General features: G+C 62.4%; 43 protein-coding genes, 1 other RNA gene and 2 pseudogenes (2 of these 46 only partly in view). 21 read left to right on the top strand and 25 right to left on the bottom strand.

All coding sequences use genetic code 11. The annotated features are described in order from the left end of the window. The 3 genes from M5C96_RS10290 to M5C96_RS10280 form a co-directional block, all read right to left on the bottom strand. Positions 1-195, bottom strand: partial view of a SixA phosphatase family protein gene (locus M5C96_RS10290; protein WP_272568952.1) — the beginning only. Its footprint begins 270 nt before the window's first position; the window shows 195 of its 465 coding nt (coding positions 1-195); its start codon is at positions 193-195; the stop codon falls past the left edge of the window. Further along, positions 192-2,375 carry a polyphosphate kinase 1 gene (ppk1, locus tag M5C96_RS10285; protein ID WP_442867387.1) on the bottom strand — a complete coding sequence of 728 codons (2,184 nt, stop codon included), beginning with the start codon at positions 2,373-2,375 and terminating at the stop codon, positions 192-194. The genes M5C96_RS10290 and ppk1 overlap by 4 nt, the downstream gene beginning before the upstream one ends. Positions 2,376-2,493: 118 nt before the next feature. After that, positions 2,494-3,330 carry a GNAT family N-acetyltransferase gene (locus tag M5C96_RS10280; RefSeq protein WP_272568949.1) on the bottom strand — a complete coding sequence of 279 codons (837 nt, stop codon included), beginning with the start codon at positions 3,328-3,330 and terminating at the stop codon, positions 2,494-2,496. A gap of 259 nt (positions 3,331-3,589) precedes the next feature. Here M5C96_RS10280 and M5C96_RS10275 point away from each other — a divergent pair, with 259 nt between their 5' ends. Beyond that, complete coding sequence (locus tag M5C96_RS10275) at positions 3,590-5,809, top strand: sensor domain-containing protein (protein ID WP_272568947.1); 2,220 nt, start codon at positions 3,590-3,592, stop codon at positions 5,807-5,809. 51 nt (positions 5,810-5,860) lie between these two features. Here the strand turns inward: M5C96_RS10275 and glmM are convergent, their stop codons facing one another. From glmM to M5C96_RS10255, 4 genes are all read right to left on the bottom strand, one after another. Beyond that, complete coding sequence (gene glmM, locus M5C96_RS10270) at positions 5,861-7,195, bottom strand: phosphoglucosamine mutase (protein WP_272568945.1); 1,335 nt, start codon at positions 7,193-7,195, stop codon at positions 5,861-5,863. A 34-nt stretch (positions 7,196-7,229) separates the two neighbouring features. Next, on the bottom strand, positions 7,230-8,069 hold the full coding sequence (gene folP, locus M5C96_RS10265; protein ID WP_272569678.1) for a dihydropteroate synthase: 840 nt from the start codon (positions 8,067-8,069) through the stop codon (positions 7,230-7,232). Between the two features lie 84 nt (positions 8,070-8,153). Next, a complete protein-coding gene (ftsH, locus tag M5C96_RS10260) occupies positions 8,154-10,073 on the bottom strand; it encodes an ATP-dependent zinc metalloprotease FtsH (protein WP_272568943.1) in 1,920 nt (639 codons plus the stop codon). 189 nt (positions 10,074-10,262) lie between these two features. Then, entirely contained in the window at positions 10,263-10,925 is a 663-nt protein-coding gene (locus M5C96_RS10255) for an RlmE family RNA methyltransferase (RefSeq protein WP_272568942.1), read from the bottom strand. Between the two features lie 20 nt (positions 10,926-10,945). Here M5C96_RS10255 and M5C96_RS10250 point away from each other — a divergent pair, with 20 nt between their 5' ends. Both M5C96_RS10250 and M5C96_RS10245 read left to right on the top strand, forming a co-directional pair. Further along, positions 10,946-11,422 carry a YhbY family RNA-binding protein gene (locus tag M5C96_RS10250; RefSeq protein ID WP_272568941.1) on the top strand — a complete coding sequence of 159 codons (477 nt, stop codon included), beginning with the start codon at positions 10,946-10,948 and terminating at the stop codon, positions 11,420-11,422. A 20-nt stretch (positions 11,423-11,442) separates the two neighbouring features. Next, entirely contained in the window at positions 11,443-12,165 is a 723-nt protein-coding gene (locus M5C96_RS10245; protein ID WP_272568940.1) for a glycosyltransferase, read from the top strand. 36 nt (positions 12,166-12,201) lie between these two features. Here M5C96_RS10245 and M5C96_RS10240 read toward each other — a convergent pair whose 3' ends face one another. The 4 genes from M5C96_RS10240 to carA all read right to left on the bottom strand — a co-directional run bounded on the left by M5C96_RS10240 (position 12,202) and on the right by carA (position 17,695). Then, positions 12,202-12,609, bottom strand: coding sequence for a DUF4149 domain-containing protein (locus tag M5C96_RS10240; RefSeq protein WP_272568939.1), 408 nt, complete (start codon positions 12,607-12,609; stop codon positions 12,202-12,204). A gap of 15 nt (positions 12,610-12,624) precedes the next feature. After that, complete coding sequence (gene greA, locus M5C96_RS10235) at positions 12,625-13,101, bottom strand: transcription elongation factor GreA (RefSeq protein WP_272568938.1); 477 nt, start codon at positions 13,099-13,101, stop codon at positions 12,625-12,627. 185 nt (positions 13,102-13,286) lie between these two features. After that, on the bottom strand, positions 13,287-16,532 hold the full coding sequence (gene carB / locus M5C96_RS10230) for a carbamoyl-phosphate synthase large subunit (RefSeq protein WP_272568936.1): 3,246 nt from the start codon (positions 16,530-16,532) through the stop codon (positions 13,287-13,289). Then, positions 16,532-17,695, bottom strand: a complete 1,164-nt coding sequence (gene carA, locus M5C96_RS10225; RefSeq protein WP_272568935.1) for a glutamine-hydrolyzing carbamoyl-phosphate synthase small subunit — start codon at positions 17,693-17,695, stop codon at positions 16,532-16,534. The genes carB and carA overlap by 1 nt, the downstream gene beginning before the upstream one ends. 493 nt (positions 17,696-18,188) lie before the next feature. Here carA and M5C96_RS10220 point away from each other — a divergent pair, with 493 nt between their 5' ends. The 3 genes from M5C96_RS10220 to M5C96_RS10210 all read left to right on the top strand — a co-directional run bounded on the left by M5C96_RS10220 (position 18,189) and on the right by M5C96_RS10210 (position 21,885). Next, on the top strand, positions 18,189-19,004 hold the full coding sequence (locus M5C96_RS10220) for a class I SAM-dependent methyltransferase (RefSeq protein ID WP_336297892.1): 816 nt from the start codon (positions 18,189-18,191) through the stop codon (positions 19,002-19,004). Between the two features lie 82 nt (positions 19,005-19,086). Continuing rightward, a complete protein-coding gene (locus tag M5C96_RS10215) occupies positions 19,087-20,328 on the top strand; it encodes a phosphoribosylamine--glycine ligase (protein WP_272568934.1) in 1,242 nt (413 codons plus the stop codon). Between the two features lie 93 nt (positions 20,329-20,421). Next, positions 20,422-21,885 carry an iron-containing redox enzyme family protein gene (locus tag M5C96_RS10210; protein ID WP_272568933.1) on the top strand — a complete coding sequence of 488 codons (1,464 nt, stop codon included), beginning with the start codon at positions 20,422-20,424 and terminating at the stop codon, positions 21,883-21,885. A gap of 44 nt (positions 21,886-21,929) precedes the next feature. Here the strand turns inward: M5C96_RS10210 and M5C96_RS10205 are convergent, their stop codons facing one another. The 4 genes from M5C96_RS10205 to rpoN form a co-directional block, all read right to left on the bottom strand. Next, on the bottom strand, positions 21,930-22,379 hold the full coding sequence (locus M5C96_RS10205; protein ID WP_272568932.1) for a hypothetical protein: 450 nt from the start codon (positions 22,377-22,379) through the stop codon (positions 21,930-21,932). A gap of 278 nt (positions 22,380-22,657) precedes the next feature. Then, positions 22,658-22,969: a KGG domain-containing protein gene (locus M5C96_RS10200; protein ID WP_272568930.1), complete on the bottom strand. Its 312-nt coding sequence runs from the start codon at positions 22,967-22,969 to the stop codon at positions 22,658-22,660. A 118-nt stretch (positions 22,970-23,087) separates the two neighbouring features. Continuing rightward, positions 23,088-23,366: a hypothetical protein gene (locus M5C96_RS10195; RefSeq protein ID WP_272568929.1), complete on the bottom strand. Its 279-nt coding sequence runs from the start codon at positions 23,364-23,366 to the stop codon at positions 23,088-23,090. Between the two features lie 51 nt (positions 23,367-23,417). Continuing rightward, positions 23,418-24,788 carry an RNA polymerase factor sigma-54 gene (rpoN, locus tag M5C96_RS10190; protein WP_272568927.1) on the bottom strand — a complete coding sequence of 457 codons (1,371 nt, stop codon included), beginning with the start codon at positions 24,786-24,788 and terminating at the stop codon, positions 23,418-23,420. Positions 24,789-25,182: 394 nt separating this feature from the next. Between rpoN and M5C96_RS10185 the strand changes: the two genes are divergently transcribed. From M5C96_RS10185 to M5C96_RS10165, 5 genes and pseudogenes are all read left to right on the top strand, one after another. Beyond that, positions 25,183-26,226: a sensor histidine kinase gene (locus tag M5C96_RS10185; protein WP_272568925.1), complete on the top strand. Its 1,044-nt coding sequence runs from the start codon at positions 25,183-25,185 to the stop codon at positions 26,224-26,226. A gap of 83 nt (positions 26,227-26,309) precedes the next feature. After that, positions 26,310-27,719 (top strand): sigma-54-dependent transcriptional regulator, encoded by a 1,410-nt coding sequence (locus tag M5C96_RS10180; RefSeq protein ID WP_272568924.1) that lies wholly within the window; start codon positions 26,310-26,312, stop codon positions 27,717-27,719. Between the two features lie 340 nt (positions 27,720-28,059). Beyond that, complete coding sequence (locus tag M5C96_RS10175) at positions 28,060-32,679, top strand: PAS domain S-box protein (protein ID WP_272568923.1); 4,620 nt, start codon at positions 28,060-28,062, stop codon at positions 32,677-32,679. Between the two features lie 294 nt (positions 32,680-32,973). After that, positions 32,974-33,822 (top strand): annotated as a pseudogene (gene nadE, locus M5C96_RS10170) (ammonia-dependent NAD(+) synthetase). 389 nt (positions 33,823-34,211) lie between these two features. Beyond that, positions 34,212-35,128: pseudogene (locus tag M5C96_RS10165) on the top strand (manganese catalase family protein). Positions 35,129-35,344: 216 nt separating this feature from the next. Here M5C96_RS10165 and M5C96_RS10160 read toward each other — a convergent pair. Then, positions 35,345-35,863: a hypothetical protein gene (locus M5C96_RS10160; RefSeq protein ID WP_272568922.1), complete on the bottom strand. Its 519-nt coding sequence runs from the start codon at positions 35,861-35,863 to the stop codon at positions 35,345-35,347. Between the two features lie 529 nt (positions 35,864-36,392). On the opposite strand from M5C96_RS10160, the gene M5C96_RS10155 reads away from it, so the two are divergent. Beyond that, entirely contained in the window at positions 36,393-36,530 is a 138-nt protein-coding gene (locus M5C96_RS10155; RefSeq protein WP_272568920.1) for a hypothetical protein, read from the top strand. A gap of 247 nt (positions 36,531-36,777) precedes the next feature. On the opposite strand, the gene M5C96_RS10150 is transcribed toward M5C96_RS10155, so the two are convergent. Together M5C96_RS10150 and M5C96_RS10145 are read right to left on the bottom strand one after the other, a co-directional pair. Beyond that, positions 36,778-37,689, bottom strand: a complete 912-nt coding sequence (locus M5C96_RS10150; RefSeq protein ID WP_272568919.1) for a hypothetical protein — start codon at positions 37,687-37,689, stop codon at positions 36,778-36,780. Positions 37,690-37,763: 74 nt separating this feature from the next. Further along, positions 37,764-38,027 (bottom strand): helix-turn-helix domain-containing protein, encoded by a 264-nt coding sequence (locus tag M5C96_RS10145; RefSeq protein WP_272568916.1) that lies wholly within the window; start codon positions 38,025-38,027, stop codon positions 37,764-37,766. 255 nt (positions 38,028-38,282) lie between these two features. Between M5C96_RS10145 and M5C96_RS10140 the strand changes: the two genes are divergently transcribed. Then, entirely contained in the window at positions 38,283-39,095 is an 813-nt protein-coding gene (locus M5C96_RS10140; protein ID WP_272568914.1) for a hypothetical protein, read from the top strand. Here the strand turns inward: M5C96_RS10140 and M5C96_RS10135 are convergent. Beyond that, a complete protein-coding gene (locus M5C96_RS10135; protein WP_272568912.1) occupies positions 39,085-40,275 on the bottom strand; it encodes a hypothetical protein in 1,191 nt (396 codons plus the stop codon). The two genes, M5C96_RS10140 and M5C96_RS10135, sit on opposite strands and share 11 nt — an antisense overlap. Before the next feature lie 532 nt (positions 40,276-40,807). Between M5C96_RS10135 and M5C96_RS10130 the strand changes: the two genes are divergently transcribed. Continuing rightward, entirely contained in the window at positions 40,808-41,827 is a 1,020-nt protein-coding gene (locus M5C96_RS10130; RefSeq protein ID WP_272568910.1) for an Abi family protein, read from the top strand. A 70-nt stretch (positions 41,828-41,897) separates the two neighbouring features. Here the strand turns inward: M5C96_RS10130 and M5C96_RS10125 are convergent, their stop codons facing one another. Then, on the bottom strand, positions 41,898-43,247 hold the full coding sequence (locus M5C96_RS10125; protein ID WP_272568908.1) for a MobA/MobL family protein: 1,350 nt from the start codon (positions 43,245-43,247) through the stop codon (positions 41,898-41,900). Positions 43,248-43,496: 249 nt separating this feature from the next. On the opposite strand from M5C96_RS10125, the gene M5C96_RS10120 reads away from it, so the two are divergent. After that, positions 43,497-43,775, top strand: coding sequence for a hypothetical protein (locus tag M5C96_RS10120; protein WP_272568906.1), 279 nt, complete (start codon positions 43,497-43,499; stop codon positions 43,773-43,775). On the opposite strand, the gene M5C96_RS10115 is transcribed toward M5C96_RS10120, so the two are convergent. The 5 genes from M5C96_RS10115 to ompA all read right to left on the bottom strand — a co-directional run bounded on the left by M5C96_RS10115 (position 43,758) and on the right by ompA (position 48,117). Then, a complete protein-coding gene (locus tag M5C96_RS10115) occupies positions 43,758-45,494 on the bottom strand; it encodes a site-specific integrase (RefSeq protein ID WP_272568904.1) in 1,737 nt (578 codons plus the stop codon). The genes M5C96_RS10120 and M5C96_RS10115 overlap by 18 nt on opposite strands. 92 nt (positions 45,495-45,586) lie before the next feature. Beyond that, positions 45,587-45,975: a transfer-messenger RNA gene (gene ssrA, locus M5C96_RS10110) on the bottom strand. A 12-nt stretch (positions 45,976-45,987) separates the two neighbouring features. Further along, positions 45,988-46,665, bottom strand: a complete 678-nt coding sequence (gene gph, locus M5C96_RS10105) for a phosphoglycolate phosphatase (protein ID WP_272568901.1) — start codon at positions 46,663-46,665, stop codon at positions 45,988-45,990. Beyond that, the gene (gene ubiG, locus M5C96_RS10100; RefSeq protein WP_272568898.1) at positions 46,662-47,375 is read right to left on the bottom strand and encodes a bifunctional 2-polyprenyl-6-hydroxyphenol methylase/3-demethylubiquinol 3-O-methyltransferase UbiG; all 714 of its coding nucleotides are present in this window, start codon (positions 47,373-47,375) and stop codon (positions 46,662-46,664) included. The genes gph and ubiG overlap by 4 nt, the downstream gene beginning before the upstream one ends. A 76-nt stretch (positions 47,376-47,451) precedes the next feature. Then, positions 47,452-48,117 carry an outer membrane protein OmpA gene (gene ompA, locus M5C96_RS10095; protein ID WP_272568896.1) on the bottom strand — a complete coding sequence of 222 codons (666 nt, stop codon included), beginning with the start codon at positions 48,115-48,117 and terminating at the stop codon, positions 47,452-47,454. 224 nt (positions 48,118-48,341) lie between these two features. Between ompA and gyrA the strand changes: the two genes are divergently transcribed. The 6 genes from gyrA to rpsA all read left to right on the top strand — a co-directional run. Beyond that, positions 48,342-50,981, top strand: coding sequence for a DNA gyrase subunit A (gyrA, locus tag M5C96_RS10090; protein WP_272568894.1), 2,640 nt, complete (start codon positions 48,342-48,344; stop codon positions 50,979-50,981). A 101-nt stretch (positions 50,982-51,082) separates the two neighbouring features. Beyond that, a complete protein-coding gene (gene serC, locus M5C96_RS10085) occupies positions 51,083-52,192 on the top strand; it encodes a 3-phosphoserine/phosphohydroxythreonine transaminase (protein WP_272568891.1) in 1,110 nt (369 codons plus the stop codon). Positions 52,193-52,230: 38 nt separating this feature from the next. Beyond that, positions 52,231-53,328 carry a prephenate dehydratase gene (gene pheA, locus M5C96_RS10080; RefSeq protein WP_272547924.1) on the top strand — a complete coding sequence of 366 codons (1,098 nt, stop codon included), beginning with the start codon at positions 52,231-52,233 and terminating at the stop codon, positions 53,326-53,328. Positions 53,329-53,339: 11 nt separating this feature from the next. Beyond that, positions 53,340-54,227, top strand: a complete 888-nt coding sequence (locus tag M5C96_RS10075) for a prephenate dehydrogenase (protein WP_272568889.1) — start codon at positions 53,340-53,342, stop codon at positions 54,225-54,227. Then, entirely contained in the window at positions 54,227-56,245 is a 2,019-nt protein-coding gene (locus M5C96_RS10070) for a bifunctional 3-phosphoshikimate 1-carboxyvinyltransferase/cytidylate kinase (RefSeq protein ID WP_272568887.1), read from the top strand. Before M5C96_RS10075 ends, M5C96_RS10070 begins: the two co-directional genes overlap by 1 nt. Before the next feature lie 183 nt (positions 56,246-56,428). Then, on the top strand, positions 56,429-57,671 hold the 5' portion of the coding sequence (gene rpsA, locus M5C96_RS10065) for a 30S ribosomal protein S1 (RefSeq protein WP_092739611.1). 443 nt of this gene lie beyond the right edge of the window; 1,243 of the gene's 1,686 nt are visible here — the first part of the coding sequence; it begins with the start codon at positions 56,429-56,431; the stop codon falls past the right edge of the window.

Raw genomic sequence — 57,671 nt, 5'->3', positions numbered from 1 at the left:
GGCCTTCGCGGTAGCCTCGGTGCGACGTGCGGGGCTGGACAGCACGCGCAACCCATCTGGCAGTTGCCGATCCAGCCAAGCCGCCATGCGCGCAGCTTGTTTCTCTCCGCGCGCGGTCAAAGGACGATCCAGATCGTCTTCTCCCTCACGAAGCTCTTCAGCCTCCGCATGGCGCCAGAGGATCAGGTCCATCATGCCTTGGAGCTGCCGCCGTGGGCCATTGTTCGGCCTGCCGCCGCAGCATAGCGGTCCATCAGCGCTTTTTGCGCACCTTTGCCAGACACGGGATGCGGCGCGCGCTCATACGTACCATCGGGCTGCAGAGTCCAGGCATCCCGATCGTCCTGCAGGTAAGCCACCAGACATTCATCGATGATGCGCTGCCGCAGTTCCTTGTCCGTAATGGGCCAGGCCAGTTCGACACGCCGTAGCATGTTGCGGTTCATCCAGTCTGCGCTGGACAGATACAGATCCTCTGCCTTGCCCGCCCGGAAATAGAACACCCGGGTGTGCTCCAGAAAACGTCCGATGACCGAGCGCACCCGAATGTTGTCCGTGATGCCCTTGCGCTGCGCCGGCAGCATGCAGGCACCCCGCACGATGAGATCGATGCGCGCACCTTGCTGCCCCGCCTTGATGAGCGCGCGCATCAGCACATCGTCCGTCAGGGCATTCATCTTGGCCACGATGCGGGCATCGTCGCCCTTGGCCGCGGCCTCTCCCACCCGCTCGATCATGTCCAGCATGTGCTGCTGCAAATGGAAAGGCGCGAGCACCAGCTTGCGCAATTTGGGCAGCTTGTTCTGGCTTGCCAGATGATTGAACACCGCATCCATGTCGGCGGTGACTTCGGCATCGGCCGTGAAATAGCTCAGATCGGTGTATAGGCGGGCGGTCCGCGGGTTGTAGTTGCCCGTGGAAAGATGGCCATAACGGCGCAGATGCCGCCCTTCGCGGCGCGTGACCAGCAGCATCTTGGCATGTGTCTTCAGGCCCACCACACCGTACACGACCTGCGCCCCGATGGACTCCAGGGCTTCCGCCCAATTGATGTTGGCCTCTTCGTCGAAGCGCGCCTTCAGTTCCACCACCGCCATGACTTCCTTGCCGCGCCGGACGGCCTCCCGCAGCAACTCCATCAACTCCGAATCGGCCCCCGTGCGGTAAATGGTTTGCTTGATGGCAAGCACCTGCGGGTCGTTCACCGCCTCGCGCAGAAAGGCCAGCACCGCGTCGAAACTCTCAAAAGGCTGGTGGGCCAGCACATCGCGCCGCCCGATCTGTTCGATGAGCGAGCTTCCCGACTGGATTTGACGCGGCCAGACCGAACGCCATGGAGGAAACAGCAGTTCTGGATCGTTCACCAGGTCCACCAACTGCGAAAGCCTCACCAGATTCACAGGGCCGTGCACGCGGTACAGCGCCGCATCGGGAAGGGCAAACTGCAATTGCAGGAAATCGGACAAGAACCGCGAGCAGCTCGATGACACTTCCAGCCGCACCGCTTGACCATAGTGGCGATGCTCCAGCCCCTGGCGCAGGGCCGTTCGCAGGTTGCGCACATCGTCTTCATCCACGGCCAGATCGGAATGGCGCGTGACACGGAACTGGGAAAACTCCGTCACTTCGCGCCCGGTGAAGAGCTCCGCCAGGTGTGCCCGCACAATGCTGGACAGACTGACAAATTGCGCTCCCGTCACAGCCACTTTGGCGGGCATGCGTATCAGGCGCGGCAAAACGCGAGGCACCTTGACGATGGCAATCTCGTTCTCGCGTCCGAAGGCATCGTTGCCTTTCAAACGCACGATAAAGTTCAGTGACTTGTTGGCGACCTGTGGAAACGGATGCGAAGGGTCCAGGCCGACCGGAATCAGCAAAGGCCGGACTTCCCGGTCGAAGTACTCATTCACCCAGCGTCTCTGCGCCCCGGTACGGTCGCCGTGCGACACGATGTGGATGTTCTGCGCCGCGAAGGCCGGGGTGAGCGATTCGTTGTACAGCGCATATTGCCGCGCGACGAGGTCATGGGCCTTGGCGGCCAACTCCTCGAACGAAGCGACGGTATACGGGCCTTTGGTATCGCCGTTCTGGGCGGCTGTCAGGTGGGCAGCGGCACGGACCTCGAAAAACTCATCGAGATTGGAAGAAACGATGCAGAGGTATCGCAGGCGCTCGAGCAGCGGCACATCGGTCCGCGCGGCCCAGTCGAATACCCGCTCGTTGAAAGCAAGGATGCTGTGGTCGCGATTGAGAAAATCAGGATCGGAGTTCAACGATTTCTCTGGCAAAGGGGGCGCATTGGCCTCCTCGACTTCCCCGGTAGGCACAGCAGATTGAAGAGGCGATTCGGGGAGGGGCTCTGAAGGCGACGGCATGACTGCTTTGAAAGGGATGGGTTTCACCCCAGTATTGGCAGTCACCATGACATTTTCATGACAATCCGGTGGAGGTGTCACGGAAGGTTTGCTGAGGTTCATGACAGATAAAGCGCCGTCACACTCCGAGGAAGTGCTTTCGGTATCGCGAAGGCAAATCCGCAATGCGCATGAGCATCGGCAAATCGGCTGAGTTGAAATCGGGGTCCCAGGCCGGCGCACCGAGAACGCGCGCACCCAAGCGCAAATAGCCCTTGATGAGGGCGGGCGGCTCGATCGCCAGTGACCCGTCCAGTTGGTCTACAGGCAGTGGCAGCCGCGGGCGCACATGGAACTCGATGGGCGCCAGATGCGACTTCTGCACCTGGCTCCAGATGCTTGCAGCCGCATCGCCGCTCACTACCCCGTTGTGCAGCATGGGAATGCTGGCGCAACCGATCATGGTGTCGAGTTGATTGCGCACCATGAAGTCCGCCAGGGCGCTCCAAAGCGCCAGAATCACGCCCCCGTGCCGGTAGTCCGGATGGACACAGCTGCGCCCCAGTTCGACCATGCGAGAGCGGAGCGTGCGCAGCCGCGTCAGGTCGAATTCGGTATCGCTGTAGGTACCGCCGACCCGGCGCGCTTGAGCGGGAGTGAGTACGCGGTAGGTGCCAATGACCTGACGCGTGACCGTGTCCCGAACCAGCAGATGCTCGCAATATTCGTCGAAAAGGTCCACGTCATGGCCGGCCACCGAGGTATTGAGGCGCGCCCCCATCTCCGACGCGAACACCTCGAACCTCAGGCGCTGGGCTTCCCGGACTTCGTCGAGGTGCCGCGCCCAAGCCACTTCCACGCCGCCCTCGGTGGACAAACGGCTTGCCACATCGCCCGAATGGCCAGGGCAATGAAGTGACCCCCTGGGCAATGAGTCTGGACACAAGGGCATCGTCGGGATGGGTAGTTCGTTCACTCGTCTCTCCCTGCAAGGGTGGTTGGATCACAGCTTGAAGGAGCGTTGCCCTTCCCGCTTGGACGAGACTGTGGCAAACGGCAGTGACGCCGCCATGTCCAGGCCATGACAGCTTCATGACGTGGAAAGGAGGACGCCAGCCCTCCCAGGAAAAGGCATCCATCGCGCTTTTGATCGAGACAATCCCGAACTCAGGATTTCAGGGGCGACTGCTACACTTTCGTACAACTTGCCGCCCGCCAGGGCTTCACTCATTTCCATGTGCCCCACGCTTGATGCGCCCGTGCTTTCTCAGTCCGGGCCGACTTTGCAACGCATCCTTCGCGAGCAGCAGACTTTGTTGGACAGCGCCGGCGTGGGCATCGTGTTCATCCGCCAACGGCAGATCGTTCGCTGCAACCAGCGCTATGCCGATATCTTTGGCTATGAAACGGTCGAAGAAACCATCGGGCTGAGCAGTCAGGCCCTGTATCCCACCCCCGACGCGTTCCGGGAACTGGGGCGCAATGCCTATCCGGTGCTCGCGCGCGGGGACACCTATCGCACGGAATGCCAGATGCGTCGCTGCAACGGCCGCTTGTTCTGGAGCAGCTTGGCCGGTCGACTGATCAACCCAGACGACACGGCGGAAGGATCCATCTGGATCATCGACGACATCGATGAGCAGCGGCATGCGCAAACCCAGCTCCATGCCGTGGTGCAGGAAAAGCAGGCCCTTTTCGACCAGGCCATGGTGGGCATCGCCTTCATCTCCAACCAACGCATGACGCGCTGCAACCAGCACTTCGAACAGATGCTGGGCTATGGTCCTGGAGAGCTGGCCAACGCAGCGACGCGGCAGTGGCATTTCAGCGACGCGGACTGGGAAGACGCAAAAAAGCGCTGCTATGAACCGCTGCTGGATGGCAAGATCTTCGTGGGCGAGATGACCTTGCGCGGCAAGGATGGCCGCGCCGTGGTGTGCGAGGTGCGTGTCAAGGCCATCGACCCCGCCCGTCCGGCCAATGGATCGGTTTGCATTGCCATGGATGTCAGCGAGCAGCGGCAGGCACAGGCAGAGCTGGCCCGGATGCACGCCGACCTGGAGCTTCAGGTGCACCAGCGTACCCGGCAGCTCAGCGAGACCGTGGAAAACCTGCACCGCGAGATCAACGATCGCAAGCACGACCAGGAACGCATCTATTGGCTGGCCCACTACGATCCCTTGACCGGCCTGCCGAACCGCACGCTCCTGGCTGAGCGCAGCCACCACGCGATCCGCGCCGCCAGCGAAGGGGGCACGCCGCTGGCCGTCATCTTCCTCGACCTCGATCACTTCAAGCACGTGAACGACTCGCTGGGCCATCGGGTGGGTGACGCGTTGCTGGTGGAAATCGCCAAAAGGCTGCGGGCCGTCGTCCGCGACAAGGACACCGTGTCGCGCTTAGGGGGCGACGAATTCATCCTGCTGCTGCCCGGGGCGAACGCGCATGGGGCGGCACGGGTCGCAGGCAAGCTGCAGGAGGCGTCGCGCCAGCACTACCAGATCGGGCACCACGAACTCACGATGGCACCTTCGATGGGCATCGCGCTGTTTCCACAGGACGGCGCGGATTTCGACACCCTGACCCAGTCCGCCGATGTGGCCATGTACCGGGCGAAGCTGGACGGCCGCAACACCTACCGCTTCTTCACCCCGGAAATGCAGGCCCAGTCGGTGCGCGCCCTCCTGCTGGAGAATGCCCTGCGCCGCGCTTTGGAGCGAAACCAGCTGCACCTGCACTACCAACCGCAGATCACCATCGCGACAGGGGAGATCCGCAGCGTAGAAGCGCTGCTCCGCTGGGAGCACCCCGACCTGGGCAGCATCTCCCCTGCGGAGTTCATCCCCATCGCAGAAGACAGCGGCCAGATCCTGCAGATCGGCGAGTGGGTCATGCAGACAGCCCTGGACCAGTTGCAGCACTGGCACACCATGGGCATGGACTGGCTGGCCATGGCGGTCAATCTATCGGCACTGCAGTTCAGGCAGCCGCAGTTGCCCGAACTGGTCAGCCGGCTCCTGGACAGCACCTCGCTGCGGGCCAACCGGCTGGAGCTCGAACTGACCGAAGGCGTCGCGGTGGACGACCCCCGTTCCGCCATTGCCACCATGGACCAGCTCCATGCCCGGGGCGTGCGCATGTCCATGGACGATTTCGGAACGGGATATTCTTCGCTGAGCCAACTCAAGCGCTTCCAAATCTACAAGCTCAAGATCGACCAGTCGTTCGTCCGAGACCTGGGCAACGACAGCAACGACCGGGCCATCGTCAGCGCCATCATTCGCATGGCCCAGGCACTGGGCATCCGGACCACGGCCGAGGGCGTGGAAACGAGCGAGCAGCTGTCATACCTGCGCGAGCAAGGGTGCGATGAAGCACAGGGCTATTACTTCAGCAAGCCTTTGCCCGCCCACCAGATCACCGCCCTGCTGCAGCGGCAGCATGCGACGCAATAGGCCGGATCAGACCCTGCGCCGACTCAGCCCCGGAGCACGCTGCAGGTGGACTCACCCCGCACGCGCCGCGTCGGCCAGCTGCTGCGCGAAGTGATTGGCATGGTCGGCATTGCTGGCCTCCACCATCACGCGCAGCAGAGGTTCGGTTCCGCTCGCGCGAATCAATACCCGCCCGGTTTCGCCCAACGCCGCCTCGACCGACCGCAAGGTGTCTGACAAAGTCGTGTTGCTCTTCCAATCCTGCCCCGGTGCGAGCCGGACATTGAGAAGCACCTGCGGAAAGAGCTGCACATTCGCCAGCATGTCCGGCAAACCGCAGGCGTTGCGTACACACGCCTGAAGCACCTGGAGTGCGCTGATGAGGCCATCGCCCGTGGTGTGGCGGTCCAGGGCCAGCAGGTGTCCCGAACCCTCTCCGCCCAAAAGCCAGCGATGGCGGGCCAGCTCTTCCAGCACATACCGGTCGCCGACTTTGGCACGCACGAACTGCACGCCCTGCGCCTTGAGCGCGAGCTCCACCGCCATGTTGGTCATGAGCGTGCCGACCACGCCCGGCACCGGCTCGCCCCGGCCCAAACGGTCCGAGGCCATGAGATACAGCAGTTCGTCGCCGTTGTAGAGCCGCCCTGCTGCGTCCACCATCTGCAGCCGGTCCGCATCCCCGTCCAGCGCCACGCCGAAGTGCGCGTGGTTGGCGCGGACCGCCCGCACCAAGGCTTCGGGGTGGGTCGCTCCGACCTGGTGGTTGATGTTCAGGCCATCGGGCGAGCAGCCGATGGCCAGCACTTCCGCACCCAACTCATGGAACACCTTGGGCGCGATGTGATACGCCGCGCCGTGGGCCGCATCCACCACGATCTTCACCCCCTTGAGGGTCAGATCCTGCGGGAACGTGCTTTTGCAAAATTCGATGTAGCGGCCTGCCGCGTCCTCCAGGCGCCTCGCTTTGCCCAAAGAAGCAGAGTCCGCCCAGACGGGGGCTTCATCCAGCGCCGCCTCCACCGCCATCTCCCACTCGTCGGAGAGCTTCGTGCCTTGCGCGCTGAAGAACTTGATGCCATTGTCCGGATAGGCATTGTGGCTGGCGCTGATCACGACACCGAGGCTTGCGCGCTGGGCACGGGTCAGGTACGCCACGCCGGGCGTGGGCAAAGGGCCCAGCAGCACCACATCCACCCCTGCAGAGTTGAAGCCGGACTCCAGCGCGCTCTCCAGCATGTAGCCGGAAATGCGCGTGTCCTTCCCGATCAACACCGTGGGCCGCTCCTCCTTGCGGCGCAAAACCCGGCCCACCGCATGCGCGAGCCGCAGCACAAAGTCGGGAGTGATGGGCGCCTGCCCTACGGTGCCGCGGATGCCATCCGTACCGAAATATCGACGTGTCATGATTTTTTGCCTCCGCCTGAAGGATATCCGCAGGCTAGAGTGAGGGTGGGGGAATTTGAGAGGCCTGCCAGACTTGCAATGCGGCGACCGTTTCGCGCACGTCGTGCACACGCACGATGCGCACGCCACGCTCCACGGCCAACAACGCCGCTGCCACACTGGGGACCATGCGCTCGGAAACCGGCCACTGCGTGACCGCACCGAGCGACGATTTGCGCGACCAGCCAGCCAGCCAGGGGTAGCCCGCGCGGGACAGCAAAGGCTGGCAGGCAAGGAGCGCGAAGTTCTGCTCCACCGTCTTGCCAAAGCCAATGCCGCAGTCCAGCACGATGCGACTCTTTTCGACCCCCAGCGCATGTAAATCTAGGGCACATTGCTCTAAAAAAGATAGCACTTGAGAGACCACGTCTCCCTCCATCGGAGCCGCCTGCATGGTTTGGGGGTCGCGGTGCATGTGCATCAGGCACACCCCGCATGCAGGATGGCCGGCCACCACGGCCATGGCGCCAGGCTGCCGAAGGGCCCAGATGTCGTTGATGATGTCAGCGCCCAAGTCCAGCACCGCACGCATCACCTCGGGCTTGTAGGTGTCGATGGACAACGGCACGCCCAGGCCCACCGCCGAACGGACCAGCGGCAACACCCGAGCCAACTCTTCGTCCAGCGAGACGGCGGGACTGCCTGGGCGGGTGGATTCCCCCCCGATGTCCAGAATGTCAGCCCCCTGCGCCAGCAGGCTTTCGCAGTGGCGCATCGCGTCCGCGGTGGTGGCGTGCCGCCCGCCATCGGAGAAGGAATCCGGAGTGGCATTCACGATACCCATGACCCGAGGCCGTGAGAGATCGATCTGGAATCGGCTGGTCTGCCAGTGCATCGACACGTGGAATGATTTAAACGAGAAGAACACAAAAACGGGGCACACAGGCCCCGTTGTTGGTTGCAGCGTTCTGCCGCAGGCTCAAGCGGCCGAAGGAGCAGGTTCAGTCGTCACAGCCGGCGTGCCGCCACCCGAGTTATCTCCACCCGACGATGGCGTGCGAGGCGTCCAGTCCTTGGGAGGACGCGGAGGCTTGCCTGCCATGATGTCGTCGAGTTGCTCGGTGTCGATCGTCTCCCACTCCAGCAGCGCCTTGGCCATGGCATGCATCTTGTCGCTGTTGTCTTCGATCAGCTTGCGTGCCAGCGCGTATTGCTCATCGATGATGCGGCGAACCTCGCCATCGACCTTCTCCATCGTCTGCTCGCTCATGTTGTTGGTCTTGGTCACCGAGCGGCCGAGGAAAACCTCGCCCTCGTTCTCGGCATAGACCATCGGGCCCAGGGCCTCCGTCATGCCGTAGCGCGTCACCATGTCGCGGGCGATCGATGTGGCACGTTCGAAATCATTGCTGGCGCCGGTGGTCATCTGGTTCATGAACACCTCTTCGGCAATCCGTCCGCCGAACAGCATGCTGATCTGGTTCAGCATGTACTCGCGGTCGTAGCTGTAGCGGTCCTTTTCAGGAAGGCTCATGGTCACGCCCAGTGCACGGCCACGTGGGATGATGGTGACTTTGTGGACCGGATCGCACTTGGGCAGCAGCTTGCCGATCAGTGCGTGGCCGGACTCGTGGTAGGCCGTATTGCGGCGCTCTTCCTCGGGCATGACCATGCTCTTGCGCTCGGGGCCCATGATGATCTTGTCCTTGGCCTTCTCGAAGTCCTGCATCTCCACAGTGCGCGCATTGCGGCGGGCCGCCATCAAAGCCGCTTCGTTGCAAAGATTGGCGAGGTCCGCACCCGACATTCCAGGGGTTCCGCGTGCAATCACACTCGGGTTCACGTCCTGGCCCACGGGCACTTTTCGCATGTGGACGTTCAGGATCTGCTCACGGCCGCGGATGTCGGGCAGCGTCACATACACCTGGCGGTCGAATCGGCCCGGGCGCAGCAAGGCGGCATCCAGGATGTCAGGGCGGTTGGTGGCGGCCACCACGATCACCCCGAGATTGGTCTCGAAGCCGTCCATCTCGACCAGCATCTGGTTCAAGGTCTGTTCGCGTTCGTCATTGCCACCACCCAGGCCAGCGCCGCGCTGGCGGCCCACCGCATCGATTTCATCAATGAAGATGATGCAAGGTGCATTCTTCTTGGCGTTCTCGAACATATCGCGCACGCGGGCCGCGCCCACGCCCACGAACATTTCCACGAAGTCGGAGCCGGAAATGCTGAAGAAGGGAACCTTGGCTTCGCCAGCGATGGACTTGGCCAGCAGCGTTTTACCCGTGCCGGGAGGGCCGACCAACAAAAGGCCCCGCGGAATGCGGCCACCGAGTTTCTGGAATTTCTGAGGGTCTTTCAGGAAGTCGACGACTTCCTTGACTTCTTCCTTGGCTTCGTCGCACCCTGCCACGTCGGCAAAGGTCACCTGATTGCTGTTCTCGTCCAGCATGCGGGCCTTGCTCTTGCCGAAGCTGAAAGCCCCGCCCTTGCCGCCACCCTGCATCTGACGCATGAAGTACACCCACACGCCGATCAGCAGCAGCATGGGGCCCCAGCTGACGAGCAGTGTCATCAAAAGCGAGCCCTCTTCCCGTGGCTTGACGTCGAACTTGACGTTGTTGTTGATCAGATCGCCCACCAATCCGCGGTCCAGATAGGTCGCGGTAGTGCGCAATTTGCGGTCATCGGTGGTGGTGGCGACGATCTCCGTGCCACCCTGCCCTTCCTGGATGGTCGCGCTCTTGATCCGGTTGCTCCGCACCTCCTCCAGGAATTCGGAGTACCCCACGGAGCCCGCGCTGGCGCCTGAACGGGTGTCGAACTGTTTGAACACCGTAAAGAGCACCATGGCGATGACCAGCCACACGGCAATTTTTGAAAACCACTGATTGTTCAAGCGGGGCTCCAGAAGCAAAGGGGATAACGCCACGAACGTGTCATGGAGACGTCCTAGCGCATTTAGGGCGCATTTTAGGCGTTTCAAGGTGGAAGGCGGTGCGATTTACCCCAGCAGAGGCCATGGTCAACCCATAGGAAGAATGCATTGGCATGGGTCGGAACCGTTGACGAACCGCATTCATACTGTTCAAGCCTGCTTTTTCAAGCCGATTCCCACCAGAAAAGTCTCGGAAGATTTGTCCCGCGAGGCTTTGGGCTTGATCGGCTTGACCACCTTGAATGTTTCCTTGAACAACTGCACCAGTTGCGCATATCCGCTGCCATGGAACAGCTTGACCACGAGCGCCCCTTCGGGTTTGAGGTGCTGCACGGCGAATTCGACGGCCAGCTCGATCAGGTGGGAAATGCGCGCCGCGTCGGCGGACTCGATTCCGGACAGATTGGGGGCCATGTCGGAAACCACCACGTCGACAGCCCGCCCCTGGACGGCTTCCTGCAACTGCGCAAGAACGTCGTCCTCCCGGAAATCGCCCTGAAGAAAGCCAACCCCCTCGATCGGCTCCATGGGCAGCAGATCCAGGGCGATGATGGTGCCGTTCAGTTGGCCGACTGCCGCGCCTCCTGGCGACATGCGCCGCCGCAGGTACTGGCTCCAGGCACCGGGGGAGGACCCCAGGTCGACCACGACATGCCCTGGCTTGATCAACCCCAGTTGTTCGTCGATCTCCTTGAGTTTGTAAGCGGCACGGGCGCGATAGCCCTCTTTCTGGGCGAGCTTGACGTAGGTGTCGTTGACATGGTCGTGGAGCCACGCCTTGTTCACCTTCTTGCTTTTCGTGTTTGTTTTCATCCTGCCTCGATAATACGGCCATGCCCCAAATTCAATTGACTCCCGCAGAGCGCCGGGAACACCGCGCCAATGCCCACCATCTGGACCCCGTCGTCCTGATCGGCGGCGATGGGTTGACCCCCGCTGTCCAAAAAGAAATCAACGCCGCCCTCAATGCCCACGGATTGATCAAAGTCCGCGTCTTCAGCGACGACCGGACATCGCGCGAACAGATTTACCAGACCTTGGCGGCAGAACTCAACGCTGCGCCCATCCAACACATCGGCAAGTTGCTGGTGCTCTGGCGCCCGCAGCCTCCCAAGGAGCGCACCGTCGACGAAGACCGCATGCCCGGCCCGCGCGATGTGAAAGTGCTCAAGTTCAGCAAGCGCGGCGGCCAGCGGCCCGAGATCAAGCAGTTGCGCGTCCTTGGCAACCAGCGATTGACGCCCGGCGGCCAGATCAAGCGGGCCAAGAAGCCGAAGCAGAAATCCGTCAAGAAGCGCCAGGCCGATTGATGGGCTCCAGCACGGCGCGAATGCGCCACGTGATCTGCATGAAATGGGGCACCAAATACGGCCCCGAATATGTGAACCGGCTTTACGCCATGGTCCGGCGTCATCTCACTGGGGATTTTCGCTTTGTCTGCCTGACGGATGATTCGACGGGCATCCGGGCCGAAGTGCAATGCCTTCCGATTCCAGCCTTGGACCTGCCCGCCGGCATTCCAGAGCGCGGCTGGACCAAGCTCGCCACGTTCAGCGCCGATCTGCATGGCCTGTCAGGCACCGCACTGTTCCTGGACGTGGATGTCGTCGTCACAGGCGGTCTTGATGCCTTTTTCGAAGCGCCGGGCGAGTTCCTGATCATCCATGACTACAAACGGCCCTGGCGCATCACAGGCAACTCATCGGTGTATCGGTTCGAGATCGGTGCGCACCCCGACGTACTCGAATACTTTCGCGGGCACTTCGATGCTATCCGCCGAAAATTTCGCAACGAACAGGCCTACCTTTCGGACTTCCTGCATCAGCAGGGCAAGCTGAGCTACTGGCCCGCAGGCTGGTGCCCCAGCTTCAAGTACCACTGCATCCCTGCATGGCCTTCCAATTATTGGAAGCCGCCAATCGTTCCGGCCGACGCGCGCATCGTGATCTTTCACGGTGAGTGCAACCCACCCGATGCCCTGGCAGGCCGGCGCAATCGCCGCTTTCGCCACATCCAGCCTGCCACCTGGGTGGCCGAGCACTGGAAAGAGTGAACGGGCAGTGAAAGGACCGTCCCCTGCGCCGAGAAATCAGCGCCGGGACGTTCGCCACAGGACGGCCAAAGCGCATCCCCACTGCAACGCGTACATCACGGTGCCCACGCTGTGCCACAGCCTTAGATTCTGGCGGGCGACGATGCGGGGCGATACGCCGTACTGCACCAGCAACGCCAGTAAAAGCCCACCGATCACGAAGACCAGCGCGGCCTGGGCCCAGTCCTCCTGCGTCTCCGCATGCCTTCGCTTGGACAACAGGAGAAGGCACACACAGCAAGCGATCGAGACGAAGGTTTGTGCCTCGAAAAGGCGTGCGGCCATGTTGCCGGCCACCGCCGGTGTGGGCAAATGCACGAACAGGAGCGGTACGGCCAGGAACCCGATGGCCGACAAACTCCCCCACCACAATGCGGCGGCCAGAATAGGCACGCGGTCATACATGGCAGCGTCTTTCGCTCAGATGTAGCTCACGCCCACCACTTCATAGCGGCGCAGGCCGCCAGGGGCCTGGACCTCGGCCGTGTCGCCCTCCTCCTTGCCGATCAGCGCGCGAGCGATGGGGCTGGACACATTGATGAGGCCCAGCTTCAGGTCGGCCTCGTCCTCGCCCACGATCTGGTAGGTAACGGCATCGCCGCTTTCTTCGTCTTCCAGCTTCACCGTGGCACCGAACACCACTTTGCCGCCCGCGTCCAGCGCGGTGGGGTCGATGATCTGCGCAGCGGACAACTTGCTCTCGACTTCCTGGATGCGGCCTTCGATGAAACCCTGCCGGTCTTTGGCGGCCTCGTACTCGGCGTTTTCGCTCAAATCGCCCTGGGCACGCGCCTCGGCGATGGCATTGATCACCGCAGGGCGTTCGACGGTCTTCAGGCGGTGCAACTCTTCCTTGAGCTTTTCAGCGCCGCGCTTGGTGATGGGAATGGTGGCCATTGAATCAGTCTCCACGTTCAATTCGACGCCGCGCAACGCGCGGCCCTCCTGGCGTCTTGCACACCCGTGGATGCACAAACGGACGCCCCAAAAGGAAACCGCCGCGCGTTGCCGCGCGGCGGTCTCTGGTCAGTGGCGATTATGCCGCGTTTGAGGCGGCCGGACGCTTAACCTGACTGTGCCGTTCAGGCCGTCAATTGCGCGTGCAGTTCCTGCACGGAATAAACGTCCAGATGGTCCAGATGCTTCATGCCTTCCACGGCCGCCTCGGCGCCGAAGATGGTCGTGAAGGTGGTAACCCGGGCCTGCAGCGAACTCGTGCGGATCGCGCGGGAGTCGGCAATCGCATTGCGCCGCTCTTCCACCGTGTTGATGACCATGACGATTTCGTCGTTCTTGATCATGTCCACGATGTGCGGGCGGCCTTCGGTCACCTTGTTCACCACGGCCACCGGCACGCCGGCCTCCGAGATCGCGGCAGCCGTGCCCTTGGTCGCCACCAAGTCGAAGCCCAGGGCGACCAGTTGCCGGCCGATTTCCACGGCGCGCGGCTTGTCGCTGTTCTTCACGGTGAGGAACACCTTGCCGGACGTCGGCAGCTTCGTGCCGGCCCCCAGCTGGCTCTTCACGAAAGCCTCGCCGAACGTCTTGCCCACCCCCATCACTTCGCCGGTGGACTTCATCTCCGGGCCGAGGATCGTGTCCACACCCGGGAACTTGACGAAGGGGAACACAGCCTCCTTCACGCTGAAATATGGCGGCGTGACTTCCCGCGTGATGCCCTGGCTCGCCAGCGACTGCCCCGCCATGCAGCGGGCCGCCACCTTGGCCAACTGGATGCCCGTGGCCTTGCTGACGAAGGGCACCGTGCGGGATGCGCGCGGATTCACTTCGAGCACGTAGATCACGTCCTTGCCATCCTTTTCCTGAATGGCGAACTGCACGTTCATCAAGCCCACCACGCTCAGACCCTCGGCCATGGCCGCGGTCTGGCGCTTGAGTTCATCCACCGTGGCCTTGCTCAGGTAGTAAGGCGGCAACGAACAGGCCGAGTCGCCGCTGTGCACACCGGCTTGCTCGATGTGCTCCATCACGCCCCCGATGAAAACCTTGCCCTCGGGGTCGCGCAGGCAATCCACATCGCACTCGATCGCATCGTTCAGGAAACGGTCCAGCAGCACGGGCGAGTCGTTGCTCACCTTGACGGCTTCGCGCATGTAGCGTTCCAGATCCCGCTGTTCGTGGACGATTTCCATGGCACGGCCACCCAGCACATAGCTGGGGCGCACGACCAGTGGATAGCCCAACGCAGCCGCCTTCTCCAGGGCCTCCGGCTCGGTGCGGGCCGTGGCATTGGGCGGCTGGCGCAGCCCCAGGTCGTTGAGCAGTTTCTGGAAGCGCTCACGGTCTTCCGCAGCGTCGATCATGTCCGGGCTGGTGCCGATGATCGGCACGCCCTCGGCCTCCAGGCCGAGCGCCAGCTTCAGGGGCGTCTGACCGCCGTACTGCACGATCACGCCCGTGGGCTTTTCCTTGTCGACGATTTCCAGCACGTCTTCGAGCGTGAGCGGCTCGAAATACAACCGGTCCGACGTGTCGTAGTCGGTCGAAACCGTTTCCGGGTTGCAGTTGACCATGATGGTTTCATAGCCGTCCTCGCGCATGGCGAGTGCGGCGTGAACGCAGCAGTAGTCGAACTCGATGCCTTGGCCGATGCGGTTGGGGCCACCGCCCAGCACCATGATCTTCTTGTTGGTGGTGGGCGCGGCTTCGCACTCATCCTCATAGGTCGAGTACATGTAAGCCGTGTTGGTGGCGAACTCGGCGGCGCAGGTGTCCACCCGCTTGTAGACGGGGCGCACGTTGAGCGCCCGGCGCGCCTCCCGCACGGCCTTTTCCTGCGTCCGCAGGAGCTTGGCCAGGCGACGGTCGGAAAAGCCCTTCTTCTTGAGCGCTCGCAGCGTATCGGCGTCGATGGCAGCCAGCGCGCCATCCCCCTTTTCATCGGTCAGCTTGTCCAGATCCAGTTCGATCTTCACGATCTCTTCGATCTGCACCAGGAACCATTTGTCGATCTTGGTGAGGTCATGCACCTCGTCGACCGACAGGCCCATGGCGAAGGCATCGCCCACATACCAGATGCGCTCGGGACCGGGTTCGCCCAGTTCCTTTTCCAGCAGTTCGCGGTCCTGCGTCTTTTCATTCATGCCGTCCACGCCGACTTCCAGGCCGCGCAGCGCCTTCTGGAAAGACTCCTGGAACGTACGGCCCATGGCCATGACCTCGCCCACCGACTTCATCTGCGTGGTCAGGCGGCTGTCGGCCGTGGGGAATTTCTCGAACGCAAAACGCGGAATCTTGGTGACCACGTAGTCGATCGAGGGCTCGAACGACGCGGGCGTGGCGCCGCCCGTGATCTCGTTCTTCAGCTCGTCGAGCGTGTAGCCCACCGCAAGCTTCGCCGCGACCTTGGCGATCGGAAAGCCCGTGGCCTTCGATGCCAGGGCCGACGAACGCGATACGCGCGGATTCATCTCGATGACGATCATGCGACCGTCTCTCGGGTTCACCGAGAACTGCACGTTGGAGCCACCGGTATCCACGCCGATCTCGCGCAGCACCGCGAGGGACGCGTTGCGCATGATCTGGTATTCCTTGTCGGTCAGCGTTTGCGCAGGCGCCACCGTGATCGAGTCGCCCGTGTGCACACCCATCGGATCGAGGTTCTCGATCGAGCAGATGATGATGCAGTTGTCCGCCTTGTCGCGAACCACTTCCATCTCGTACTCTTTCCAGCCGAGCAGCGATTCTTCGATCAGCAGTTCGTTGGTGGGCGAAGCCTCCAGGCCGCGCTTGCAGATGGTCTCGAACTCTTCAGGGTTGTAGGCAATGCCGCCTCCGGTTCCGCCCAGCGTGAAGCTGGGACGGATCACCGTGGGAAAGCCCACGGTCTTTTGCACTGTCCACGCTTCGTCCATGCTGTGGGCGATGCCCGAGCGGGCCGATCCCAGGCCGATGCGGGTCATCGCATCCTTGAACTTGAGGCGATCTTCCGCCTTGTCGATCGCCTCGGGCGTGGCGCCGATCAGCTCCACCTTGTACTTGTGCAGCACGCCATTGCGCCACAGGTCGAGTGCGCAATTGAGCGCCGTCTGACCGCCCATCGTGGGCAGGATCGCGTCGGGGCGCTCCTTGGCGATGATCTTCTCGACGGTCTGCCACGTAATGGGCTCGATGTAGGTCACATCGGCGGTGGCCGGGTCGGTCATGATCGTCGCAGGATTGCTGTTGATCAGGATGACTTTGTAGCCCTCCTCGCGCAGGGCCTTGCAGGCCTGCACGCCGGAATAGTCGAACTCGCAGGCCTGGCCGATGATGATGGGGCCGGCGCCGATGATGAGGATCGATTTGAGGTCTGTGCGCTTCGGCATTATTTCTTCTCCATCAGCGCGGTGAAGCGGTCAAACAGGTAGGCGATGTCGTGCGGGCCGGGCGAGGCCTCGGGGTGGCCCTGGAAACAGAACGCGGGCTTGTCCGTGCGCTCCAGGCCCTGCAGCGTGCCGTCGAACAGGCTGATGTGCGTGGGGCGCAGGGTTGCCGGCAGCGACTCCGTCTCCACGGCAAACCCATGGTTCTGACTGGTGATGCTGACACGGCCGTTGTCCAGGTCCTTCACGGGATGGTTCGCGCCATGGTGACTGTTGTCCATCTTGAAGGTCTTCGCGCCGCTGGCCAGGGCCATGATCTGGTGGCCCAGGCAGATGCCGAAGGTGGGCACGCCCGCATCGATGATCTGGCGCGTGGCTTCGATGGCGTAGTCACACGGCGCCGGATCGCCAGGGCCGTTGGACAGGAACACGCCATCGGGCTTCATGGCCAGCACCTCGGCTGCCGGGGTCTTTGCCGGAACCACCGTGAGGCGGCAGCCGCGCTCGGCCAGCATGCGCAGGATGTTCTTCTTCACGCCGTAGTCGTAGGCCACCACGTGAAAGCGCGGAGCGGCAAGGGTGCCGTAACCCGAACCGAGCTTCCACTCGGTCTGGTCCCACAAATAAGCTGCGGGAGTGCTCACCACCTGGGCCAGATCCAGGCCCTTCATGCTGGGCGCCGCTTTGGCGGCGGCCAGGGCTTCGTCGATGCGCGCCTGGGTCACCGCTTCGCCGGCCGCAAGCCCGACGATGGCGCCGTTCTGCGCTCCGTGGGTGCGCAAGATGCGCGTGAGCTTGCGGGTGTCGATGTTGGCGATGGCAACGGTCTTCTCGCGCACGAGGTACTGCGAGAGAGTTTCGGTGCTGCGGAAATTGCTGGCCAGCAACGGCAGGTCTTTGATGATCAAGCCTGCGGCATGGACCTTGTCGGCTTCGATGTCCTCGGTATTGACACCGTAGTTGCCGATGTGCGGATACGTCAGGGTGACGATCTGCTGGCAGTAGCTCGGGTCGGTGAGGATTTCCTGGTAGCCGGTGATCGCGGTGTTGAACACCACTTCGCCGACCGTGGTGCCGGTGGCACCAATCGAATTGCCGATAAAGACCGTGCCGTCTGCGAGCGCCAGGATGGCGGGCGGGAAGGATCCCTGTAGAGACAAAAGCACTGGGTTCTCCGAATGGTTACGGGTCGCCCGGAGTCCGCAGGAAGACATTCCTGAAGACTGCTGCTTGTTGGGGGATTGCTTTGGTTGCTGCCGGGCGACGTTTTTGCGGGAAAGCCTCCAATTGTAGCCTCACTGAAAGAGCCTGCCGACTTCCGCGGCCCATTCAGCCCATGCCACCCAGGTCCCTCGATGCCAAAGATCGTGAGCCAAGCAGTCTCTTTTGTCCTACACCTCGACAGCCAACGCCCCCTGAAAGATCACGGCGATTGGCATCCCGCAGCGCGCGTGCCCCCCCACCGCCTGCTCCCCTCCTGTTTGCACGGCCTTTTGCCAAACCCGATGAAAGCATCCACAACGCGGTCTGTCGAACACAGCCTTCAGCGGCTCGGGCAGTGGCTTGCGGCTGCTGGCTACCGGTTCGTCACGGTAACGCCGCTCACGCACCAGCGGGTGCTCGCGAGGCCGCACGACCCTGAAAGGTCGGACCTGCGCGATGCATTCGGATGGAACCGGCTGTTTTCGAAAGACCGGCTTCCTGCCGATCTCACCCCATGCCTGCTGGACGATGGCTGGCTGCAGTCCACAACAACCGGCCTTTTGCAGAGCAATGTCCGGTTCAGTTCGCTCGACGGACTGCTCTTCGTGCCCCCCCTTCCCGACGGCACAAGAAGATGCTGTGTTTTTCGGGCCGGATACCTACCGGTTTGCCAGTTTCATTCGCCATCAGTTGCGGATGCAGCCTCTGCCTCGATCCCCACGCATTGCCGACATGGGGTGCGGCGCCGGGCCGGGAGGCCTTGTTGCGGCGAGGGCCTGGCAAGCACAGCCTAACGGATGCGAAATCGTGCTGGCGGACATCAATCCCCGCGCGCTTTTGCATGCCACAGCCAATGTGGCCGTCGCTGGCTACCGCAACGTGCAGTGCGTTCAAAGCGACCTCTTTTCCAATGTGGCCGGCAGGTTCGATCTCATCGTCGCCAACCCGCCCTACCTGATGGACGACGCGAGCCGCACGTACCGACATGGGGGTGGCCAGTTCGGAGAGGCCCTGTCTGAGCGCATCTTGAAAGAGAGCCTCGACCGCTTGACGCCCGGCGGCCGCCTGCTGCTGTACACCGGCTCCACCATCGTCGAAGGACGCGACGCTTTCCGTGACTCCGTCATGGCCTACGCCACCGCCCACGACTTCGCAGTGCACTATGAAGAACTGGACCCCGATGTCTTCGGAGAGGAGTTGCAGGGGCAGGCCTACGCCGAGGCGGATCGGATCGCGGCCGTCGGCGTGGTGGTGCAAAGGCGGGCTGCATGAGGTTTCTGGGCATTGGGCAGACCAACGATCTGGCGGCCATGTACGGTGGCCTCCAGCGCCGCGGCCACGAGGTGCGCGGGTCGTGATTGAAGACCCTGCGTGCCACGACGTCTTCCAGGGCATCCTGCAGCGCGTCGAAGGATGGGAAAGCGAACTGGGATGGATCAAGGCGGCTGGAAACGAAGGCGTGATCCTCTTCGAATCCGCGACACAGGGTAACCTGCAGGATGCGCTGCGCGCCGAAGGCTTTCATGTCATCGGCGGCAGTACCCTCGGTGATCGCCTGGAGGCGGGCCGCGCATTCGGGCAGAGTGCCTTGCAGGCCGCAGGACTGCAGGTAGCGGGCTGCCACCGTTTCACCGACTATGGCGAAGCGATGGCGTTCCTCGATGACCATCCCGCAAGGTATGTACTCAAGTTCAACGGGGCCTCCAGCGAGCGCACACGCAACTACGTCGGCCAGTCCGGCGACGGCGCCGACGTGCGCGCCCTGTTGACCATGCACGCGGGCAAGGCCCGCGCGGACCAAGCCGACGCACCGGACTTCATCTTGATGGAGTTCATCCATGGGATCGAGATCGGGGTCGGCGGATACTTCAACGGGCATGACTTCCTGTCGCCCGTGTGTGTCGATTTCGAGCACAAGCGGTTTTTCCCGGGCGACTTGGGCGAACTCACCGGAGAGATGGGCACCATCGTCAGCTACCGGGAAAGCGCCTGCCTGTACGACACCGTCCTGCGCCCCCTCATGCCCCTGCTGCGTGATGGCGGCTATTGCGGTTACATCAACGTGAACCTCATCGCCAACGAAAGCGGGCTGTGGCCTCTCGAGTTCACCTGCCGGTTCGGCTATCCGGGGTTCGCGATCTGCGAAGCCCTTCACAACGATCCATGGGAAACCATCTTTCGCAGAATGCTGCACCGCGACACGTCGGACTTCGGCACGAAAAGCGGTTTTGCCTGCGGCGTGGTTCTCACCGTGCCGCCGTTCCCCTATCGGCACGGGTATGAAGAACTCTCCAAGGGGCTACCGGTTTTCTTGAATCCCTCCATGACGCAGTCGCAGCGCGACAGCCTGCATTTTTCAGAGGTGGCGCTGCACCAGGGGCAGCTCGTGGCGAGTGGCTCATGCGGCTACCTGGGCGTTGCCACGGGCGTGGGCGCAACGGTGCGCGCCGCCCACCTGGCCGCCCTGGATTGCGTTTGCCACGTGATTGTGCCCAATCTGCGGTATCGCAACGACATCGGCGAGCGGCTAGACGGGGGCGAGCTGCAGCAGTTGCGCTCGTGGGGCTGGCTGCAAGCGAGACCATCGGCGGCGTAGGACCTTGCCGACCGGGGTTCGCGCCATCTGGTGGCTTCTGCCCCCCATTGCAGCACCGCAGCATGGAGCCATTCCTCCAGTCCATCGCCAACGATGCTCGCACAAAAAATTCATCCGTCCGTCGATCTGCATGGCAGCCCAAGGCCTCGCGCTGCAGATGCGCAACGCCCGAATGCAGTCGGTCCCTATCGCCGCCTGTACGAGGCGCTGCTGACACCCTCTCCCACGCCACAAGCCCGGCAGCAGGCCGCCCAGTGGCTGCAGCGGCTGATGTACGAAAGCGAAGACGTCCTCGGCGAATTGTGCGAAGCACCCGAGGACCTGCATGCGTGGGCCCGCGAAAACGCACAGGTCGTGGCGCAGCGTTATCGAACCTACCTGGACGGGCGGCGCGCAGGCAGCGAGCGCCATTACTTTCGCAACCGCGCCCATGCGCTGAACTTTCTGGCATCGGTGGCGCCGACCAAGCTGGTGGATGGATCCTGGCTGTACGGGTTGGCACGACATACATCGACTGAACGGCTGCGGCCTTTGCTCCAGACCTACCTGGAAGAACTCGGAGAAGGCGTGGCGCACAAAAACCACGTCACGCTCTATCGCCAATTGATGCGGCGGCATGGCCTTCAGCAAGACCTGCAACTGGACGATGCGAACTATCTGCAGGGCGCGGTGCAGCTGGCATTGGGATGGAATGCCGAGCAGTTCCTGCCGGAGGTCATCGGCTTCAACCTGGGTTATGAACAGCTCCCCCTGCACCTGCTGATCACGGCATACGAACTGAACGAGCTCGGGATCGACCCCTACTATTTCACGCTTCACGTCACGGTCGACAACGGAGATAGCGGCCATGCCTGGCAGGCCTGCGAGGCCGTGCTTCAAATGCTGGAAGTGCAGCAAGACCGCGATCAATTCTGGCAGCGTGTGCGCGCCGGAAGCAAGCTGGCGGATGCCGGGCGCGGCACCCAGGAGGTCATCGCATCGTTCGACGCCAGGACCGAAGTGGTGAAAATCTTCCAACGGAAGGCACCGGCCGGAGCGGGCATGCATTCCGACTATTGCCGCATTGGCGGTCGCACCGTCAACGATTGGCTGGGACCCCAGGGCGACATCGATGCCATGCTGGACGCGCTGGTGGACAGTGGTTGGATCCAGTTGGGAGCGCCGGTGTCTCAAAGCCGGTTCTGGAACCTGCTTCAAGGGGAACGCGCGGAGATGTTCGGTGTTTTCACGGGATATGAATTGCAGGTGATCCACGATTGGATCCGCGGCGAAGACAGTCGCGACGGACAGGACCATGCCCAGCCCGCCTCCGCCAACCAAACGCGCGGGTTGCCCTCGTTCAGGGCCTTGGCACGTCACCGCTCTAATGCCAACCCCATCGGCAGTGCGGAGCCTGCATTGGACCCCGAACTGCATCAGTTCAAAGAGCAGTTGCAGCCCCTGGAAGGAGAGCAACGCCGGCAGTTCCTCAGCGCCGCGCTGTCTCCTGCGACCCATTGGACCTCGACGGGGTTGTTCGCCACCCGGCTCTTCATCAGCGAAGGCTGGGCAACATGATCGGTAAGGCGGCCCCTCCCACGCTGGCGGTGGACCGCAAAAAATCACATGGGCGACGGCACTTGCAGCGATGAAGGATCGCTCCCGATGGCATTCAACTGCCCGTTCCCTCCGATTCGAAAGTGCGTGTTCTGCCCGGCCGCGATCGCCACATAGGCCGCAAAGCAATGGGCCGGCAAGATCAATGTACCAATGGCATCGGTGGCCGTGACTTCAAATCCAGCGAACGCTGGCTGCTCGTTGAGGGTGAAGCCGATCAGAAGCATCTGCCCCAGCCCCGCCACTTTGGCGCCGATCAGTTCAATACAACCCACCGCCTGCTCCACCACCCATCCCGAGGCGCTGTAGGGTGCATGCCCGCCAAGGGCAATGGTGCGCACTCCCCGTGCTTTGACAACGCTGTATTGCTCCCAGGCAGGCGCGAGATTGAGCGGAGAAAACTGCTGAAAGAGTCCGCGATGGCGTTGGGCCCGAGTGGGGTAATTGGTGCTCATGGATTGCCTCATGGAATGGGTTCTGGTGCGCCAGCCCATCCTGGATCAGCCACCGGAACGAATGCCGAGGCTGTGCAGGAGGAAGGTCACCCGTACCACTCACTATGGCAATCGACGTGCCAGCACTGTCCGCGTCAATGCACCCACTGAGAGGCGCATCTCGCTCGCACCGCTGCTTTCTTGATTTGCGAAAGGGGAGGCCTGAACGGACACTGTCATGCGCTCTACGCGCGGCGTGCAACGGACACATTGCACGTACGCCCGTTCAGGCGCTGGAATCAACGGCTTTTGGGATTTGAATCGCCACCGGCCTCCTGCTGCTGACCTGTTCCAGTTTTGGGTTTTGCTTTGGGAGCGCTGCCCGATGCACCGCCCTCGGAACTGGCTGCCTCACCCGCCTTGGCAGCGCCAGAACTGCGGCTGCTATGGCTCTTGGCGCCTGCTGCGCGGGCTTCTTCGGAGGTGAACTGATGCGCCGTGCCCTTTTGATGCGCTGCCTGCCCACCCTTGCTTGAGATTTCGCGTTGCTTTGCCGCGTCCATGGCGGCGAAGCCACGATTGCTACCGGATGGATTGCCTTGGTTGGCCATTTCGATACTCCTTCAATGTGCTCCCGTGGAGGGGAACGGCCCAGGCCCGGCCATGAAACCGGGCTTGCCAAGGCAGAGGCAATCGACATGCCCATTGCGAACGCGCGCCCTTGCGCGGCTAACGCGCGGTGTCCGGCTGGCTCGCCCGCGCCACCCAACGCGCAGCCTCTTGCCGTGCATGTCTGCGACGGGCAATGCCCGCATAGAGCGTCTGCACCAGGTCGATCGCATCGGAATCCGCTTGTGCGGCACTGGCCCGCACCTCTGCGCAGGCCACGGTCGTGATCTGGGGTTGCATGCCCTGCAGCACATCGACCAGCCCACACCAATGGCCTTCTACCGCCGAGGTGCGGGAAAACAAGGTCAATCCGTCGATGGAAGCCCAGGCGAAAGCCATGATTGATCTTTGGTGAATGGGGTCTCCGCCCGCCGGGTGGAGGCGATTGGCTCAAAGGTTCCTGTGCCGTTCCGGCGCTGCCGAAATGCGAAGCGCCTGACGGTATTTGGTGACCGTGCGCCGAGCGACCGAAAACCCTTGCTGCGCCAGCAGGCTGGCAATCGCCGCATCGGACAAAGCATGTGAGGGCGACTCGGCCGCAATCAACTCCGAAACCAGTTCCTTGACGGCTGCAGGCGCGCAGGTGGTGCCATTGCGCGTAGACAGCCCGCGTGAGAAAAAATACTTCAGCTCATGCAAGCCGAACGGGGTCGCCATGAACTTGTTGTTGGTAACTCGGGACACGGTGGATTCGTGCACCCCCACCTCCTGCGCAATCTGTCGCAGCTTCAGCGGCTTGAGCGCCAGCGGGCCGTGCTCGAAAAACGCCTGCTGATGCCGCCCGATGGCTCGCGCCACCGCCAGGATGGTGGCAAAGCGCTGCGCCACATTGCCCACCAGCCAACGCGCTTCCTGCAGGCAGGCGCTCAACGCCGCACTTTCACCATTGCGCTTGCGCTGCTGAAACATCCGCGCATAGGCGGAATGCACCCGAAGACGGGGCATCACGGCATCGTTGAGCACCATCTGCCACCCTCGCCCGCCCTTCACCGCAACGATGTCAGGCACCGCAAACGGCACATCGTCTTGCAGGAAGGCTCGGCAAGGACTGGGATCGAGCGTGCGAATCTGCGCGCAAACCGCTGCCGCCGCCTCGCGCGACACCCCCAGCGCCTCGGACAGCCGTGCGGGATCGCGCAGGGCCACGGCTTTCAGGTGGCTTTCAATGGCACGGCGCACCAGATCCCGGCTGGTGCCGCACTCCAGGGTGTGCAATTGCAATAACAGGCAATGCTGAAGGTCCACTGCGGCAACGCCTGCGGGGTCCAGTCCTTGGACCCGGCGCCACGCCATGCGGATTTCCTGCTCGTCCGGCTTCGGAGACAGGGCCATGGTGTGCACCGCCTGCTCGATCTCTTCGACTCCGCCGCGCAGGTAGCCATCGTCGTCCAGGGATTCGATGACCGCCCTTGCCAAAAGAAGATCGCGCTCCGGCAGACGAAGCAGGTCCAGTTGCCCATGCAAATGGGCGCGCAATGTGATGGGAGCCGCCGACCGCTCCCAAGCCCCTTCCCCATCGCTGTCGGAACATTGGATCCGGCTGCTTTTGGAATACAGATTCCAGTCGCTCAACGGCGCGTGTTCCATGTCCTGCTGCGCATCACCCTCGTCGGCTTCCAGCAGCGGATTGCTCTCCAAAGCCTCCCGCACCGCACGCGCAAAATCCTGCGACGACATCTGCAGCAGGCGCACTGCTTGCTGCAAGCGGGGCGAAGCATTCTGGGTGAGCGCTGCGGAAGTATTCAGACTAAGCTGGCTCATCGAAGGTCCATTGATGGGGGGCGCATCCTATGCAGCAAAGCAAGGCATATGCCACGCAACCCTTTACGCTGAAAGCGCTTGCCCAGCCTTGAAAACCAGCACCCGGCGCTATCCTTCAATGCATGGCATGGCGCTCAACCGGTAGAGATTGCCGCAATTCCTGCCAGTTTCAGACAGAGGTTCGCTCCATGGCCCGGTTCTTACCGGCATTGACTGGCACGCGGCATGCTGCGGCACTTGGCACCCGGCAACACCATCACGAGCGGAACGCCCCTGCCTCACCATGAACAACACCTCCACACCCATCCCGACGACAGCGCCTCGCCCATCCGACGAAGCCCCCGGCGGGCATGGCGCAGGTGGGCAGTTTCCCCCCGCCCCAACCCCTGCTGCGGTGCTGCAGTGGCTTTCCATGGCTGGCGTGGGGCATGAATTGCGCACCCCGCTGGGCGCCCTGTCCGCAGCACTGGAGGTGATTGCGCTCACCCCCCACCCGATGCCCATCCAGAGCGAAGCATGCGCGGTGGCCGCGCGGCAGACGCGGCATCTGTCATCACTGCTGGAAGATCTGCAGGACGTGCTGGCAGCGCGCGAAGGTCGCATGGAACTGCGGCGCGTGGTACTGGACTTCTCGGAGCTGGCGCGGCAGGCCTGGGAGGCAGCACTGGTGAACTCCAACGGGGGCTATGCCTGCACCCAGCAGATCGCTCCAGGCCTGCGGGTCATGGCCGATCCCCGCCTGATGCGCCGGGCGATCGATCAGCTTCTTTGCCGGGCGTGCAAAGCGGGAGCGCCGGGAATGCGCATGGACCTGATCGTGTCCACTCAAGAGGGCGAGGTGCGCGTGGAAGTTCACGGCCTGCCCAGAGACGACATGGGGCGGCCCTCGGGAACTGCATGCCCGCTGAATCTGGATGTGCGCATCGGTGCGCCCGCCACCTTGGCAGACCTTCTTGCCGACCACGTCATTCAATTGCATGGAGGGCACATCGCTCCGTCGGCCGATGGAGGCGGTCGCTATCTTGCCCTGCCCTGCCTTGCAGAGGCGCCGCCACCGCCTTCCAGACTGCGGCGCCCGAAAGTGCTGGTCGCGCTGCACGACGGGCGAGACCGCCAAGCGGCAGGGCAAACCCTGGAGCGGCAGGGATACCTCGTGCTGGAAGGCACAGCGATGCAGCCAACGCTTGACCTGTTACTGCAGCACCTGCCAGACCTGGTGCTGGCAAGCGCCCAGCCGGCTGCAGCGGCTCGCCATCTCGCAACCGCAGCCCGAGAAGCAGGCTACGCCGGGTGCATGATGGCCGTGGCACCCGCCATGCACTGCGCGCAAGAGACACTGGACGCGGCCGGCGCACGGCGCGCAGGCTTCGACGCATGGGCAGCCTGGGCCGACTGGCCCCAGGTGCTGACGGACGCGCTGGAATCCCGAAGCGGCTGACCGCTGTACGTTCGTTTACACCAGCAACCGCAATCGCGGCAAATAATTCTTCTTTTTCAAATTCTTACTCGGGGAGACTTTGCATGGCCCATGCCCTGGTAGTTGAAGACGATGCCGACTCCGCGCGCATGCTGGCGAGCTTATTGCACACTGGCGGATTCACGGCAGCCACGGCTTCTTCGCTCCGGGATGCGCGCCGCCAGATCGCCCTGCAGCGCCCCGACATCGTGCTGCTCGACCTGCAGTTGCCAGACGGCAATGGCCTTTCCCTGTGCGAGGAGGCCGAGTTGCTCTCCTATTCGGAAGTGGTGCTGATCACCGGCCACGCTAGCCTGGACACCTCGATCCAGGCCCTTCGCCTGGGCGCCGCGGACTACCTCATCAAGCCGGTGGACACGCGGCGGCTCAATGCCGTGCTGTCCCGTGCACGCTCTCCTTCCACCCTGCTGGCCGAGATCCAGGACATGCGCCTGCAGTGGGAATCGACCGGCCGCTTCGGCCACCTGCTGGGCCGGTCGTCCATCATGCGCAAGGTGTACGAGCAGATCGCCTGCGTGGCCGGCACGTCGGTTTCGGTGTTCGTGACAGGAGAGAGCGGCTCCGGCAAGGAATTGGTTGCCCGCTCCCTCCATGACCTCAGCCGGCGGCGCGACGGGCCTTTTCTGGCGGTGAACTGCGGCGCGATCTCGCCCCAGCTGATCGAGAGCGAAGTCTTCGGCCACGAGCGGGGCAGCTTCACGGGGGCAGACCGGCAGCACCTGGGGTTTTTCGAGCGTGCCAATGGCGGCACCCTCTTCCTGGACGAAATCACCGAGATGCCGCTGGAGCCGCAGGTCAAGCTCTTGCGGGTGCTGGAGACCGGCACCTTCATGCGCGTCGGGTCCACCGAAGCGCGGCACACCGATGTGCGCATCGTGGCCGCCAGCAATCGCGAGCTGGCCCAGGCCGTGGTCGATGGCGCGTTGCGGGAAGACCTGCTTTACCGCCTCAACGTGTTCCCCCTTCACCTGCCGCCCCTGCGGGACCGGCTGGAAGACCTGCCCCTTCTGGCCCAGCACTTTCTGGACGACATCGCTGCGCGCGAGGGCGGGCGCAAAACGCTGACCACTGCCGCCCTGGATCGCCTGGCGGAGTACCGATGGCCCGGCAATGTGCGCGAATTGCGCAACGTGCTGCAGCGCGCCTTCGTGATGACGCAGGAAGGGCCGGTCACCGAGCGCTGGCTGCCCCGCGACCTCGTGCCTTCGCAGCCGCAGCTTCCAATCCAACCGCTTGCGCCGCAGCAGCCGGAGGTGGCAGCGCCGGCCAACGGCGCTGCCACCCCCACCGAACTGCGCCTGCCGCTGGGCAGCTCCCTGGCGGAAGTAGAGCGGGCACTGATCCTGGCCACCTTCGCCCACTGCGGGCAACGACGCGAGCAGACTGCCGCCATGCTGGGCATCAGCATGAAGACGCTGTACAACCGGCTGAAGGAATACGGCGCCGGCGCTTGACCAGGCGCACAGTGGCGCTGTCGCGGCCCCATGCAATCGCAGGCACGGCCCTTCACGCGGGCCCCGGGCCTGCGGAGGTGCGCCGAAGCGGTTCGTTGCCAAGGCCCTGAATCCTGAACCCGCCACGTGCCAGGCACATTGGGCGTGCACGCCATTGCCCGCTCCGGCGGTCCGCCCCCATCCCCCAGCGCAGCGCCTCCCGTCCCATCGCCGGAAACGCCCCACCAGGACACGGCTCCGACCGGGCCCCATGCATGCTTTCCGCCATCGCCTGCCAGACCACGCCTTCGACCGCCAAGGCCCACGATCAATAATCGGTATTCATTAGAAAGACGCCAACATGGATGACTCGCTGACCACCCCCGACGAAGCCGAAGAGCATGTGGGAGAGGCGCTGGACAGCGTGGCGCCGGCGCGGGCCTATCACATGCTGCCGCTGATCGGCCTGGGGGGTTCGGCGGGCAGCATCTCGGCCCTGCAGACCTTTCTGCAGTCCATGCCCGAAGACCCCGGGCTGGCTTTCGTCGTGATCCTGCACCTGTCGCCCGACCACGACAGCGAGCTGGCAGATATCCTGCAGCGCTCCACCTCCCTGCGGGTGCTGCAGGTGCGCGAGACCTGCAAGGTCCAGGTCAACACCGTCTACGTCATCCCGCCAGGCAAGGTCTTGCGCACCTATGACGGCTTTCTGCAGTTGGCCGATCTGCCGAGCCCGCGCCATGGCCAAGTGACCGTGGACCTGTTCTTTCGCATGCTGGCAGACACCCATGGGCCGCATGCCACAGCCATCGTGCTGTCGGGCATGGATGGCGACGGTGCCATCGGCATCAAGCGCATCAAGGAGCGCGGCGGCCTCACCATCGCCCAGGACCCGGACGAGGCGGAGCACAGCAGCATGCCCCGCTCGGCGCTGGCCACCGGCATGGTGGACTGGACGCTGCCCGCGGCGGCCATGCCCGGCCGGCTGCTGGAGTACTACCGGCTCGAGCACCGCCTGAAGCTGCCTTCGGAGAAGGGCCCCCCGCCCATGGAAAACCCGATTCCCCATGGCATGGCCACGGAGGCGGCCCTGCGCGACGTACTGATCTTCCTGCGAACGCGGACCGGCCGGGACTTCGCCTACTACAAGCGGGCCACCATCCTGCGGCGCATCGGCCGTCGCATGCAGGTCAACGGCATCGCCGACCTGCCGGGCTATCTGGATTGCCTGCGCACGCGGCCCGGCGAAGCCGGGGCGCTGCTGCAGGACCTGCTCATCAGCGTGACCAACTTCTTTCGCGACGGCGAATGCTTCAGTGTGCTGGAGGCGCACATCGGGGCGCTGTTTGCCGGCAAGGGACCAGGGGATTCGCTGCGCGTGTGGGTGGCGGCCTGCGCCACAGGCGAGGAGGCCTACTCCATCGCCATCTTGCTCAGTGAATACGCCCGCAAGGTGGATGCGGCGCCGGTGATCCAGGTCTTCGCCAGCGACCTGGACGACGAGGCCATCGGCATCGCCCGCGAGGGGCTCTATCCCACGACCATCGAGGCCGATGTGTCGGAAGAGCGGCTGCGCCGGTATTTCGTGAAGGAGCACCGCGGCTATCGGCTGCGCCGCGAAATTCGCGAAATGGTGCTGTTCGCGGTGCATGACGTGCTCAAGGATTCGCCGTTCTCGCGGCTCGACCTCGTCACCTGCCGCAACCTGCTGATCTACCTGAACCGCAACGCCCAGCACCGCGTTTTCGACACCTTCCATTTCTCGCTCAAGCCCCGCGGGCTGATGTTTCTGGGCTCGTCGGAATCCGTCGAAGACAACAGCCCCCTGTTTGCCGTGCTCGACAAGAAGCACCGCATCTACAGCCACCGCCCCGCCTCGCGCTCGGGCATGCCGGGGCACTCTGCGCCCGGCACCGTCTCGCTCGCCATGGAGGCGCAGCATGCCGCGCGGTCCGGTCCGGTGCTGGCCGGCCCGGCCTTTACCTCGACGCCCCCGGCCTTGCGCGATCTGCCGCCTCTCGAGGGCCGCAGCCACAACTGGGGCGAACTGCATTTCCGGCTGCTGGAGAAGATCGCGCCGCCCTCCGTGCTGATCGATGCCGGCCACGACATCGTGCACCTGTCGCCCAATGCCGGCGAGTTCCTGCGCTTTCAGGGCGGCGAGCCCAGCCGCAACCTGCTGCGCGCCATCCACGAGGACCTGCGCATCGAGGTACGCGCTGCGCTCTACCAGGCAGCGCAGCGCAAGACGGCCGTGGAGACCCCGCCTTTGGCCTTCACCCATGCCGGCGGCGAAATGGTGCTGGTGGTCCGCATCGTCCCGTTCCACGAGGCGCCGGGCTTTTATCTGGTGATCATTCAGCCCGCGTCGGCGCTGCAACCGCTGCTGCCCATGCCGGTGCGGCCCATGGCGGTCTCCGAGCCCCTGGCGCAGCACCTGGAGCAAGAGCTCGAGCGCATGAAACTGCACCTGCGCGACACGGTCGAGCAGTACGAGGTATCCACCGAGGAACTCAAAGCGAGCAACGAAGAATTGCAGGCCATGAACGAAGAGCTGCGCTCGGCCACCGAGGAACTCGAAACCAGCCGCGAAGAACTGCAGTCGATCAACGAAGAGCTGACCACCGTCAACCACGAGCTCAAGAGCAAGGTCGATGAACTCGGCCACTCCAACAGCGACATGCACAACCTGATGGACGCCACCGCGATCGCGACGGTGTTCCTGGACCGCGATCTGTGCATCACCCGCTTCACGCCCTCGGCGATCACGCTGTTCAAGCTGATTCCCACCGACATCGGACGCCCGCTGTCCGACCTGGCGACCCACCTCGACTACCCGGAAATGACCTCCGATGCCCGCCGCGTGCTGGAGCGGCTGGTGCCGATGGAGCGCGAGGTCGGCAAGGGCGGCGGCCAGTGGTTCCTGGTCAGGGCCCTGCCCTACCGCACGCTGGACGACCGCATTGCCGGGGTGGTGCTCACGTTCGTGGACATCACCGAGCGCAAACACAGCCAGGAGGCCTTGCGTGTCTCGCAGGACCGATTCAGCCTCATCGTCAGCCAGGCGACGGCCGGGGTGATGGAGGTGTCGCTGGACGGGCGCATCGAATTCACCAACCGCAGCTACCGCGAGCTGCTGGGCTACTCCGAGGCCGAAATCGTGGGCATGTCGATGCTCGATCTCGTCCACCCCGACGACCGGGCCGAGAGCGCGCGGCTGTTCGACAAGCTCGCCCGCCACGGCGAGCCTTTCCAAGTCGAAAAGCGCTGCCTGCGCAAGGACGGCTCGGTGATCTGGACCTTCAACAACGTGAGCCGCCTGTCGAACGTGCAAGGCCGAGCCGACGCCGCGCTGGTGATGTGCACCGACGTGACGGAGCGCAAACGGGCGGAAGAAGCCCTCAGCCGCAGCGAGGAGCAACTGCGGCTCATCGTGGAGAACGCGGTCGAGTTCGCCATCTTCTCCACCGATCCGCAGATGCGCGTGACCCGCTGGAACGTGGGCGCCGAGCGCCTGCTCGGCTACCCCGAGGCCGAGGTGCTCAGGCAGCCCGCCGACATCATCTTCACCGACGAAGACCGTGCCCTGGGCGCGCCGCAGATCGAGGTGCGCCAGGCGCTCACCGATGGCCGCGCCATGGACGACCGCCTGCACCGCCGCAAAGATGGCACCACCTTCTGGGCCAGCGGGGTGTTGATGCCGATGCTCGACGATGGCGCCGTGGTCGGCTTCGTCAAGATCCTGCGCGACCAGAGCCGTGCCCGCCAGGCCCAGGAAGACCTGGAGACCAGCCGGGCCGAACTGGTCGAGGCCCTGCGGCAGAAAGAAGCCGCGCACTCGGCGCTGGAAGCCGCCGACGCCGCCAAGGACCGGTTCCTGGCCGTGCTGTCGCACGAGCTCCGCAACCCCCTCGCCTCCATCCGCAATGCCGCCGAAGCGCTGCAGTCGGGGCAGCTGAGCGACCGGGAGCGGGCGCAATCGTCCAACATCCTGGACCGGCAATCCGCCGCCATGAAGACGCTGCTGGACGACCTGCTGGACGTCTCTCGCCTGCGGCTGGGACGCCTGACCCTGCACCGCCGCCGCATCCTGCTGTCCGAGGTGGTGGACATGGCCATCGAAACCACAAAGCCCGCCATCGAAGCCGGCGCGCACCGGCTGGAGGTGGTGCTGCCGCACACGCCGGTGGTGCTCGATGCGGACCCGGTGCGGCTCAGCCAGGTGCTGTCCAACCTGCTGGCCAACGCCGCCAAATACACCCCGCAGGGCGGGCACATCGGGATACGGGCCCACGTGGACCAGCGCACCGCCGTGATCGCCGTGACTGACAACGGCATCGGCATGGAAGCGGGCAACATCCACAGCATGTTCGGCATGTTCGTCCAGGAAACTTCCGACCTGCCCGGCACGCGGGGCCTGGGCATCGGCCTGGCGCTCGTGCGCAGCATCGTGGAACTGCACGGCGGCTTGGTGGAGGGCAGCAGCTCGGGCCCCGGCAAGGGCAGCACCTTCACCGTGCGTCTGCCGCTGGCGCAGGCGGAGCCCCTCGCCCCGCTGCCGGAGCCCGAGCCGCCCGCCCCGCTGCGCAAGCTGTCCACCACGGCGCCCAAGGTGCTGGTGGCCGACGACAACGCCGATGCGGCCTGGAGCATCGCCACCCTGCTGCAGATCTCCGGCTGCGAGGTAAGCACCTGTTCCGACGGCCCCGCAGCGCTCGAGGCTGCCCGCCAGGCCATGCCGGACGTGGCCGTGCTCGACATCGGCATGCCAGGCATGATCGGGCACGAGGTGGCACGCCAGATGCGTGCCCTGCCGGGCGGTGAGGACGTGCAACTGATCGCGCTGACCGGCTGGGGCCAGGAGGCGGACCGCAACGCCGCCGCCGAGGCGGGTTTCGACGCGCACATGGTCAAGCCCGTGGAGGTCCAGAAACTCGTGGCGCTCATCGAGGCCCGGCAGCGAGGCAACGCATCGCACTGAGCTCACAATCATTTGCTATATTTTTTATAGCACAATGCCTTAGTACTTATTGCGGCAGAGGCCTTTTTGACCCATGGTGCTTCGGCGGCATCCGAAATGGATGGGGGTGGGCCGCTCTGCCGGACCGTGCCCCCCTCGCGCGCTCCCACCCCCTGTCTGGCAACGCGCAGCGGCATGCCGGCCCCCTACGACAACTGCGCCCGGCCGCTTGGCCCCCCAATGGTCCTTTTGCGGACTGGCGACGCCCGCGCCGCGCCGCCCCCCGCCCAACCACCACCCATCCTTGAGGAGCGAATGCACATGAGCGAGAGACCCAGCCAATCCCAGATTCTGGAATCCCTGTCGGTGGTGCGCGAGTTCGATGTGGAGGCCGAACTGGAGCGCCATGTCGATTTCCTGGCCCAGTACCTTGCCCGCACCGGGCGTAGGACCTACGTGCTCGGGATCAGCGGCGGCGTGGATTCGCTCGTCGCCGGCTGCCTGGCGCAGCGGGCCGTGGCCCGCCAGAGAGCCTCCGGAGAAAGCGCCCGTTTCATCGCCATGCGGCTGCCGTATGGCCAGCAGCGGGACGAGGCCGAGGCCGCCAGGTGCCTCGACTTCATCGCGCCGGATGAGGTGCGCACCGTCGACATCCGCGCATCGGTCGATGCCATGCAGCAGGCGCTGATCGCTGCCGGCGTGGACCTGGGCGATGCCGCGTCGCAAGACTTCCTGGTCGGCAACATCAAGGCGCGGGCCCGCATGGTGGCGCAATACGCAGTGGCCGGTGCCACGGCCGGGCTGGTCATCGGCACCGATCACGCCGCCGAGGCGCTGATGGGATTTTTCACCAAGCATGGCGACGGAGCGGCCGACGTGCTCCCGCTGGCGGGCCTGAACAAGCGCCGTGTGCGCGTGGTGGGCTTCGCGTTGGGCGCGCCCCGCGATCTGGTGATGAAAGTGCCCACGGCCGATCTGGAAACGCTGGCACCGTAGCGGCCCGACGAAGACGCATTCGGTGTGAGCTACGAAGCCATCGACGATTTTCTCGAAGGCCTGCCCATCGACCGCGAGGCCGAGCGGATCATCGTGAAAACCTACCTCGCCAGCGCCCACAAGCGCCACGCCGCCGTGGCGCCGCCCATCGCTCGGCCTGGGCTCTAGACAGGCTTCACTTCCCTAGACAGCGGCCATTCTCTACCGGGGAAACAGAAAAAACCGCTGCAAAAGTTACCGTGCGGCACCTCGCAGGCAATTGCTCCCCTGTTGCAGGGCCTGCCGGTGGCGATGGCTGAATGCACTGCCAAGCGTCACCGGCACTGGCGCGGGTGGCTCGAGCCATGGGCCTCACAGGGTGCATGGCGTGTTCCGCTGAGCCTCCACCAGCAACGCGGGACAGCGCAGATGCAGGGGATCTGCTCGCCCACACCACCGCTCTGCAATGCCATCGGCCCGGGCCCGCTCCTGCGGCACACCGCTTGCCCCGACCCCATCGACGCCGCATGGCGTCGCCTGTCGGTGAACCCGCTGGCTCAACCCCACAAGGAGCATTCATGTTTTCTCATAACAAGCGGCTGCAATACACCGTACGAATCAGCGAAACCAATCCCGGCCTCGCCAACCTGCTGCTGGAGCAGTTCGGCGGACCCCAGGGCGAACTCGCCGCAGCCTGCCGCTATTTCACCCAGGCATTGGGCGAGGACGACCGTGGCCGCAAGGACATGCTCTTCGACATCGCCACCGAAGAACTGAGCCATCTGGAGATCATCGGCACCATCGTGGGCATGCTCAACAAGGGCGCCAAGGGCCGGCTGGCGGAAGGCATTGAAAAGGAAGGCGACCTCTACCGCTCCATCACCGGCGCAGACAACGACAGCCACTTCACCCAGGTGCTGTACGGGGGTGGCCCGGCGTTGATCAATTCGGCAGGCGTGCCCTGGACCGCTGCCTACATCGACACCATTGGCGAGCCCACCGCCGACCTGCGGTCGAACATCGCAGCCGAATCCCGCGCGAAGATCGTGTACGAACGCCTCATCAATCTCACGGACGACCCGGGCGTGAAAGACGCGCTGACTTTCCTCATGACGCGCGAGATCGCCCACCAGAAGTCGTTTGAAAAAGCGCTCTATGCCATCGAACCGAACTTCCCTGCCGGCAAGCTGCCAGGCGATCCGCGCTTCACCAGCGTGTCTTTCGCACCTCGCAGGGCGAGCCCGAAGTGCGGGGCGCATGGAACGAAGGGGACCGCTGGAACGCCGTTCCCCCGCCCCAGGGCGCGGAAGCGGTGGATGGCGGCGATGGCCTGGCGACCGTGACCCTGAACGAGTTGGAAGCGCCCGCCGTGGAGCAGATGGCCGAACGCACGGCATCGCAGCCCGACATCGATCCCACCACGGGTGCCGAACTGGGCATGGGAGAAGATCTGGACCCTGTGGGTGATGCGGGCGGTTTGCGCAACGTACGTTAAACGCTCGAAGACTGATGCGCCTGAGCGCGTTCCCCGGCCGTGGTGATGTCCCGATGAGGTACTTTCCGCGGCCCGGGGGCAAGCCCCGGGTGGCTTTTGGTTTGCACGCGCAGTCAATGGCATCCTGCGGCGCGAAAGCCATCGCGCCGATCATCATCAAGTTAGCGTGATGGTGCACGGTGGCGGTCATGACCGCGCACGTGTTCCGATCGCCATCTATGCGTTTTCTCGACGGCTGCGTTGGCATCGGCGCGCCACGGCACAGCCCACGGCAATACCCGCCGCGAAAGTCGCACAGATCGTTGCCATGGACCGCTGGGAGCGGTCATCGCCAAGGCGGGGAGTGCCATCGGCCGGTTCGACCCAACGACCCACCGTGCCGGTAGTGCCCACCTCATGGCGCCCCCACCATGCGAGCACCACTGTCGATGCGAAGCTGGCCAAAGTCCCTGCCATCAGCCCCACGCTCATCACGGAGCGTGCCGTTGTCTCCTGCCTTTTCTGAGCATGCGGCAGGGATTGCAAATCCAATGGCGGTAGAACGTGAACCTGGGTCACAGCGATCGACAACGGATCGCTGGCAGGAAACGACTCCTCGATCCCATGGTCGAGAGCCGGCTCCGTGTGTGCCGGATCGGCTGTCGCTCTCAACGCCGGAGCAGTGCCTTCGGGCGCAGGAGAAGGATGGCTTTCAGACGTCGGGAAGGGAAAGGCATCAGGGCTGCGGGTGTTCATGAGAGATTTCCTTCCAGAGACCACGGCGGGATGAATGAAGGGGCGGCGGAGCACGAAGGGCCGTCCGGCTAGCCATTTCGAAGGGGGTCTGATGGCTTGCCGGAGTCCGCAGCAACATCGCCCTCTTCCCCCTCCTTTTGCGATGCAGGCCGTTTCTGCGGCATGCGCTGCATTGCGGGATCTGTTTCGACCAATGCCGGGCTGGGACGATCGGGGTCCTTGCGCGGCTTGCCGTCCAGGGAATCGACCTCGTTTACCATGGCTGCATCTCCGACATGTCGGCAACCGCCACCTGGCAGGGCTGCTTTCCTATGGAAATGCGCGTCTTGGCAGGTGCCGCGTCGGCGGTGCTCCAAATACCGGCTGGTCTGGGGGTTTGCATGAGTTTCCTTTCCAAGGAGGAATCAGTTTGCGACCCCCCGTTAGACGCAGGTGTAGGACTGCAGCGCTCATGCCGCAGTGGCACTACAGGCCGTGATGCCGAGGAAAAAACGGTTTTAGATGCAAGGCCGTGGAGTCGATGCGGGCCATGGTGGCCACCGCCACATTCGATGATGAAGTGTCGGGCAACGGCAGGAATCAGCAAGTGCGACTCGCGGGCGATTTCGGCGTGACGGGCGCAATACTCCACGACGCGCTCAAGCAAGAAAAAACCGCCACAGCCTGACGTTGTCAGAGTGTGGCGGTATCCTGAGTGGTGGAGCTGGCGGGAGCCAAGTCCCGAGTGTTCCCCCACCTAAAAAACCATTATTTTCAACAACTTAGAGCTGAGCCACAAAACTCCACTACGTTAGGCACGTCGAGGGCGTTGAAAAGTGTGCCCCCAAAGTGTATCCCACGGTGTGCCACACGGACTTGGGTTCAATTCCGCGAAATGCAATTTGGGCACTTGGTTGCAGGTCAGCGCCGACGGACTAGACCGGAGGTAGACCGGGAGTGAACTCCACTCGCTCAGCAATGAAGGCAGCAATTTGCGCAGGAGTAAACCTGCGTGCGTCGATAAAGCCGTCCTGCGGAAAGACACCTTCCACGGCTCCGTCATCCATACGCACATACATGATTCGACCCTTCTCCTTGGCGACATTCATGACTGCGCGAATCGCGGACCACTCGATATTTGGCCACATCTTGCGCTGGTAGTCCGCACCGATGAACACGACAAGAAGCCTAGAACGCTGGGCGTACAAATCTTGAAGCAGCAGGTCGAGCCCAGGCCTAGCTAGCTGCGCCTGATAGTTCATATCGTAGAAGCAGGCATGCGCACCCAACAGCGCTGTAGTCTCCCTCGCCACCGCCTCTACTAACGCTCGGTACTCGCCTGGAAACGAAAAAGCTACTTGAAAACGATGCGCGGTGATGTCAACCCTGGGGACCCCGGCAGTTGTCTGACGCTGGGAAGCGAATTGCGCCGGAAGCAGTACGCCCTTCGGGAGTAGTTCACGCGCCAAATCTACATCTTTGACTGCCCAATGGGTGCGCGAGGATTCCCAACTACCCAGGTCAAGCTCAGCCCCCATCGACCACAATTCTTCGTTCGTCAAGAACTTGGGGAGATGAATAAATTCATAGTCGACGCGCACTTCCATACGATTCGACCTTTTGCTGACACCTGTAATTCTTCCGAACTTCGGTGCCTTCCCCACGCCTTCTTCGTAAGCAAAAACCGATGGGATGCTCATCAACTCCGCTGCGCTGGCTTCATCCAACGAGCCAAGTCTTTCTGTAATCGCGGCATCCGTGTACTCGCGCACACAACGACTTAGCGCAAAGGTAGTCGGTTGACCGGACCAACCGTTTTCATCTGCAGTTACAAGCAAGTTGAACATAACTCCCATCCTTTCCAACACTCTAACCCAGCCTCACCCAGGCCCAGAGTGCAAGTTGGCAGGCGGGATGCCTTCTAGTCGCCGACTTTCTTCACGTTGACAGACCTCTCAAGCAACTGGTCAAGAACTATCCCCGGTTTTGTGCTGCAAGCTTGACACCACCTCGCATACAGAAGAACGTCCACGAAGTTCTCGCCTCGCTCAAGCTTCGAAACATAGGACTGCCCCACCCCAAGGGCATCGGCCATCTGCACCTGCGTCAGCCCGGCTTTGACGCGCACCGCGCGCAACAGCGCGCGCAGGTCATCGTAGTTCGCGTGGTAAAGAGAGGCAGACATGCCCCGCATGATTTAGTCTTAAGCGGAATAGTCGTAACACGACTTTCTTGAGCTACGATGCGCCCCTGGTTGCGGCGTGGTGCCGCCATCGTTAACAGGAGGTCATCGCTCATGAAACTGGCAATCCTTGCCTTCGCCTTTGCAGCCTTGTTAGGCTGCACAACCCCCAACACACCGACACATGGCCCGGCATCACACGTTCAGCCTCTTCCGTGGGCGACCGGCTCTAACGGCATGGCGGACTGAGGGGGCAAGATGCGTTTTATCGTCGAAAAAATACGTGCGGTCCTTGCGACTGGCGTTGCCCTCGCGCTGCTTAGCTTCGGCGCACACGCCACCGACATTGCTGGCGTGAAACTGGGGATGTCAGTTGGAGAGGCAAAAACGGCCTTTGGCAGACCAGCACAGATGAAGGTCATACCGATCTACACCAACAAGATTGAGAGCGGCCTTGCCGCCTGGCAAGGGGAGCGTCTTTACGACAACTCGTGGAGTGGGCCACTCGATGAGTTCGCGGCATTCAAGGGCCACGCCGACAGCATCTGGTTCGTTCAAAAAAATCAGCGCCTACCAAAGACCGCGCGATACACGCGCCAAGTCCTGCTGGAAGCCGTTCGGAAAAAATTCGGCAAAGAGAGCTTCATCAAAGGTGAGATGGGCGACAAGCTCGGTGCCATAGTGGTTGGGTGGGAGTTTGACCAGGACGGAAAGCAGTTCTTCGGCCCGTACTCCGAAGGGGGACGGACCATTACGGGCGCTGCGATACCGGCAGCACCGTGCCGGATGTTCGACCTCGTGAGGATTGGGTCCAACCCCACGGGTGGGGACAACTTCCTTCCTGAACCTATGTCCATCATCCTGCCATCCGAGTTCAAGCGCTCGTGCAGCCGCGCGTATTACGCCGAATGGACTCACGATAGCGACGGGCTGGTAGAGGCAGTAGCCCTGAGGGCCATTGACTCCGCCACCATCCTGCGAGCCATCGACGGCAAGAGCGCGGGCAGCGAGGCCGATGCCCGCAAACGGGTCCAAGACCAACAGAACAGGGGCGTGAAGCCTAGCTTGTGACGGACGTAATGAACTGGTCGAAGTAGTCGTCCGGCCAATCCCAGAAGGACGGCGGGGCACTGCCCGGCGTTCGCCGGTTACGCGCCCTCACCTCTCGGCATAGGGCTGCCACCATTTGCAGCACCTTCGCGGCGTCGCCGTCTCTCGCTGCGCGCAGAATCATCGCCAAGCCTGGGCGCGAGGAGTCGGGACGTGTCGCGGTCAGGTGGTCGCGCATCGGATACGCAATGCGCACTGGCTCGGGCGCGTCAGCGGAGAGGCTTTCCCTCTCCTCCCGGCGCTCCTCATCCTCCCAAGCTGTGCATGTCGAAATGCCCAATTTCTTGGCAATATCGCCAGCGTGGAACCGGCTACGACCTTGCAGCGCTTCGATGGCGCGCAGCCATTCGGCGGATGCCTTGGCATCGCCTCGGCCTGCGCGGTCCAGCAATTGCCCCAACAGCAACCCCTTTTTGCGCGCCTTCTTGGTGTCGTGGTTGGACATTTCGTGAGCCAATTCCTGTTTGGCGAGATAGTCCGCCATGGCGTTCAGTTTCAGGTCAAAGCCGTGGTCATTGCACTTGCCGCCCACCTGCGCCACGGCCTTTTCCCACTCGGCGCGGGCAAGGGCTTCGAAAGCGGTCAAATCTGCCCCAAGAAGATGGGTTAGAAGGACGTGGAAGTGGCCATGGATACCATGGACACCTACCGGCGCTTCCAAGCTTTTCAGCTTGCCCATGCAGCCGATTGCCTTGTAGCGCCTGGACATGTTCTTGTCGAAGAGCTTGAAGGCAGCGTGCAGTAGGTCGATGGAATCCTTCCAGTTGCCGTCGTAGCTGTGGGCCATGGTAAAAGTCATCATTGCTGCCCCCAAGCCATGGGCCTCCAATGCCGGAATTAAGGCAGCACGAATCCACGAACGGGCCTGCGAGACTCTGGCGCGGGCGCACTGGTCGCAGGTCCAGACGTTGCCGCACTTGAAGTGGCCGTGGAGCTTCGTACCGTCTGCGCCAACCTCAATTTCCGCGTGAGTGGAGTCGAATCCGAAGGCGCGCCAACGACCGCAGCCGACAACCGACGAACCCCTGAGATTTTCGCCGTTGCGGTGGTAATAGCCTGCCATCAGCCGCGATGCGGTTGAAACGCGGATATACGGCCTATTAGGGCTCGTTTTCGATGGTGTTTTTTGGTCAAGCGACATCGCCGGCTTTCGCGCCGACTTGTTTACTTGACAATGAACGATGAATTAGTATCATGGATTTGTTCCCTGTACTGCATTTCCCGGCTAAAAGAAGGTGCAGTAAAAAAGGCCCGCCCCGTGCGGGCCTTTTTCTTTGTCCAATCAACTTACCAATTGAGGGTGGGCAGGGTCAAGTGATGATGAGGGCAGGCAGCCATCCTGATATCAGCCTGAAACCATTTGTCGGAGTATTCCTATTCTTCCTGAAACCATTTGTCGGAGTATTCCTATTCTTCCCAAGGCGGCCAAACTGATATCATCGTTGATCACACTGTTTGGCAATCTTCGGCGCAGTGCGACGGGAAGAAGCCTCACCAGCTGGACACCAAACAGACCTTTGGCAGGTAAGGGGAGCACGGATGCCCCTACTCGGCGGTCGGGCTCTTGAACTTTTGGCTGGACTGCGTTAAGATGCTTGCAACAACGCTGCTGGGTTCAAGCCAAGAAAGTGCGCAAGCACTTTTGAGGTACCCAGTGGCTTTTCTTTTGGGCAATGGCCACCTTAAGCTTTAAGCCGTACACCAAGCATCCCCTGGCAGTTCCTGACGTTGTAGCCAAACTTCGTGCACAGGGACTCCTCATCGGTGATGTGACCAAAGCCAGCGACTTATTGGGTCGCGTCAACTACTTTCGATTTCGAGGGTACCTATACCCGTACCTCGACTTGGTAAACATCCCAGCGGCACCGGCTCCTAAGAACTTCAAGGCTGGCTCAACGTTTGAGCAGGCTTTGGAGATGTACCGCTTTGATGAAGGATTGAAGAAGCTTATCTTCAACTTGATGCCGGACATAGAGGTTGCGCTCAGAACAGTCCTTGACGCAACTATGTGCAAATCTGCTGGCCATGGATTTTGGTACCTTCAACCACAGTGGTTTTCCAGTAAAAAGCATCCGAATCGTATAATAAATTCACTTAGCAGTTCTTTTTGCGATTCGAGTGAAAATTACGCTCAACATTTCCAGAAAACTTACTTCAATAACGTATCTGGAATTTACAAGCACCTACCACCTTTTTGGGTACTTTTTGAGCTTTCCACTATAGGACAGCTCTACGAGTTTTATGCAAATCTAGATGAAGCTGCGCCAAGCTTTCCCGCCTCGTCTCCGACGATACCATGCAGTACTGTCCTGGACAAAATGGCAAGAAACCGAATGGGAGCGGAGAAGTACAAGGACTTGCGCACATGGGTAAAGATGCTGCGAGCCATCCGGAATATATGTGCGCACCATGGAAGACTTTGGAATAAAAACATTCTGGCGCCAAACGGAATTACTAGCAAAGTTTCAATTCCATTTCCGACGGTTCACCCTGGTTCATCAGCACCAAAAACGAATACCGTCTATGCAGCGCTCGTAGTTCTTCGGTTGATGAGTAAAAAGCTCGGAATTTTCGACGGGATAAAAGACGGATTGCTCGCCCTCCTTGCAGCACATCCAGAAGCCAACAAACCAGCGCACCTCTTTGCCATGGGCATACCGGCGAACTGGCACCAAGACACAGTTTGGTTGTGAACTGCGCCACTTAACGGCGCGATGCATAGTCCAGCACCAAGCGATTCTGAAAGCGAATTGAAGCACTTCCTCACCATTCCCACGGTTCGGGAATCTTTGGCGTTTGGTGCGGCGTAAAAGTGAAAGGGCCATTCCAAGTGCTGGACGGGGTTGCGCTGTGGTCTTCTGGTCCGGGCACCGGATTGGGACGGGGAGCATCGGGCAACGTCGCCTCGTACGCCTTGACCCGCTCGCGGTGCTCGGGCCATTGCTTCCACTCGTCATATTTGCGCTTGCGCTCTGGGTCGTTGATGTACGCAGTCCAGGCGGTGTCGTTCTTCCTGCATTGCTCGATAGCCGCCCGGGCTTCGGCTAATTTTTCTTCGTAAATCGCCACGGTGTCCCGGACGCCCAAGGCACGAGCCAGTTTGGACATGATGGAGACAAGCGGTCCGGGTGGGTCGGCTTTCAGTGCGCGGAGGCGTTCCTTCCATTTCTTTGCCACCTCGCGCCCCTCTTTTCGCTTGGCGTCAGTCCGCCTTACCTCACGGAAGGCCTGACGAAGGTCAAGGGAATTCGTGAGCTGCAATTTCCGCTGTTGGGCGTCCTCGCCCAATGGGCTTGTGCTGGGAACAGGTGGCAGACGTGAGGGACGCTCTCGGGGCACTTCCGCTTTGACAATCTGGTGCTCTTGGGTTGCCGCGCTTGCGGCGACCTGCAACGCTGCCTCCACTTGCGCGGCCGTTTCTTTCGACTCTTGCATGATGCGTTTGAGCAGGGGGCGCGCCTCCACAATCGCCAGGTTTTCCGCTTCCATAGTCTCGCGCAGTTCGCGGGGGGCATTGACCGGAATATGAGCCGTGGGAATGTGTCCTTCGACCACCTCTGCAAACTTTCCTGCGTACACATACCAGTCGGCGCCGTTGGCCTTGGCGTGCTCGTTCATGATGCGGCAAACCTCCTCCCGCATGTTTTTCACTTCACCGGTCTTCATGTCGTCCAGGATGCGGGTCTTCTTGCCGAAGGTCATTTGCGAATCCACCTCTCTGGTGGTGAACAAAATATGGACATGGTCGTTTTGCCCATTGGCCGGGCGATGGATGGAAGCCATCACCGCAACCCCGTAGCGGGCCACCAGCATTTCGGACAAGCCACGCACGCAAAGTCGGCGCTGCTCGTCCGTCCAGTCGTGCGCGAGAGGCACCATCAACTCGCGGGCGATAGCCGAGTTCTTTCGAGTCTCTGCCCGCTCGGCTTTGTTCCATAGGGTGCCGATATCATCCAAACCCATTTCAAGACCGGCAACACCGAACAGTTCGGTGCAGACGTGACCAGTCTTACGGCGGTAGTCGTGCACCTCGCCTAGCTGCTCCTCGCTCAGCCGAGTGCAGGAGCGGTACGCAGCCGCCTCGACGGCGTTACGGCCTTTGGAGCGCTGCAAGACTTGCAGCGAGGGGGTAAACCAAGTGGCGAGGCTAGGCACAGCACCCCCCGGGGCGATTGCGAAGCAACGGGGTCCAGGGGCACAGCCCATGGCGAACGCAAACTCGCAGAGTTTGCATAAGTGAGCCCTTGCAGGGGGCTACCTGGGGGCTGGGACTGATTAACGCGCTCGGGATATTCACCCTATTAAATTAGCACAATCAAAAATAAAGTGGTAATTTAATAGGACGAAAAGGAGATTTATAGCATGACCAGTATAACTGCCATGAAAAAGCGATTGAGCCAACTTGACGCTGAGAAAGCTGCAATCCTCGCAAAGGTATCCACCACCGCCAGAAAAAATTCAGACGCTAGAAAATACGCTTTGGGAGGCGCCCTACTTAAGTTGGCGGCTAATGACCCTCAGGCTCACAACATCCTCAAAAAGGCCTGGGCGACCGCTAAGGGTGACAAGCCCCGCCCCTTCGAAGATGCTCAAATACCGGAGCATGTGAGTATTACCCAGCCGCTAAACAAGACCGTCTAACGAGAAGACCTCAAAAGGCTCATTAGCAACCTTGCGAACTCTCTTTCGCGAAGAAGTGCTCGGAGATATGTAGGTAAAAAAATCGACGCCGGGATAATTGAGACGGTCAATTACCCGCTTCATACTCCTGACCGAAAAAGCCCCGGTGTAGGTATCCGTGTGGACATCGAACTGTCCACGGCCTGCCGTCATAGCATGGGCCACGGAGTGACCAGCAAGGCGACGAAGAATCAGGGCCTCGGGGATACGCTCCTTGATGGCCGTTTCCTCCGATACGCCCGAGGCGTCCAAGATGGCTTGAGCCAGCGAGCTGATGAACCGATGACGGAACGAGTGAAACACCACATTCGGGTCTTCAATCTTCAAATAGTCCCGCAGGTATTTGGTGTTGAACCACTGGCTCGCAGCCTTCCCGTAACCATCGGCCTTGGCCCGGTTGAGGTCAAACAAGTTGACAGCCCTATCCTTGGCTGCGGACTTCTTGGTTTGGCAATAGTCGATGAACCCCAGGTCGATGAGCTTTTGGTGCACCGGAATGATGCGGCGGCTCTCTTCGTTCTTGACGCTTTGGCCGTCGTCTTCCGCTGCCGTGATGTTCAGGAACCATAGCCCTTCATCGTCCTGCCGAACATCGTCGGTGGTCAGTTGCGAGAGCTCATTGACGCGCGCTCCGGTGAACGCTGCCAAGTGGATGACCCAATACTGATAGGAGCGGTTGTATGCCCCATCCCGGTAGTAGTCCGACCCGAAGATTTGCTGCATTTCCTTCTGAGTGAAGGCGCGCCGCGATGCACCCTTGCGGGCCTGAGTTGTCTTCACTTTGAATCCCTCCAACAGGGTTGGATTGACGGCGTACTGCCGTTTGCAAAACTCCAGAAAGTTGGCCGCAACGGTTAGGTAGCCATCCAAGGTGTTCTGCGTGATGGTCTGGGCTTGCTGACCATTCGCCCGGAAAAGCGACTTGGAGCGCACCCTCTGGATGAGCGTATCGAAAGGCAGTCCCCCGGCCCCTGGCAACTTGTCGATGTTCTTTGGGTAGTACGCCAAGTCCTTGCGGTACTGCTCCAAGTCCAAAGGCGTGAGGGTGCCAACATGCCGAGCGCTGAAACGGTCGATGAAGGGTTTCAGGCGGGTGCGGATTTGGGGCACCTTCTTGACGCCGATTTCCTTTTCAGTAGCCCGGTCCTGCTCGTACTTCAAATACTCTTTGACCAACCGGCCCACGGTCTTTGCTGCCACGGGCGATAGGCGCCCAGGCTCATTGATGGCCGGGGCATGGTCTGGCGGGGTCGGCTCATCGGAAGGCCGGTCCCAAACCGCAATGGTTGAAGGTGCAATCCTTGCGGCGCCTCGGGTCACGTTCTCGATGAGCTGGTCCATGTTGCCCACATCCTGGGGGCCAAGGTCGGTCAGCTCAATGTCGAATCCCTGCCCCTTTATCTTCACCCCAAAGGGCATGGGCGGTACTGTTGGTTTTTTCATGCGCGCTTGAAGGAAAGCAACCGCGCTGGCGCGCGTAACTGTTGCATTCTCCATCAAGAAGGCGTCGAAAAGAACCCGCAAATAGCGCGCTGCCGCCTTAGCGTGGCGCGGGTCCTTGGTGCCAGTAGAAAGTTTGAAGTCCCGGCCATCGGCAGGGACTCTTTGTCGCGCAGGAACAACAAACCGCGCGAAGTAAACGCCGTTGCGAGATTTTTGAAGGTACGACGAGGACAGCATTCATGGGCTCCAAGTGTGCCCTTTAGTGTCTCCCCGCAGTGGTTGTGTAACCGTACCCTAAAAAATCCTTTAAAAGCAACGAGTTATAAAAGTGGTGGAGCTGGCGGGAATTGAACCCGCGTCCGCAAGCCTTCTTCGGGCAGATCTACATGTTTAGCGGTCTGTTTTGATTCTCATGGCCCACGTCGCGCAGTCGCACGCTACGTGGGTCACCAGTACCCTTGGATCTCGCTCCATGCCAAGGTACCCGGCACGGAACCAGCCAGCGTGAATAACCTTGCAGCCGGGAGGTCTTGCGACCCCCTTGCCCAGCCCGCTAGCATGCTGTTACAAGGCTCGATCACCGGTTTTTAAGCGGCGAGTGCGAGTGCGAAACGTTCGTCGTTTGCAGTTAGTTTTTTGAATGCAGATTTACGAGCGCCACTCAAGCTCGACATGCACCACGCCGATTCCGAACCCACGTCGAAACCAGGGCAGCCCCAAGACTCATATTTTAAGGCGCCGAGATCAATTGCAAGACCTCTAGCGGAGATTTAATTGCGGCCTGTGCGCCCCACTCGTGCACCGCGGTCTGCGTACCGAGGTAGCCGTATAAAGCGGCCACGGTGTGCATGCCAGCCGCAAGGCCCGCGACGATGTCGCGCTCATCGTCGCCGACGTAAATGCAATGCGCTGGCTCGATGTCCAGGCGTCTGGCGGCTTCGAGCAGGGGCTCAGGATGTGGTTTGCTGTGCGCGGTGGTGTCGCCACTGATCACCGCTCCAGCGCTGCTGAACAGCGGCGTGGCCGCCACCAAGACGTCCGTGAATCGTGCCGCCTTATTGGTGACGATGCCCCAGGGCATGCCACGCCGGGTCAACTCGGCGATCAATGCCTCCACGCCATCGAACACTTTCGTGCGCTGCTGAATGCAGGCCTCGTAGTTGACGAAGAACTCTTCCCGGAACGCAGGAAAGTCAGGATGGGCCGTATCCATATCGAATGCCACGGACAACATGCCCCTGGCTCCGGCCCCTGCCATGGGCCGATACCGCTCGGCAGGCAGAGACGGCAAGCCACGGTCCGTTCGCAATTTGTCGGCGGCAGCACCCAGGTCAGGAGCACTATCGATCAATGTGCCGTCGAGGTCGAACAAGACGGCACGAACATGGGTAAAGACAGGTGAACTCATACGGCGGCGCGGCGTGCAGCGAGCATGTAGTTGACCGAAGTGTCGGCACTCAGCCAATAGCGTTTGGTCAGCGGGTTGTACTCCAGTCCGCGGCTGTGAACGATATCAAGGCCCGCCAGCCGACTAGCGGACGCCAATTCGCTGGGCTTGATGAATTTCGCATACTCGTGCGTGCCTTTGGGCAGCATGCCCAAAATGTATTCGGCGCCGACGACTGCCAGCATGAACGCCTTGGCATTGCGATTGATGGTGGAAAAAAAGACCCAGCCGCCGGGCTTGACCAGACGCGCGCACGCTTTAATCACCGAGGCGGGGTCCGGCACGTGCTCCAGCATTTCCATGCAGGTGACGGTATCGAACGTGCCAGGCACTTCCGCAGCCAAGTCCTCCACGCTGATTTCGCGGTATTGCACATGGGGTGTCCCGGTTTCCAAGGCATGCAGTTGCGCGATGCGCAATGATTTGCTGGCCAGATCGATGCCCGTTACCTGTGCGCCTTTTCTGGCCATCGAATCGGAGAGGATGCCGCCACCACATCCTACATCCAGCACCTGCTGCCCTTCCAAACGCGATATGCCATTGATCCATTCCAGACGCAACGGATTAATCTGATGCAATGGGCGAAATTCACTTTCCGGATCCCACCAGCGGTGGGCGAGTGCGGAAAATTTGGCCAGCTCTGCTGGATCGGCATTAATGTGATCGCTCATGTGGGTAGGTGCTCCAAAAGAGATGGCCCATAAAAAAAGCCCCGTTTCCGGGGCTTTTTCGTGACTGATTCGGAAATCAGTTAGAAGCGCGGGTACCGACCACTTCGATTTCCACGCGACGGTTCTTCGCACGGCCTTCCTTGGTCTTGTTGTCGGCGACGGGTTGCTTCTCGCCCTTGCCTTCAGTGTAAACGCGGTTCTTTTCGATACCCTTGGACACCAGATAAGCCTTCACAGCTTCAGCGCGGCGAACCGACAGCTTCTGGTTGTAGGCATCGGTACCGACGGAGTCGGTGTGACCCACAGCGATAATGACTTCCAGGTTCACGCTCTTGACCTTGGAGACCAGGTCATCCAGCTTGGCCTTGCCTTCTGGCTTGAGCACGGACTTGTCAAAGTCGAAGAACGCATCGGCAGCGTACGTCACCTTGCTGGCCACTGCGGGAGCAGGAGGCGCTGCAGGAGCGGGCGTTGCAGCAGGTGCGGGAGCAGCAGCGGCAGGGGTAGAAGCAGGAGCCTGAGCAACCAGAGCACCATCACAACCGACAGCAGCGGTAGCAGGGGTCCAGTTGGCATCGCGCCAGCACAGTTCATTCGTGCCGTTCTTCCACACCAGTTCGCCGGTACCGTTCTGCCAGTTGTCAACAACCTTGCCGCCGTCGGCTGCTTTGACTTGAGCGCCAGCCGAGGTAGCAAGCACAGCAGAGGCCAACAACATCGCCACTTTGTTCAGTTTCTTCATGGTTCTCCTCTTGGGGAAAAAGCCGCAGCCGCGCTGCGAATATGGACGTCATCAGTGACCATCACTAAAAACGTTGAAATGATTGTGCCATACGTAACAACGCAAAGTGGTTGCAGACGGGGCGCGCACGGTAGGACAAAAGCGCTTTACCCCTGATGTGTTGCGCACTTGCGACAAGACGTTCCGCCTAGAATGGCCCTCCTCCGCCGTCCACGCAGTTCTCCATGACACAGTTCGCCAAAGAAACCCTGCCCATCAGCCTTGAAGAGGAAATGCGGCGAAGTTATCTCGATTACGCGATGAGCGTAATTGTGGGTCGCGCGCTGCCCGATGCGCGCGATGGCCTCAAACCGGTACACCGGCGCGTGCTGTTCGCAATGCACGAACTCAACAACGATTGGAACCGGCCCTACAAGAAGTCCGCCCGTATCGTTGGCGACGTGATCGGTAAATACCACCCGCACGGTGATCAATCGGTGTACGACACGATTGTGCGCATGGCGCAAGACTTTTCCATGCGCCATCTGCTCGTCGATGGCCAAGGCAACTTCGGCTCGGTGGACGGCGACAACGCGGCCGCCATGCGTTACACCGAAATCCGCCTGGCGAAGATCGCCCATGAAATGCTGGCGGACATCGACAAGGAAACCGTCGACTTCGGCCCCAATTACGACGGCAGCGAGAGAGAGCCGCTGGTTCTTCCCAGCAAGCTGCCCAATCTGCTGGTCAACGGCTCCGGCGGTATCGCCGTGGGCATGGCCACCAACATTCCCCCGCACAACCTCAATGAAGTAGTGGATGGTTGCCTGCACCTGCTGCACCACCCCGACGCATCCATCGACGATCTGATGGAGATCATTCCAGCACCCGACTTCCCCACGGCCGGCATCATCTACGGCATCAACGGGGTGAAGGACGGCTACCGCACGGGCCGCGGCAAGGTGGTCATGCGTGCGCGCTGCCACTTCGAGGACATCGACCGCGGCCAGCGCCAAGCCATCATCGTGGACGAGCTGCCGTACCAGGTCAACAAAAAGACGCTGCAGGAGCGGATGGCCGAGCTGGTGCACGAGAAGAAGATCGAAGGCATCAGCCACATCCAGGACGAGTCCGACAAGTCGGGCATGCGCCTGGTGGTCGAACTCAAGCGCGGCGAAGTGCCCGAGGTGGTGCTGAACAACCTGTACAAGCAAACGCAGCTGCAGGACACGTTCGGCATGAACATGGTGGCCCTGGTGAACGGGCAGCCGCGCCTTTGCAATCTGAAGGAACTGGTCAGCGTCTTCCTGCAGCACCGCCGCGAAGTGGTGACGCGCCGCACGGTCTTCGAACTGCGCAAGGCACGCGAACGCGGCCATGTGCTGGAAGGCCTGGCGGTGGCGCTGGCCAACATCGACGACTTCATCCGGATCATTCGCGAGTCGCCGACGCCCCCCGTGGCCAAGGCGGAACTGATGACCCGCTCGTGGGACAGCAAACTGGTGCGCGAGATGCTCACGCGCACCCGGGCCGACGGTGGCACCGTGAATGCGGACGACTACCGTCCGGAAGGGCTGGAGCGTGAATACGGAATGGGCCAGGATGGCCTGTACCGGTTGTCGGACACCCAGGCGCAGGAAATCCTGCAGATGCGTCTGCAGCGCCTGACCGGCCTGGAGCAGGACAAGATCGTTTCCGAATACCGGGACGTGATGGCCGTGATCGAAGACCTGCTGGACATCCTGTCCAAGCCAGAACGCGTCTCCGTCATCATTGGCGAAGAGCTGACGTCCATCAAGCAGGAGTTCGGCCAGCACAAGCTCGGGGCGCGGCGCAGCGTGGTCGAATACAGCGCCCAAGACCTGTCCACCGAAGACCTGATCACGCCCACCGACATGGTGGTCACGCTCAGCCACACGGGCTACATCAAGAGTCAGCCGCTGTCCGAATACCGGGCGCAAAAACGCGGCGGCCGCGGCAAGCAGGCGACGGCGACCAAGGAAGACGACTGGATCGACCAGCTCTTCATCGCCAACACGCACGACTACATCCTGTGCTTTTCCAACCGCGGTCGCCTCTACTGGCTCAAGGTCTGGGAAGTGCCGGCCGGCTCCCGCGGTTCGCGCGGCCGCCCGATCGTCAACATGTTCCCGTTGCAAGAAGGCGAAAAGATCAATGTGGTTCTGCCGCTGACCGGCGACATGCGGACGTTCCCGGCTGATCGCTACGTGTTCATGGCCACGAGCATGGGCACCGTTAAGAAGACGGCGCTCGATGAATTCAGCAACCCCCGCAAGGGCGGCATCATCGCCGTCAACCTGGATGATGGCGACTACCTGATCGGCGCGGCGCTCACCGACGGTGCGCACGATGTCATGCTGTTCAGCGATGGCGGCAAGGCGGTGCGTTTCGACGAAAACGACGTGCGCCCCCTGGGCCGCCAGGCACGCGGCGTGCGCGGCATGATGCTGGAAGACGGGCAGAGCGTGATCGCCATGCTGGTGGCCGAAGACGAGACCCAGAGCGTGCTCACCGCCACTGCGAACGGCTACGGCAAGCGCACCAGCATCGTCGAATACACGCGCCATGGCCGGGGCACCAAGGGAATGATCGCGATCCAGCAGAGCGAGCGCAACGGCAAGGTCGTGGCGGCCACGCTGGTCCACGCCGATGACGAGATCATGCTGATCACTGACAAGGGTGTTCTGGTTCGCACCCGCGTGTCGGAGATCCGCGAACTGGGCCGCGCCACCCAAGGCGTGACGCTGATCGCGCTGGACGAAGGCTCGCAGTTGAGCGGCCTGCAACGCATCGTGGAAAACGATGCCAATGTGCCGGACATCGACGCCGATGAAGAAGGTGGCACGCCGCCCGCAGACGCCTGATCCATGCCCCATGCGAAGCGCTCCGAAGGACGCTTTGCTATCACAACCATAGCAATCAGCCCTAGATAAATATGCGCTGAGGCCCTATTTCACTTGAAACCATGAATCGCCCGTACAACTTCTCCGCCGGCCCGGCCGCCATTCCCGCCGAAGTCCTGCAGCAAGCGGCTGCCGAAATGCTGGACTGGCACGGAAGCGGCATGGGCGTCATGGAGATGAGCCACCGCGGCAAAGAGTTCTTGTCGATCTACGAACAGGCCGAAGCCGACCTGCGTGAGCTGCTGGCGGTGCCTTCGCAGTTCAAGATCCTTTTCATGCAGGGTGGCGGTCTGGCTGAGAACGCTATCGTGCCGCTGAACCTCTCGCGCGCAGCGACGGTGGACATGGTCGTCACCGGTAGCTGGAGCCAGAAGTCGGTGAAGGAAGCCCGCAAATATGCGGCGGAAGTGCACGTGGCCGCATCGGGCGAGACCAGCCACTTCACCACGCTGCCCGAGCCAGCCAGCTGGGAGTTGAGCCGCGGCGCCAGCTACCTGCACCTGTGCAGCAACGAGACCATCCACGGCATTGAATTCCAAGAACTGCCCGACCTGAAGGCGCTGGGCAGCGATGCGCCCTTGGTCATCGATTTTTCCTCCCATGTGGCATCGCGCGCCGTCGATTGGTCGCGCGTGGGCCTGGCGTTCGGTGGAGCGCAAAAGAACCTGGGGCCCGCCGGCCTCACGCTGGTGGTGGTGCGGGAGGATCTGCTGGGCCACGCCCTGCCCGCCTGCCCCAGCGCTTTTGACTACAAGATCGTGGCGGACAACCAGTCCATGTTCAACACCCCGCCCACCTGGGGCATCTACGTGGCCGGCCTGACGTTCCAGTGGCTCAAGCGCCAGCGCGAGGGCGAACTGAGCGGGATCGCGGCGCTGGAGCATCGGAACATCGCAAAGGCCCGGCTGCTGTACGACACCATCGACCAGTCGCAGTTCTATGTGAACAAGGTGTCGGAGAACGCCCGGTCCCGCATGAACATTCCATTCTTCCTGCGCGACGAATCGCGCAACGATGCCTTCCTGGCAGGCGCCAAGGAACGCGGCCTGCTGCAGCTCAAGGGGCACAAATCGGTGGGCGGCATGCGCGCCAGCCTGTACAACGCCATGCCACTGTCGGGCGTCGAGGCCCTGGTGGCCTACATGCGAGAATTTGAGCGCAAACACGCCTGAAGCCCTGACAGTCCAGAGAAAACGCCCCCACACCTTTCATGACCATCCCGCAAGCCTCTCCGGACCTCGCCAGCCTGCGCGTCCAAATCGACAACATCGACCAGCAACTGCTCACGCTGCTGAACCAGCGCGCCCTGGTCGCCGAACGGGTGGGTGAGATCAAGAAGCGCGAAGGCACGCCCTTCTTCCGTCCCGACCGGGTGGCCCAGGTCATCGAGAAGATCCAGACCGCCAATCCCGGCCCATTGAAGGGGCCGCATGTCGCAGCCATCTGGCGCGAGATCATGTCCGCCTGCCTGGCACTCGAGTCCCCGCAGCGGGTGGCCGTGCTCGGCCCGGCCGGCACCTTCTGCGAGCAGGCGGCCGTGGAGTTCTTCGGTGGCGCGGCCGACCTCATGTACTGCGCCAATTTCGACGAAGTGTTCCACGCCACGGCGGCGGGCAGCGCGCAGTACGGCGTGGTCGGCGTGGAAAATTCGGTCGAGGGCGTGGTGACCCGGTCGCTCGATCTGTTCCTGCACACGCCTTGCCACGTGGTCGGCGAAGTGAGCCTGCTGGTGCGCCACAACCTGATGCGGCAGTCCGACTCGCTCGAAGGCATCGAAGCGGTGCTGGCACACCCGCAGGCGCTGGCGCAATGCCAGGGATGGCTCTCCAAGCACCTGCCCCACGCGGAACGCCGCCCAGTGTCCAGCAATGCGGAAGGGGCCCGGCTGGCCGCCACCAATCCGGCGTGGGCGGGCATTGCGAGCGAACGTGCCGCCACGCAATTCGGCCTGCACCTGGTCGCACATGCCATTCAGGACGATGCCTACAACCGCACCCGGTTCGCCATCATCTGCCTGCCGCACACGCTGCAGACGCCACCGCCGTCCAGCAAGGACTGCACCAGCCTGGTCATCTCGGTGCCCAATCGTCCCGGCGCGGTCCACGACCTGCTGGTGCCGCTCAAGACCCACGGCGTGTCGATGACCCGATTCGAATCCCGGCCGGCCCGCACGGGCCAGTGGGAGTATTACTTCTACATCGACCTCGACGGCCACCCGTCCCTGCCCCATGTGGCACGGGCCCTCGAAGAACTGCGTGCGCTGTGCGCGTTCTACAAGGTGCTGGGCACCTACCCGGTCGCGCCATGAGCGGGCCCGCCATGTTTGAACAGCTGGGGTTGATCGGCTGCGGCCTGATGGGAGGGTCGTTCGCTCTGGCCATGAAGAAGGCCGGCCTCGTCAAGCGCGTAGTCGGGTACAGCAAGTCGCCGTCCACCACCGACCGCGCCCGCCAGATGGGCGTGATCGATGTCGAGGCACCGTCCGCCTTGCTCGCCGTGGCGGGCGCCGACATCGTGCTCGTGGCCGTCCCCGTGGCCGCGACCGAGGCCACACTCAAGGCCATCAAGCACCTCGTCACACCGCAGATGCTGATCATGGACGTGGGCTCGACCAAGGCCGACGTGGTGCAGGCCGCACGCCGCGCCCTCCGCGACCAGGTGGGATCCTTCGTTCCGGCCCACCCGATCACCGGGCGCGAGGTGTCCGGCGTGGAATACGCGGAAGCCGAGCTGTACAGCGGGCGCCAGGTCATCCTCACGCCGACCGAGCGCACCTTGACCGCCCATCTGCAAAAGGCCGAAGAAGTGTGGCGCACGCTGGGCTGCCGGGTGCAAAGCATGTCGCCCGAATCGCACGACGCTGCCTTTGCGTCCGTCAGCCACCTGCCTCATTTGCTTGCCTTCGCCATGATGAACAGCATCACGGCGCAAGACCATGGCGATATGTTCCTGTCCCTGGCAGGCCCGGGCTTTCGCGATTTCACCCGCATCGCGGCCAGCGACCCCAAGGTCTGGCGAGACATTCTGCTGTCCAACCGCGAAGAGCTGCTGGCGCAGTCGCAGCTCTTCCAGCAGGCGTTGCAGCAGCTGGAGCAGACCATGCAGCAGGGCAACTCCCAGGCGCTGGAAGACCTGATCACCCTGGCCAGCGAAACCCGCGCGCACTGGCGCATGGGCGCGCAGCGCACACCCACCCCCAATTCCTGATGTTCAGCACCGAGTTTCTCGACCTCCCGCCCCTGGCCACGGCGGGTGGCGCCATCCAGCTTCCGGGCTCCAAAAGCATTTCCAACCGTGTTTTGCTGCTGGCGGCACTGAGCGAAGGCACCACGGAAATCCACGACCTGCTGGCATCCGATGACACCCGGGTCATGCTCGATGCGCTGCGTCAACTGGGTTGCACAGTGGATGAACAAGGCGCCAGCGTGCGCATCACGGGGCTGGGCACACAACCCGCCAACGCCCCGGCCGCCCTCTTCCTGGGCAATGCCGGCACGGCGATGCGCCCGCTGACGGCCGCGCTGGCACTGCTGGGCGGCGAGTTCGAGTTGTCCGGCGTGCCGCGCATGCACGAGCGGCCCATCGGTGACCTGGTGGATGCGCTGCGCCAGCTCGGCTGCCGCATCGACTACCTGGGCAACGAAGGGTTTCCGCCCCTGCGCATCGCACACGCCCAAGGCGTACCGCCGCTATCGCTGTCCAGGCCCATTCCCGTGCGCGGGGACGTGTCGAGCCAGTTCCTCACCGCCCTGCTGATGGCCCTGCCGCTGGTCGCGGTCCAACAAGACGTGGTGATCGAGGTGGTGGGCGAGCTGATTTCCCGGCCCTACATCCACATCACGCTGCAGTTGCTGTCGCGGTTCGGCATCGATGTGCAGCATGACCAGTGGCAGCGGTTCACCATCCCGGCCGGAAGCCGATACCGTTCGCCCGGGAGCATCCACGTCGAGGCCGACGCGTCTTCGGCCAGCTATTTCATTGCGCTGGGTGCCATCGCCGGCGTTGCCGAGCAGGACGACGGCGTGCAGATCCTGGGCGTGGGGCAAGACTCCATCCAGGGGGATATCCGCTTCATCGAGGCCGCGCAGGCCATGGGCGCACAGGTCACGGGCGGGCCCAACTGGCTGAAGATCCGCCGCGGCGCATGGCCGCTCAAGGCCATCGACCTGGACTGCAACCACATTCCCGACGCCGCCATGACGCTGGCCGTCATGGCCCTCTATGCCGAAGACACGACCACGCTGCGCAACATCGCCAGCTGGCGCGTCAAGGAAACCGACCGCCTGACCGCCATGACGACCGAGCTGCGCAAACTCGGCGCCACGGTGGAGGAAGGCGCGGACTTCCTGCGCGTCACGCCCCCGGCTGCGCCTGCCGGCTGGCGGGCCGCCAGCATCCACACCTACGATGACCACCGCGTGGCCATGTGCTTTTCACTGGCGGCCTTCAATCCGGCGGCGCTGCCCGTTCGCATCCAAGACCCCAAGTGCGTGGCCAAGACGTTTCCGGATTATTTCGAGGCGCTGTTTTCCGTCACGCACCCCCCCACGGAACGCATTCCGGTGATCTGCATCGACGGCCCCACCGCATCCGGCAAGGGCACCGTGGCCGCCGCCGTGGCGCAGCGGCTGGGCTACCGGTTTCTGGACTCGGGCGCCATGTACCGAATCGCGGCGCTGGCGGCCTTGCGGGCGGGCCTGCAGATCGATGCGGCGCACGAGCCGCGCATCGCGACGCTCGCACGCGGACTGCCCGTGCGATTCGAAGGCGGGCGGATCTGGCTCGGCGCCGATGATGTGACTGATACCATCCGCACTGAAGAAGCGGGAATGAATGCGTCGCGCGTCTCCGCACTGCCCGCCGTGCGGGAGGCACTTGTGGCCCTGCAGCACAGCTTCCGGCGGCTTCCGGGGCTGGTGGCGGACGGGCGCGACATGGGCACCGTGATCTTTCCCCAGGCCGCATTGAAGGTCTACTTGACCGCCAGCGCGGCATGCCGGGCCGAACGCCGGCATAAACAGTTGATTTCAAAGGGGATTTCGGCTAGCATCGCAGACCTTCGCGCCGATTTGGAGGCGCGCGACGCCCGGGACAGTTCCCGCAGCGTTGCGCCCTTGAAGCCGGCGCAGGATGCCCTGGTTCTGGACAACTCTTCGCTCACGGTCGATGCGGCTGTCGAGCAGGTGCTTGCCTGGTGGCAGGAACGACAGCCCTTCGCCACCTAGGCACGGGGTTGCAACCCGAGGCTCACGCCCCGGACAGGCCCGCCCGGCCCCACAGGCACCCAGTGCCCAGACCGTGCGGTTCTCCAACCTAACCGCGGTTTTGCCGCAAAAAACCTCCGCAGGCAGCTCTAAAAACGATGGCAATGGTGCTGTCGGAACCCTGTTTGCGGCTTTAGGAAATACATGTCTGAATCTTTTGCCGCCCTTTTCGAAGAGTCCTTGACACGCACCGAAATGCGTCCGGGCGAAGTGATCACCGCCGAAGTCGTGCGCGTGGAACACAACTTCGTCGTGGTGAACGCCGGCCTCAAGTCCGAAGCCTACGTGCCCCTGGAAGAGTTCAAGAACGATAAGGGCGAAGTCGAAGTCCAAGTGGGCGATTTCGTCTCCGTGGCCATCGGCTCGATCGAAAACGGTTACGGCGACACCATCCTGTCGCGTGACACCGCCAAGCGCCTGGCCTCCTGGCTGGCGCTGGAAAAGGCCCTGGAATCCGGCGAATTCGTCACCGGCACGACCAGCGGCAAGGTCAAGGGTGGCCTCACGGTGCTGGTCAACGGCATCCGCGCCTTCCTGCCAGGTTCGCTGATCGATACGCGTCCGATCAAGGACCTGACGCCTTACGAAAACAAGACCCTGGAATTCAAGGTCATCAAGCTCGACCGCAAGCGCAACAACGTGGTGCTGTCGCGCCGCGCGGTGGTGGAAGCCTCCATGGGCGAAGAGCGCGCCAAGCTGATGGAAACCCTCAAGGAAGGCTCCATCGTTCAGGGCGTGGTCAAGAACATCACCGAATACGGTGCGTTCGTGGACCTGGGCGGCATCGACGGCCTGCTGCACATCACCGACATGGCATGGCGCCGCGTTCGCCATCCTTCGGAAGTGGTCACGGCCGGTCAGGAAATCACGGCCAAGATCCTCAAGTTCGACACCGAAAAGAACCGCGTGTCCCTGGGCCTCAAGCAAATGGGCGACGATCCATGGATGGGCGTTTCGCGCCGCTATCCTTCGGGCACCCGCCTGTTCGGCAAGGTCACGAACATTGCCGACTACGGCGCATTTGTGGAACTGGAACCCGGCATCGAAGGCCTGGTGCACGTCTCCGAAATGGACTGGACCAACAAGAACATCGCTCCTTCCAAGCTCGTGTCGCTGGGTGACGAAGTCGAAGTCATGGTCCTCGAGATCGACGAAGACAAGCGCCGCATCAGCCTGGGCATGAAGCAGTGCAAGGCCAACCCATGGCAAGAGTTCGCACAGAACACCAAGCGCGGCGACCGCGTCAAGGGCCCGATCAAGTCGATCACCGACTTCGGCGTGTTCGTGGGTCTGGCTGCCGGCATCGACGGCCTGGTGCACCTGTCCGACCTGTCCTGGAACGAAACCGGCGAAGCCGCCGTTCGCAACTACAAGAAGGGTCAGGAAG

This window comes from Acidovorax sp. GBBC 1281, from assembly GCF_028473645.1.
Classification (GTDB): domain Bacteria; phylum Pseudomonadota; class Gammaproteobacteria; order Burkholderiales; family Burkholderiaceae_C; genus Paracidovorax.
Note: the sequence above shows the minus strand (reverse complement) of the source record. Positions and strands in the feature narration are given on the sequence as shown.

Excerpts from the sequence above, each read along its gene's own strand:
- M5C96_RS10140 (WP_272568914.1), top strand. The coding sequence starts at position 38,283 with ATGCGTTTTATCGTCGAAAAAATACGTGCGGTCCTTGCGACTGGCGTT.
- pheA (WP_272547924.1), top strand. The coding sequence starts at position 52,231 with ATGACCATCCCGCAAGCCTCTCCGGACCTCGCCAGCCTGCGCGTCCAA.
- rpoN (WP_272568927.1), bottom strand. The coding sequence starts at position 24,788 with ATGAGCCAGCTTAGTCTGAATACTTCCGCAGCGCTCACCCAGAATGCT.
- M5C96_RS10160 (WP_272568922.1), bottom strand. The coding sequence starts at position 35,863 with ATGAACACCCGCAGCCCTGATGCCTTTCCCTTCCCGACGTCTGAAAGC.
- ompA (WP_272568896.1), bottom strand. The coding sequence starts at position 48,117 with ATGAAGAAACTGAACAAAGTGGCGATGTTGTTGGCCTCTGCTGTGCTT.
- M5C96_RS10200 (WP_272568930.1), bottom strand. The coding sequence starts at position 22,969 with ATGGCCAACCAAGGCAATCCATCCGGTAGCAATCGTGGCTTCGCCGCC.
- M5C96_RS10130 (WP_272568910.1), top strand. The coding sequence starts at position 40,808 with ATGGCCACCTTAAGCTTTAAGCCGTACACCAAGCATCCCCTGGCAGTT.
- greA (WP_272568938.1), bottom strand. The coding sequence starts at position 13,101 with ATGGCCACCATTCCCATCACCAAGCGCGGCGCTGAAAAGCTCAAGGAA.
- M5C96_RS10145 (WP_272568916.1), bottom strand. The coding sequence starts at position 38,027 with ATGTCTGCCTCTCTTTACCACGCGAACTACGATGACCTGCGCGCGCTG.
- serC (WP_272568891.1), top strand. The coding sequence starts at position 51,083 with ATGAATCGCCCGTACAACTTCTCCGCCGGCCCGGCCGCCATTCCCGCC.
- M5C96_RS10180 (WP_272568924.1), top strand. The coding sequence starts at position 26,310 with ATGGCCCATGCCCTGGTAGTTGAAGACGATGCCGACTCCGCGCGCATG.
- M5C96_RS10220 (WP_336297892.1), top strand. The coding sequence starts at position 18,189 with ATGCATTCGGATGGAACCGGCTGTTTTCGAAAGACCGGCTTCCTGCCG.
- M5C96_RS10070 (WP_272568887.1), top strand. The coding sequence starts at position 54,227 with ATGTTCAGCACCGAGTTTCTCGACCTCCCGCCCCTGGCCACGGCGGGT.
- M5C96_RS10155 (WP_272568920.1), top strand. The coding sequence starts at position 36,393 with ATGGTGGCCACCGCCACATTCGATGATGAAGTGTCGGGCAACGGCAGG.
- M5C96_RS10075 (WP_272568889.1), top strand. The coding sequence starts at position 53,340 with ATGTTTGAACAGCTGGGGTTGATCGGCTGCGGCCTGATGGGAGGGTCG.
- M5C96_RS10255 (WP_272568942.1), bottom strand. The coding sequence starts at position 10,925 with ATGAAAACAAACACGAAAAGCAAGAAGGTGAACAAGGCGTGGCTCCAC.
- M5C96_RS10240 (WP_272568939.1), bottom strand. The coding sequence starts at position 12,609 with ATGTATGACCGCGTGCCTATTCTGGCCGCCGCATTGTGGTGGGGGAGT.
- ppk1 (WP_442867387.1), bottom strand. The coding sequence starts at position 2,375 with ATGCCGTCGCCTTCAGAGCCCCTCCCCGAATCGCCTCTTCAATCTGCT.
- M5C96_RS10120 (WP_272568906.1), top strand. The coding sequence starts at position 43,497 with ATGACCAGTATAACTGCCATGAAAAAGCGATTGAGCCAACTTGACGCT.
- M5C96_RS10210 (WP_272568933.1), top strand. The coding sequence starts at position 20,422 with ATGCTCGCACAAAAAATTCATCCGTCCGTCGATCTGCATGGCAGCCCA.
- M5C96_RS10195 (WP_272568929.1), bottom strand. The coding sequence starts at position 23,366 with ATGGCTTTCGCCTGGGCTTCCATCGACGGATTGACCTTGTTTTCCCGC.
- carB (WP_272568936.1), bottom strand. The coding sequence starts at position 16,532 with ATGCCGAAGCGCACAGACCTCAAATCGATCCTCATCATCGGCGCCGGC.
- glmM (WP_272568945.1), bottom strand. The coding sequence starts at position 7,195 with ATGACACGTCGATATTTCGGTACGGATGGCATCCGCGGCACCGTAGGG.
- M5C96_RS10175 (WP_272568923.1), top strand. The coding sequence starts at position 28,060 with ATGGATGACTCGCTGACCACCCCCGACGAAGCCGAAGAGCATGTGGGA.
- gph (WP_272568901.1), bottom strand. The coding sequence starts at position 46,665 with ATGAGTTCACCTGTCTTTACCCATGTTCGTGCCGTCTTGTTCGACCTC.
- M5C96_RS10245 (WP_272568940.1), top strand. The coding sequence starts at position 11,443 with ATGCGCCACGTGATCTGCATGAAATGGGGCACCAAATACGGCCCCGAA.
- M5C96_RS10115 (WP_272568904.1), bottom strand. The coding sequence starts at position 45,494 with ATGCTGTCCTCGTCGTACCTTCAAAAATCTCGCAACGGCGTTTACTTC.
- folP (WP_272569678.1), bottom strand. The coding sequence starts at position 8,069 with ATGCACTGGCAGACCAGCCGATTCCAGATCGATCTCTCACGGCCTCGG.
- ubiG (WP_272568898.1), bottom strand. The coding sequence starts at position 47,375 with ATGAGCGATCACATTAATGCCGATCCAGCAGAGCTGGCCAAATTTTCC.
- M5C96_RS10250 (WP_272568941.1), top strand. The coding sequence starts at position 10,946 with ATGCCCCAAATTCAATTGACTCCCGCAGAGCGCCGGGAACACCGCGCC.
- M5C96_RS10150 (WP_272568919.1), bottom strand. The coding sequence starts at position 37,689 with ATGTTCAACTTGCTTGTAACTGCAGATGAAAACGGTTGGTCCGGTCAA.
- gyrA (WP_272568894.1), top strand. The coding sequence starts at position 48,342 with ATGACACAGTTCGCCAAAGAAACCCTGCCCATCAGCCTTGAAGAGGAA.
- M5C96_RS10275 (WP_272568947.1), top strand. The coding sequence starts at position 3,590 with ATGTGCCCCACGCTTGATGCGCCCGTGCTTTCTCAGTCCGGGCCGACT.
- M5C96_RS10205 (WP_272568932.1), bottom strand. The coding sequence starts at position 22,379 with ATGAGCACCAATTACCCCACTCGGGCCCAACGCCATCGCGGACTCTTT.
- M5C96_RS10135 (WP_272568912.1), bottom strand. The coding sequence starts at position 40,275 with ATGTCGCTTGACCAAAAAACACCATCGAAAACGAGCCCTAATAGGCCG.